This window comes from Enterococcus sp. DIV0236, assembly GCF_050558525.1.
Taxonomy (GTDB): domain Bacteria; phylum Bacillota; class Bacilli; order Lactobacillales; family Enterococcaceae; genus Enterococcus; species Enterococcus faecalis.
In genome coordinates, this window is record NZ_CP187891.1 from 1,672,472 (window position 1) to 1,730,142 (window position 57,671).

The 57,671-nt window shown below is 37.7% G+C and carries 55 protein-coding genes and 1 other RNA gene (2 of these 56 running past the window's edge); 10 read left to right on the plus strand and 46 right to left on the minus strand.

Translation table 11 applies throughout. The annotated features are described in order from the left end of the window. The 14 genes from IGK27_RS08180 to IGK27_RS08245 all read right to left on the minus strand — a co-directional run. A protein-coding gene (locus tag IGK27_RS08180) for a sugar-binding transcriptional regulator (protein ID WP_002357092.1) crosses the window boundary here: on the minus strand, positions 1 to 47 show its start. It extends 991 nt beyond the left edge of the window; 47 of the gene's 1,038 nt are visible here — the first part of the coding sequence; it begins with the start codon at positions 45 to 47; the stop codon falls past the left edge of the window. Between the two features lie 420 nt (positions 48 to 467). Beyond that, positions 468 to 1,346, minus strand: coding sequence for a YitT family protein (locus tag IGK27_RS08185; protein WP_002357090.1), 879 nt, complete (start codon positions 1,344 to 1,346; stop codon positions 468 to 470). A 142-nt stretch (positions 1,347 to 1,488) separates the two neighbouring features. After that, positions 1,489 to 2,058, minus strand: a complete 570-nt coding sequence (locus IGK27_RS08190) for a TIGR01440 family protein (protein ID WP_002365825.1) — start codon at positions 2,056 to 2,058, stop codon at positions 1,489 to 1,491. After that, a complete protein-coding gene (locus IGK27_RS08195) occupies positions 2,055 to 2,561 on the minus strand; it encodes an ECF transporter S component (protein ID WP_002413890.1) in 507 nt (168 codons plus the stop codon). The genes IGK27_RS08190 and IGK27_RS08195 overlap by 4 nt, the downstream gene beginning before the upstream one ends. Beyond that, positions 2,545 to 3,381: a bifunctional hydroxymethylpyrimidine kinase/phosphomethylpyrimidine kinase gene (locus IGK27_RS08200; protein ID WP_002385835.1), complete on the minus strand. Its 837-nt coding sequence runs from the start codon at positions 3,379 to 3,381 to the stop codon at positions 2,545 to 2,547. Before IGK27_RS08200 ends, IGK27_RS08195 begins: the two co-directional genes overlap by 17 nt. A 153-nt stretch (positions 3,382 to 3,534) precedes the next feature. Continuing rightward, entirely contained in the window at positions 3,535 to 5,304 is a 1,770-nt protein-coding gene (gene aspS / locus IGK27_RS08205) for an aspartate--tRNA ligase (protein ID WP_002360034.1), read from the minus strand. Positions 5,305 to 5,321: 17 nt separating this feature from the next. Beyond that, a complete protein-coding gene (gene hisS, locus IGK27_RS08210) occupies positions 5,322 to 6,623 on the minus strand; it encodes a histidine--tRNA ligase (RefSeq protein ID WP_002362049.1) in 1,302 nt (433 codons plus the stop codon). Beyond that, the gene (locus IGK27_RS08215) at positions 6,620 to 6,841 is read right to left on the minus strand and encodes a hypothetical protein (RefSeq protein ID WP_002401802.1); all 222 of its coding nucleotides are present in this window, start codon (positions 6,839 to 6,841) and stop codon (positions 6,620 to 6,622) included. Before IGK27_RS08215 ends, hisS begins: the two co-directional genes overlap by 4 nt. A 139-nt stretch (positions 6,842 to 6,980) precedes the next feature. Beyond that, positions 6,981 to 7,427 carry a D-aminoacyl-tRNA deacylase gene (dtd, locus tag IGK27_RS08220; protein WP_002357080.1) on the minus strand — a complete coding sequence of 149 codons (447 nt, stop codon included), beginning with the start codon at positions 7,425 to 7,427 and terminating at the stop codon, positions 6,981 to 6,983. A gap of 23 nt (positions 7,428 to 7,450) precedes the next feature. Beyond that, positions 7,451 to 9,664, minus strand: coding sequence for a RelA/SpoT family protein (locus tag IGK27_RS08225; protein WP_002381746.1), 2,214 nt, complete (start codon positions 9,662 to 9,664; stop codon positions 7,451 to 7,453). A 214-nt stretch (positions 9,665 to 9,878) separates the two neighbouring features. Further along, positions 9,879 to 10,631, minus strand: coding sequence for a 16S rRNA (uracil(1498)-N(3))-methyltransferase (locus IGK27_RS08230; RefSeq protein WP_002357078.1), 753 nt, complete (start codon positions 10,629 to 10,631; stop codon positions 9,879 to 9,881). Between the two features lies 1 nt (position 10,632). Continuing rightward, positions 10,633 to 11,580, minus strand: coding sequence for a 50S ribosomal protein L11 methyltransferase (gene prmA, locus IGK27_RS08235; protein ID WP_002357075.1), 948 nt, complete (start codon positions 11,578 to 11,580; stop codon positions 10,633 to 10,635). A 15-nt stretch (positions 11,581 to 11,595) separates the two neighbouring features. Beyond that, positions 11,596 to 12,081, minus strand: a complete 486-nt coding sequence (locus IGK27_RS08240; protein ID WP_002388170.1) for a DUF3013 family protein — start codon at positions 12,079 to 12,081, stop codon at positions 11,596 to 11,598. Beyond that, complete coding sequence (locus tag IGK27_RS08245) at positions 12,038 to 12,715, minus strand: DNA-3-methyladenine glycosylase (protein WP_002364174.1); 678 nt, start codon at positions 12,713 to 12,715, stop codon at positions 12,038 to 12,040. The genes IGK27_RS08240 and IGK27_RS08245 overlap by 44 nt, the downstream gene beginning before the upstream one ends. Positions 12,716 to 12,843: 128 nt before the next feature. On the opposite strand from IGK27_RS08245, the gene IGK27_RS08250 reads away from it, so the two are divergent. The 4 genes from IGK27_RS08250 to IGK27_RS08265 all read left to right on the plus strand — a co-directional run bounded on the left by IGK27_RS08250 (position 12,844) and on the right by IGK27_RS08265 (position 15,518). After that, on the plus strand, positions 12,844 to 14,121 hold the full coding sequence (locus tag IGK27_RS08250; protein ID WP_002360030.1) for a replication-associated recombination protein A: 1,278 nt from the start codon (positions 12,844 to 12,846) through the stop codon (positions 14,119 to 14,121). A 72-nt stretch (positions 14,122 to 14,193) separates the two neighbouring features. Further along, a non-coding RNA gene (gene ssrS / locus IGK27_RS08255) (6S RNA) lies at positions 14,194 to 14,387 on the plus strand. A gap of 7 nt (positions 14,388 to 14,394) precedes the next feature. Then, positions 14,395 to 14,727 (plus strand): hypothetical protein, encoded by a 333-nt coding sequence (locus IGK27_RS08260; RefSeq protein WP_002357068.1) that lies wholly within the window; start codon positions 14,395 to 14,397, stop codon positions 14,725 to 14,727. A 317-nt stretch (positions 14,728 to 15,044) separates the two neighbouring features. Next, positions 15,045 to 15,518: a universal stress protein gene (locus tag IGK27_RS08265; protein ID WP_002357065.1), complete on the plus strand. Its 474-nt coding sequence runs from the start codon at positions 15,045 to 15,047 to the stop codon at positions 15,516 to 15,518. A gap of 111 nt (positions 15,519 to 15,629) precedes the next feature. Here IGK27_RS08265 and IGK27_RS08270 read toward each other — a convergent pair whose 3' ends face one another. The 17 genes from IGK27_RS08270 to IGK27_RS08350 all read right to left on the minus strand — a co-directional run bounded on the left by IGK27_RS08270 (position 15,630) and on the right by IGK27_RS08350 (position 33,192). Further along, complete coding sequence (locus tag IGK27_RS08270) at positions 15,630 to 16,817, minus strand: acetate/propionate family kinase (protein ID WP_002357064.1); 1,188 nt, start codon at positions 16,815 to 16,817, stop codon at positions 15,630 to 15,632. Between the two features lie 24 nt (positions 16,818 to 16,841). Next, complete coding sequence (locus IGK27_RS08275; RefSeq protein WP_002357063.1) at positions 16,842 to 17,849, minus strand: class I SAM-dependent methyltransferase; 1,008 nt, start codon at positions 17,847 to 17,849, stop codon at positions 16,842 to 16,844. A gap of 128 nt (positions 17,850 to 17,977) precedes the next feature. Then, the gene (gene comGG, locus IGK27_RS08280) at positions 17,978 to 18,331 is read right to left on the minus strand and encodes a competence type IV pilus minor pilin ComGG (protein WP_033626584.1); all 354 of its coding nucleotides are present in this window, start codon (positions 18,329 to 18,331) and stop codon (positions 17,978 to 17,980) included. After that, positions 18,331 to 18,765, minus strand: a complete 435-nt coding sequence (gene comGF, locus IGK27_RS08285; protein ID WP_002362055.1) for a competence type IV pilus minor pilin ComGF — start codon at positions 18,763 to 18,765, stop codon at positions 18,331 to 18,333. The genes comGG and comGF overlap by 1 nt, the downstream gene beginning before the upstream one ends. After that, a complete protein-coding gene (locus IGK27_RS08290) occupies positions 18,755 to 19,081 on the minus strand; it encodes a type II secretion system protein (RefSeq protein ID WP_002370967.1) in 327 nt (108 codons plus the stop codon). Before IGK27_RS08290 ends, comGF begins: the two co-directional genes overlap by 11 nt. Then, positions 19,047 to 19,493, minus strand: coding sequence for a competence type IV pilus minor pilin ComGD (gene comGD / locus IGK27_RS08295; protein ID WP_002366895.1), 447 nt, complete (start codon positions 19,491 to 19,493; stop codon positions 19,047 to 19,049). The genes IGK27_RS08290 and comGD overlap by 35 nt, the downstream gene beginning before the upstream one ends. After that, positions 19,490 to 19,765: a competence type IV pilus major pilin ComGC gene (gene comGC, locus IGK27_RS08300; protein WP_002356991.1), complete on the minus strand. Its 276-nt coding sequence runs from the start codon at positions 19,763 to 19,765 to the stop codon at positions 19,490 to 19,492. Before comGC ends, comGD begins: the two co-directional genes overlap by 4 nt. Then, positions 19,765 to 20,811: a competence type IV pilus assembly protein ComGB gene (gene comGB, locus IGK27_RS08305; RefSeq protein ID WP_033626579.1), complete on the minus strand. Its 1,047-nt coding sequence runs from the start codon at positions 20,809 to 20,811 to the stop codon at positions 19,765 to 19,767. The genes comGC and comGB overlap by 1 nt, the downstream gene beginning before the upstream one ends. Beyond that, positions 20,768 to 21,736, minus strand: a complete 969-nt coding sequence (gene comGA, locus IGK27_RS08310; RefSeq protein WP_033626578.1) for a competence type IV pilus ATPase ComGA — start codon at positions 21,734 to 21,736, stop codon at positions 20,768 to 20,770. The genes comGB and comGA overlap by 44 nt, the downstream gene beginning before the upstream one ends. A 239-nt stretch (positions 21,737 to 21,975) precedes the next feature. Beyond that, positions 21,976 to 23,304, minus strand: a complete 1,329-nt coding sequence (locus IGK27_RS08315; RefSeq protein ID WP_002377056.1) for an APC family permease — start codon at positions 23,302 to 23,304, stop codon at positions 21,976 to 21,978. 289 nt (positions 23,305 to 23,593) lie between these two features. Then, positions 23,594 to 24,667 (minus strand): 23S rRNA (adenine(2503)-C(2))-methyltransferase RlmN, encoded by a 1,074-nt coding sequence (rlmN, locus tag IGK27_RS08320; protein WP_002356987.1) that lies wholly within the window; start codon positions 24,665 to 24,667, stop codon positions 23,594 to 23,596. A gap of 124 nt (positions 24,668 to 24,791) precedes the next feature. Then, a complete protein-coding gene (locus tag IGK27_RS08325) occupies positions 24,792 to 26,621 on the minus strand; it encodes an ABC transporter permease (protein ID WP_033626577.1) in 1,830 nt (609 codons plus the stop codon). After that, positions 26,611 to 27,360 carry an ABC transporter ATP-binding protein gene (locus tag IGK27_RS08330; protein WP_430596410.1) on the minus strand — a complete coding sequence of 250 codons (750 nt, stop codon included), beginning with the start codon at positions 27,358 to 27,360 and terminating at the stop codon, positions 26,611 to 26,613. Before IGK27_RS08330 ends, IGK27_RS08325 begins: the two co-directional genes overlap by 11 nt. 117 nt (positions 27,361 to 27,477) lie before the next feature. Next, entirely contained in the window at positions 27,478 to 28,179 is a 702-nt protein-coding gene (locus tag IGK27_RS08335; RefSeq protein ID WP_430596411.1) for a GntR family transcriptional regulator, read from the minus strand. A gap of 130 nt (positions 28,180 to 28,309) precedes the next feature. Next, the gene (locus IGK27_RS08340; RefSeq protein ID WP_033626576.1) at positions 28,310 to 30,733 is read right to left on the minus strand and encodes a DNA translocase FtsK; all 2,424 of its coding nucleotides are present in this window, start codon (positions 30,731 to 30,733) and stop codon (positions 28,310 to 28,312) included. A gap of 313 nt (positions 30,734 to 31,046) precedes the next feature. Continuing rightward, on the minus strand, positions 31,047 to 32,258 hold the full coding sequence (locus IGK27_RS08345) for an NAD(P)/FAD-dependent oxidoreductase (RefSeq protein ID WP_002378475.1): 1,212 nt from the start codon (positions 32,256 to 32,258) through the stop codon (positions 31,047 to 31,049). Between the two features lie 28 nt (positions 32,259 to 32,286). After that, positions 32,287 to 33,192: a prenyltransferase gene (locus IGK27_RS08350; protein WP_002360016.1), complete on the minus strand. Its 906-nt coding sequence runs from the start codon at positions 33,190 to 33,192 to the stop codon at positions 32,287 to 32,289. A 121-nt stretch (positions 33,193 to 33,313) separates the two neighbouring features. On the opposite strand from IGK27_RS08350, the gene IGK27_RS08355 reads away from it, so the two are divergent. Then, entirely contained in the window at positions 33,314 to 34,294 is a 981-nt protein-coding gene (locus IGK27_RS08355; RefSeq protein WP_002378476.1) for a polyprenyl synthetase family protein, read from the plus strand. Positions 34,295 to 34,373: 79 nt separating this feature from the next. Here IGK27_RS08355 and cydC read toward each other — a convergent pair whose 3' ends face one another. The 8 genes from cydC to IGK27_RS08395 all read right to left on the minus strand — a co-directional run bounded on the left by cydC (position 34,374) and on the right by IGK27_RS08395 (position 45,161). After that, on the minus strand, positions 34,374 to 36,140 hold the full coding sequence (gene cydC / locus IGK27_RS08360; protein ID WP_002364368.1) for a thiol reductant ABC exporter subunit CydC: 1,767 nt from the start codon (positions 36,138 to 36,140) through the stop codon (positions 34,374 to 34,376). Next, positions 36,137 to 37,870, minus strand: coding sequence for a thiol reductant ABC exporter subunit CydD (gene cydD / locus IGK27_RS08365; RefSeq protein WP_002364369.1), 1,734 nt, complete (start codon positions 37,868 to 37,870; stop codon positions 36,137 to 36,139). Before cydD ends, cydC begins: the two co-directional genes overlap by 4 nt. Positions 37,871 to 37,874: 4 nt before the next feature. After that, positions 37,875 to 38,888, minus strand: coding sequence for a cytochrome d ubiquinol oxidase subunit II (cydB, locus tag IGK27_RS08370; protein ID WP_010818428.1), 1,014 nt, complete (start codon positions 38,886 to 38,888; stop codon positions 37,875 to 37,877). Beyond that, positions 38,885 to 40,303 carry a cytochrome ubiquinol oxidase subunit I gene (locus tag IGK27_RS08375; protein WP_010707351.1) on the minus strand — a complete coding sequence of 473 codons (1,419 nt, stop codon included), beginning with the start codon at positions 40,301 to 40,303 and terminating at the stop codon, positions 38,885 to 38,887. Before IGK27_RS08375 ends, cydB begins: the two co-directional genes overlap by 4 nt. A gap of 665 nt (positions 40,304 to 40,968) precedes the next feature. Then, positions 40,969 to 41,832 carry an AraC family transcriptional regulator gene (locus IGK27_RS08380; protein WP_033626660.1) on the minus strand — a complete coding sequence of 288 codons (864 nt, stop codon included), beginning with the start codon at positions 41,830 to 41,832 and terminating at the stop codon, positions 40,969 to 40,971. Positions 41,833 to 41,916: 84 nt separating this feature from the next. Beyond that, on the minus strand, positions 41,917 to 43,998 hold the full coding sequence (locus IGK27_RS08385) for a DNA topoisomerase III (protein WP_033626659.1): 2,082 nt from the start codon (positions 43,996 to 43,998) through the stop codon (positions 41,917 to 41,919). Between the two features lie 130 nt (positions 43,999 to 44,128). Further along, positions 44,129 to 44,494 (minus strand): DUF1033 family protein, encoded by a 366-nt coding sequence (locus IGK27_RS08390; protein WP_002356966.1) that lies wholly within the window; start codon positions 44,492 to 44,494, stop codon positions 44,129 to 44,131. Positions 44,495 to 44,591: 97 nt separating this feature from the next. Beyond that, complete coding sequence (locus IGK27_RS08395; protein WP_002356965.1) at positions 44,592 to 45,161, minus strand: TetR/AcrR family transcriptional regulator; 570 nt, start codon at positions 45,159 to 45,161, stop codon at positions 44,592 to 44,594. Positions 45,162 to 45,293: 132 nt separating this feature from the next. On the opposite strand from IGK27_RS08395, the gene IGK27_RS08400 reads away from it, so the two are divergent. Together IGK27_RS08400 and IGK27_RS08405 are read left to right on the plus strand one after the other, a co-directional pair. Then, positions 45,294 to 45,809 carry a YbhB/YbcL family Raf kinase inhibitor-like protein gene (locus tag IGK27_RS08400; RefSeq protein WP_002362073.1) on the plus strand — a complete coding sequence of 172 codons (516 nt, stop codon included), beginning with the start codon at positions 45,294 to 45,296 and terminating at the stop codon, positions 45,807 to 45,809. Positions 45,810 to 45,825: 16 nt separating this feature from the next. Next, positions 45,826 to 47,064: a multidrug efflux MFS transporter gene (locus tag IGK27_RS08405; protein WP_002362074.1), complete on the plus strand. Its 1,239-nt coding sequence runs from the start codon at positions 45,826 to 45,828 to the stop codon at positions 47,062 to 47,064. A gap of 179 nt (positions 47,065 to 47,243) precedes the next feature. On the opposite strand, the gene mnmA is transcribed toward IGK27_RS08405, so the two are convergent. The 4 genes from mnmA to IGK27_RS08425 form a co-directional block, all read right to left on the minus strand. After that, entirely contained in the window at positions 47,244 to 48,368 is a 1,125-nt protein-coding gene (mnmA, locus tag IGK27_RS08410; protein WP_002362075.1) for a tRNA 2-thiouridine(34) synthase MnmA, read from the minus strand. Positions 48,369 to 48,593: 225 nt separating this feature from the next. Then, on the minus strand, positions 48,594 to 48,938 hold the full coding sequence (locus IGK27_RS08415) for a DUF1831 domain-containing protein (protein WP_002356959.1): 345 nt from the start codon (positions 48,936 to 48,938) through the stop codon (positions 48,594 to 48,596). 67 nt (positions 48,939 to 49,005) lie between these two features. Beyond that, positions 49,006 to 50,151, minus strand: coding sequence for a cysteine desulfurase family protein (locus IGK27_RS08420; protein WP_033626658.1), 1,146 nt, complete (start codon positions 50,149 to 50,151; stop codon positions 49,006 to 49,008). 156 nt (positions 50,152 to 50,307) lie between these two features. Then, a complete protein-coding gene (locus tag IGK27_RS08425; RefSeq protein ID WP_002356957.1) occupies positions 50,308 to 51,282 on the minus strand; it encodes a ribose-phosphate diphosphokinase in 975 nt (324 codons plus the stop codon). Between the two features lie 212 nt (positions 51,283 to 51,494). Between IGK27_RS08425 and IGK27_RS08430 the strand changes: the two genes are divergently transcribed. From IGK27_RS08430 to IGK27_RS08440, 3 genes are read left to right on the plus strand one after another with little or no spacing between them, the layout of a single operon-like run. Then, complete coding sequence (locus IGK27_RS08430; RefSeq protein ID WP_267589395.1) at positions 51,495 to 52,232, plus strand: metal ABC transporter ATP-binding protein; 738 nt, start codon at positions 51,495 to 51,497, stop codon at positions 52,230 to 52,232. Then, the gene (locus tag IGK27_RS08435) at positions 52,229 to 53,098 is read left to right on the plus strand and encodes a metal ABC transporter permease (RefSeq protein ID WP_002369145.1); all 870 of its coding nucleotides are present in this window, start codon (positions 52,229 to 52,231) and stop codon (positions 53,096 to 53,098) included. The genes IGK27_RS08430 and IGK27_RS08435 overlap by 4 nt, the downstream gene beginning before the upstream one ends. Beyond that, positions 53,085 to 54,011 carry a metal ABC transporter substrate-binding protein gene (locus tag IGK27_RS08440; RefSeq protein WP_002356954.1) on the plus strand — a complete coding sequence of 309 codons (927 nt, stop codon included), beginning with the start codon at positions 53,085 to 53,087 and terminating at the stop codon, positions 54,009 to 54,011. Before IGK27_RS08435 ends, IGK27_RS08440 begins: the two co-directional genes overlap by 14 nt. 54 nt (positions 54,012 to 54,065) lie before the next feature. On the opposite strand, the gene IGK27_RS08445 is transcribed toward IGK27_RS08440, so the two are convergent. The 3 genes from IGK27_RS08445 to IGK27_RS08455 all read right to left on the minus strand — a co-directional run. Next, positions 54,066 to 55,604: an ABC-F family ATP-binding cassette domain-containing protein gene (locus IGK27_RS08445; RefSeq protein WP_002362078.1), complete on the minus strand. Its 1,539-nt coding sequence runs from the start codon at positions 55,602 to 55,604 to the stop codon at positions 54,066 to 54,068. A gap of 369 nt (positions 55,605 to 55,973) precedes the next feature. Then, entirely contained in the window at positions 55,974 to 57,167 is a 1,194-nt protein-coding gene (locus tag IGK27_RS08450) for an amidohydrolase (protein WP_002356951.1), read from the minus strand. A gap of 14 nt (positions 57,168 to 57,181) precedes the next feature. Continuing rightward, positions 57,182 to 57,671: the 3' portion of a MetQ/NlpA family ABC transporter substrate-binding protein gene (locus tag IGK27_RS08455; protein ID WP_002366917.1), read on the minus strand. 344 nt of this gene lie beyond the right edge of the window; the window shows 490 of its 834 coding nt (coding positions 345-834); its start codon lies off the right edge, out of view — the gene reads right to left on this strand; its stop codon occupies positions 57,182 to 57,184.

Below are 57,671 nucleotides of genomic sequence, written 5' to 3' on the forward strand. Positions count from 1 at the left end.
AGCATATCTGGAGCAACTGCTTCAATCATTTTAAATTCTTTTAACATGATGCGCTCCTTTTGTGGGTCGAAATATGTCCAAGTAAGACTGAAAACGACCTATGAACTTTAAAAAAATAGAATTGATGTTCGTTTTTCCTACTATTTATTCATAACAGTATTAAAAGTACTTATCAATTACACACTTAGTGTACCAGTTTTTTTGGGTCTTTTCAATAAAAATGATTCTTTTTTCATCGTTTTCTTTCAAATCCAAACAAAGCATTCGTTTGCGAGAAACAATAGCGACTTATTTCCGAATAATTAGATTTAATTAAACCAAAAGCAAAGGAAATCACGAACGTCTTTCAATTAACTTCTTGTTTAAATGGGAATTTCAGGTCCTCACACAAAGCATTTTTTTACTTATTTTTCAAAAAAAACAACGAAAGAATAGACACAGCCATTCTCTCGTTGCTTCATATCCTTTTATTTGTAATCTTCTTCGTAAAAACGTCCTAAAATTTTGACATTATCTGAGATGCTGACAAAGGCATTCGGATCGCTTTCTTTCATGGCTGCTTCTAAACTTGGCAACTCAAAGCGTGTCACAATAGTTAGCAAAACAGTTTGGCGGTCGTGGCGATATGCCCCTTCCGCTTCATGAATAATTGTAATACCGCGGCGCATTTTCTTTTGAATCTCATCCACGACTCGATCTGGGTTTTTGGTGACAATCATAACTTGCATTTTCTTTTGCTTAGTATAAACGGCATCTGTGACCTTCCCACTTACAAAAATTGATAACGCACTGTAGAACATGTACTGCCAGCCAAATAAATAACCTGCAACGAAGACAATTAGTGCGTTAAAATAAATTGAAATCGAGCCAACGGAACGCCCCGTTTTTTTCCGAATGGTAATGCTTAGAATATCTAAGCCCCCAGAAGAAACCCCGTTTTTTAAGACAAAACCAATTCCTGATCCAGAAATCGCCCCACCAAAAATAGCACAGATAATTGGATCTTGGGTCATCACCGTTTGCGGAACAATATGCATAAATAATGAAGTTAAAGTCACGGTAATGAAAGTAAAAATTGTAAACTTCTTACCTATTTTTTTCCACGCAATAAAGAATAACGGCACATTTAACAGATACAATGTAATGGAGACAGGCACATTAAAACCGACAATTTTTGTTGAGAGGGTTGTTAAAATTTGTGCCAAGCCTGTTAAGCCACTGGAATAAATATTTCCTGGTTGATAGAAAAAGTTCATGGCAATTGATGCAAGAATAGCATAGACAATCGACACAGAAAATTTTGTTGTATAGTCATGAACTGGCAGTCCGTCATAAATTTTTTTCATAAATAATAGCCTCGTTTCAGGTTTTCAATAAATTACATTTCTTTTCATATTATACGTGGTTTACCGAGAGAAAAAAAGAGATTCCTATAATAATTACGGAAGATTCATCAAATGTTTATAGAAATGAAAAAAGAACGAAATCTTAACGATTTCGTTCTTGGGTTGTTTCATAATGGGCTCTTGGTCCACCAATATATTTAGGACGAGAATATAATGCTGTAACATGGGCCGCACCTAACGTTCGAATGCTCAAGCGAAGAGGAACTTGCACATGTTTTACATGCATACCGATAGATGTATCGCCAATGTCAATCCCTGCTTGAGCAACAATATGCTCCACTTCCACAGGTTCATCAAATTTTTCAAAGGCAGCCACTGAACAAGAACCGCCAGCATGTAATTGTGGTACTACCGAGACAATTTCAAAGCCTTTTTCTTCAGCCACACGACGTTCCATCGCTAAAGCACGATTAATATGTTCGCATCCTTGGACAGCCAAAGAGATGCCTTTTTTATCTAATTGTTCAATTAAGGTTGAGACAATCCATTGTCCTACTTCGGCACTGGAATTTTTACCAATGACGCCACCTACTACCTCGCTGGTGGTACAACCTAAAACAAATAGGTCCCCTTTTTGTAAATTTCCTGCTGTAATGACTTCTTCTGTAATTGTCACTAACTGTTCTTTTAACATTTTTTCATCGATAGTCATTTGTTCATCCTTCTTTCTTCTAAACGACCATTTTTTGGTAACACACGTTTTAATGTTTGACTAAGAGGCAATGCTACAATCACCCCAAATAAGGATTGAATGATATTCCCTGGTAAAGAGGCAATCCCCGCACCCACTCCGTAAAGCCAGCTAGTCGCTAAAGCATACCCGCTAATCATAAGGAGACTGGCTAAAAGTAATCCTAGCGTTTGCATCTTTTTACTTTTATTAAAGAAGTGACCTGCTAACCACCCTTGTCCGCCATGAATCAATAACGAAAAAACGAACCATTGTGGATAGCCTGACAATAAATCAATTAAACCACCGCTTAAAGCCCCGACTGTCATGCCACCAATCGGACCAAAAAGTAAACTAGCAATGTAAATCCCTGCATCCGCCAATGTAACAAAGCCATTTGTTGCTGGGACGGGGATAATAAAGACCATTGACACAGCCACTGTTAAAGCGGTAATTACTGCATATAGACTAATTTTTCTTGTCATTATCCGCCACACCTCCTGCTAGTAATCCTTCATGCCACACACTTCCAAAAGCTGCATTTAGCTGGACCCCAGAAACAATGGCTTCATGAACGTATGTTTTTGCTAAATCAACTGCTTCAATTAACGGATATCCTTTAACTAAATTCGCACCAATTGCAGAGGCAAAGGAACAACCAGCGCCATCAATGGTGTGGGCCATTACTTTTTCTTTGACCAATTGAATATGTTGTTGTCCATCATAAAAAAAGTCACGTGCTTCTTGGCCAAGCCAACGATTACCACCTTTAATCACCACCGTTGCCGCTCCTAAAGAGTTTAACTCTTCCGCCGCTTGTTGAACTTCTTCGACGGTTGTTAATTTTCTGCCAATAAGTAATTCTGCTTCTTTTAAATTAGGCGTTATAATCGTTGCGAATGGAAAAAGTTTTTCAATCAATAACTGCATGTATCTTTTTTCATAAACTGAAGTCGTTTCTTTAAAAGCCAAGACAGGATCCAACACTACCGGCAGACCTGCATGCTTTTTCAAAAAGGTTGCAATTTGTAGCATACTTTCTTCACTGTGAATCAAGCCAATCTTGATGCCGTCTAAACTCCCAGCAGGTATGGAAGCGAGTTGCTCTTTCACCAAAGAAGTCTCCAGGTCATGAATCTGAAAATGATTCTTGGGGGCTGTAGCAAGGCAAGTTAAAGTTGATAAGCCAAAGACTTGATGATTTTCAAACGTTTTTAAATCTGTTTGAATCCCGCCACCTGAAAAAGGATCGGAACCGCCAATTGTTAAAATTATTTTTGTCATTTGTTTCGCTCCTTTATACACTCAGTTATCATACAAAGTTTTCTAAAAAGAAAAAACAGCCAATTGGCAGATTTTTAGCTCAGCCACTTTTTAAGTCTTTCGTTATCTTTTTCCTTTCCAAAAAAAGAGTGACCTCATCCGTCAATGAAGTCACTCTTTCTTTGGATTTAACACTTATTCGTCAATGGCTGTTACATCAATGTTTAATTCAAACAATTGTAATGGAGAAACTAAACTTGGTGCGTTGTTCATTGGGTCAATTGCTTTCCCGTTTTTAGGGAAGGCAATCACTTCACGAATATTTTCTTCCCCAGCCAATAGCATTGCTAAGCGGTCTAACCCTAAAGCAATCCCTCCATGTGGCGGGAAGCCGTAATCTAATGCATCTAGCAAGAAACCAAATTGGTCTTGTGCTTCTTCTTTTGTAAAACCTAACGTTTCAAACATTTTTTCTTGTAATTCTCGTGTATGGATCCGTAATGAGCCGCCACCTAATTCGTAGCCGTTTAAGACAACATCGTAAGCTTCAGCATACACAGAGGCTGGGTCTGTTGCTAAGCGGGCCACATCCTCTGCTTTTGGTTGTGTAAATGGATGATGAGCAGAAACATAGCGGCCAGCTTCTTCATCATATTCAAACAACGGCCAATCCACAATCCATAAGAAATTGAATTTCGATTCATCAATTAAACCTAATTCTTTACCTAAACGTGTACGTACCGCACCTAAAGCAGCAGCTACGATTTCAGGTTTATCGGCACCAAACATTAAAATATCACCGACTTCTGCATTGGTAGCAGCAATTAATTCATCACTAACTTCTGTTAAGAATTTAGCAATCGGTCCTTTTAAGCCATCTTCTTCAACTTTTAACCAAGCTAAGCCTTTTGCACCAAATTGACTCACATACTTACCTAAGTTATCCATATCTTTACGAGAATACTTATCTGCGGCGCCTTTTGCATTCAAAGCCTTCACATGTCCACCATTTTCCAACGCTGCTTGGAAAACTTTGAAGTCTACGTCTTTCACTACATCTGCAACATCAATTAATTCCATAGCAAAACGAGTGTCGGGTTTATCGCTACCATAGCGTGCCATTGCTTCGTCATAGCTCATTCGTGGAAACGGAACAGAAATCTCAATTCCTTTTGTCTCTTTCATCACTTCAGCCAACATATTTTCTGTATATGTTTGAATTTCTTCTGGTGTTAAAAAGGTCGTTTCAATATCGATTTGTGTAAATTCTGGTTGACGGTCGCCTCGTAAATCTTCATCACGGAAACAACGAACGATTTGGTAATAGCGATCGAAGCCTGCTCCCATTAATAATTGTTTAAAGAGTTGTGGTGATTGTGGCAAAGCATAAAAATGACCGGCATGGACACGAGAAGGAACCAAATAATCGCGAGCGCCTTCTGGTGTTGATTTGCCTAAATAAGGAGTTTCAATGTCTAAAAAGTCATGATTATCTAAATAGTGACGGATTGTTTTCGTTACTTGGTGACGTAATTTAATGTTGTTTGTCATTGATGGACGACGTAAATCTAAATAACGATATTTCATGCGCAATTCGTCATTAACGTTATTGTCATCTTCAATGGTAAATGGCGTTGTTTTCGCAGTATTTAAAATCGTAATGTCAGTCGCCATCACTTCAAACTCGCCAGTTTTCATTTTGGGATTAATCGCTTCTTTATCACGATAAACGACTTGACCTTTAACTTCGATGACGTATTCACTACGACATTTATCAGCAATTTCCCATGCTTCTTTTGACTTTTCTGGGTTAAAGACCACTTGGACGATTCCTTCACGGTCACGTAAATCAATAAAGATAACCCCTCCTAAGTCACGACGTTTTTGAACCCATCCTTTTAATACAACTTCTTTTTCAATAAATTCGGCAGATACATTGCCGCAATAGGTTGTGCGTTTTGCCATTTCTCAATCTCTCCTTTTTATTCTTCAATCATTTTTGTCATCATTTCGTCATACACTTCATCAAATGAATCATGAATAGCACTTAACGGGAAGGCTTTTTCTTCGCGTGTTGCCATTGATTTTACGTTGACAATGCCTTCATTCAATTCATTTTCACCGATTGTTAAAACTAATTTTGCTTGTAATTTATCGGCCGTTTTAAATTGCGCTTTTGGTTTGCGATTCATGTAATCACGATCAGCTGAGAAACCAAAGTTACGAATGCTTTGAACAAGTTGCAAAGCTGCGACGTTGGTTTCTGAACCAATCCCAACCACATATGCGTCTAATTCAGATAACGCTGGAATCACAACTTCTTCAGCTTCCATTGTTAACAACACTCGCTCAATGCCCATACCAAAACCAAAACCTGGTGTGTCTGGGCCGCCTAATTCTTCAACTAAACCATTGTATCGGCCCCCTGCACAAATTGTTGATTGCGCACCCATTTTAGGCGCTTCACTCATAATTTCAAAAATTGTGTGTGTGTAATAATCCAGGCCGCGAACCATATTACTATCAATTTCATAAGGAATTTCTAGTAAATCTAACATATCAGTTACTGCTTCAAAATGTGCTTTAGATGGTTCATTTAAATAATCTAAAATGGAGGGCGCTTCTGCGACAATCACCTTGTCTTTTTTATCTTTGCTGTCTAACACCCGCAATGGATTTTCGTGTAAGCGACGTTGTGAATCCTCGCTTAATTCTGCCATATGGGGCTCTAAATAATCGATTAATGCTTGACGGTACGTAGCACGTGTTTCTTTATCCCCCAAGGAATTAATAACTAATTTGATTTGTTGGATGCCTAATTGTTTGAAGAAGTCCAAAGCCATAGCCATAATTTCAACATCCAATGCTGGATTTTCACTACCAAATGCTTCCACACCAATTTGATGGAATTGACGCAAACGACCAGCTTGTGGGCGTTCATAGCGGAACATCGGCCCCATGTAATAGGTTTTATATGGTTTCGTATATTCCGGACCATATAATTTATTTTCAACGAAGGCCCGAACAATTGGCGCTGTCCCCTCAGGACGTAGGGTCACGTGACGATCTCCTTTATCATAAAAATCATACATTTCTTTTGAAACAATATCTGTGGTATCGCCAACACTGCGAGATATTACTTCATAATGTTCAAAAATCGGGGTTCTGATTTCTTGGTATTGATAATCTTTAAAAATCAAACGAGCTGTTTCTTCCACAAATTGCCATTTTTCAGAAGTTCCTGGCAAAATATCGTTTGTTCCTTTTGGTTTTTGATAACTCATTGTCTTTCTCTCCTTCTATCATTCCACAAAAATGTGTACGCCATTTTCTTTTTTCTAAAAATGAAAAAAGCCCTTGTATGTTGAACATACAAGGGCGTAAAAGTCTCTTTTACACGGTACCACCTAGTTTTGAAAGATTTTACTCTTTCCTCAACGATTAACGCTCGTAACGGGACGGCTTTTCTTCCGTCCATCTCCAGAATGTCTTTCACTTTCACTGTTGAAGTTGCTCTCAGCCACGGCAACTCTCTCTTCGCAGACAGATGAAACTTACTCGTTCCTTCGTAGATTTTTAATATTATCTATAAACTACTAAAGTTCTCTTAGAAAGTCAAGGGGTTCCGATAGGAAAATCAATTATTTTTCTCGTGTATCGATCACAATGGTCACTGGACCATCATTGGTCAACGACACTTGCATATCCGCGCCAAATTCTCCTGTGGCTACCGCTATTCCTTCTGCTTCTAATTGTTGATTAAATAATTCATACAAAGGAATCGCCACATCTGGACGAGCCGCTTCAATAAAACTGGGACGATTGCCTTTTTTAGTTTTTGCATAGAGGGTAAATTGAGAGATACTCAAAATTGATCCTTCAATCTCTTGAATACTGCGATTCATTTTTCCTTCGTCATCTTCAAAAACACGCAATTTACTGATTTTGCCAACAACATAAGCCACATCTTCTGGCGTGTCTTCTTGATGAATGCCCACCAGCACCATGAAGCCTTGTTTGATTTGTCCCACTATCTGCTCTTCTATCGCAACTTGTGCTTGACTGACTCTTTGAATAACTACTTTCATCTTTTTTGCCTCACTTTTAACACTTACCCATTGGTTCGACGAACACTATAAACATCTGGTACACTTTTAATTTTGTCAACGATGGTTTTTAAATGAGAAAGGTTTTGAATTTTCACAGTAACATGAATCTGGGCCATCTTATCTTTGGATGGACGAGCTTCAACGCCGACTAAATTTTTTGTCATCGAACTAATGACTTGTAAAACATCACTTAGTAAGCCACTACGATCATAGCCGTAAATCTCCAAATCGGCAGCGTATTCTTTGCGACTGTGCTCGGTATCTTCCCACTCAACTTCAATTAGACGTTGTGCTAGTTCTTCTTGATGTTGTACGTTAGGACAGTCCGCACGATGAATTGAAACGCCACGTCCTTTGGTAATGTAACCAACGATTTCATCACCAGGCACTGGATTACAACAGCGGCTTAAACGAATCAATAGGTTGTCCACCCCTTGAATCACGATGCCGCCTTCATGACGAACTTTCATTTTTTCTGATTCTTTTTTAGCTGGCTGATTTAGCAACTCTTCCGCTTCTTGACGTTGGCGTTCCAACTCTTGTTCGCGGCGTTCTTTTTCTGTTAAACGATTGCACACTACTTGCGCACTTACTTCGCCATAACCTACTGCCGCAAATAAATCATCTTCCGTTTGAAATTTAAATTTATCTAGCACTTCCGCCATTTTATTCTTCGTTAAAAATTCTTTCGGTGTAAAGCCGATTTCTATCATGTATTTAATGACAGCATCATGCCCTTTAATAATGTTATCTTCACGGTCTTGTTCTTTAAAGAAACGTTTGATTTTATTTTTGGCTTTACTTGTTTTAACCATTTTCAGCCAGTCGCGACTAGGTCCGAAAGAATTCGGTGATGTTAGGACTTCAATAATATCCCCATTTTTTAGGACATAGTCTAACTGTACCATTTTGCCGTTGACCTTCGCACCGGTTGTTTTATTCCCAATTTCAGTATGGATACTGTAAGCAAAATCTAGTGGTCCGGAGCCTTTTGGCAGTTCGGTTACATCTCCACTTGGCGTAAAGACATAGACTTTGTCGCTAAAAATGTCTTCTTTCACACCTTGCATAAATTCAGAAGCATCATAGCTTTCATCTTGTAATTCAATAATTTCATGGAACCAATCGACTTGCTTCGTCAGTTCATCTGTTTCAATTTTTTCCGCTTTGCCTTCTTTATAGGCCCAGTGAGCCGCCACCCCAAATTCGGCGATTTGGTGCATCTCATGGGTCCGAATTTGGACCTCTACTGGATTCCCTTTTGGCCCAATAACTGTCGTATGGATAGATTGATACATATTCGCTTTTGGCATAGCAATATAATCTTTAAAGCGACCTGGCATTGGTGTCCAACGTGTATGAATCGCCCCTAACACGGCATAGCAATCTTTAATGGAATCGACAATAACACGAATGGCTAATAAGTCATAGATTTCATTAAACTGTTTCTTTTGGTCCTTCATTTTACGATAGATTGAATAAATATGTTTTGGTCGACCATATATTTCTGCGTAAATTTCTAAATCTTCCGTAGCTAAACGAATATCTTCGACTGCTTCTGCCACATAAGCTTCACGTTCATCGCGTTTGCTTTGCATCAAATTAACAATTCGATAGTATTGGTTGGGGTTAATATAACGTAAGGCAGTATCTTCTAATTCCCATTTAATTCGACTAATCCCTAAGCGATGTGCTAAAGGCGCATAAATTTCTAAAGTTTCTTGCGCAATCCGTCGTTGCTTATCTTCACGTAAATGTTTTAATGTGCGCATATTGTGCAAACGATCGGCTAGTTTCACCATAATGACCCGTAAATCTTGCGCCATTGCCAATAACATTTTCCGATGGTTTTCGGCTAATTGTTCTTCATGAGATTTATATTTAATTTTTCCTAGTTTCGTTACGCCATCGACTAACATTGCGATGTCTTCGCCAAATTCTTCTTTTAAATCGTCCAGTGTTACGTCCGTATCTTCGACAACATCATGTAAAAATCCTGTTGCTACAGTATGGGGATCCATATGTAATTCAGCCAGAATGCCTGCCACTTGAATCGGATGGATGATGTAAGGTTCACCTGATTGTCGGACTTGACCTTCGTGTGCTTTTTCAGCATAAGTTAATGCTTTTTGAACCAACTCAACATGTTCTGGTCCCATATAGGTACTTACAATTTTGATGACCGCTGGGCCTGTCAGTATTTCTTCTTTTGGCATGGTATTCACTCCTCTATGAAGGTGACCTTTGGATAAAGAACACTTCGTTCACGTTTTATCTATTTTAATAAAAAAGAAAAGTACCACTTGAAACAGTAGCACTTTCAACAACTCTATTATACTAAATTTCCCTTAAATTTCAATCACTGTCGCTTTTTTACTCTCTGTTTATTCAAAGAGAATGCCTACAAGAATTTTACAGGCGGGCTTTCGTTTAATTTAAAAGTTCCATTTGGTAGCTAACCGCACTTAAAAGATACAACGGTGCTGTTTCTGCTCGTAAAATTCTCGGACCCAACCCGCAAAGTTTCGCCCCAGCCTGCAGAAATTGTTCAATTTCTTGCGGTGCAAAGCCACCTTCAGGTCCAAAGAGCACACACAAACGTGCGCCTGGCTGGCAAGTGGATAATACTTGTGCTAATTGACTTTTTTCTCCTTGTTTTGCTGATTCTTCATACGCAACCAAGACTGTGTCATATGAGTCAAATTGCGCAATGATTTCTTGTGTTTTTTCCACCAAAGAAACACTTGGTGTCTGCTGCCGATGCGATTGTTCCGCCGCTTCTGTGGCAATTTTTTGTAATCTTTTTTCTTTGGCTGCTCTTTTTTTGTGGTCCCATTTGACAACGGAAGTTTTCGCAGGAAAGCCGATAAACTGATTGCCACCTAGCTCCGTGCCTTTTTGAACAATCCATTCTAACTTGTCCCCTTTTGGTAACCCACACGCAATCGTCACTTCAATTGGCAATTCTTTGTCCATTTCTTCTTTACTAATTTCTTTAAAGTAAACAGATGTTGAATCAATTTCCACAATCTCAGCTAAAATGGCAGTTTTATTTTGAAATACTAAATAACAACGATCATTCGGCGTCATTCGCATAACTCGCACAATATGATGATAGTTTTCATCTGCGACTTTATACAAATCTTTTTCTTGATAATCTTCTTTCATGAAATACCGTTGCATTTTACTCTTCCTCTGGTTTCTTCAAGATAATCGCATACCAATCGCCTTGATTAAAGAGTTGGTCCACCACAAAACCGACTTTCGTTAGTGCTTCTAAAACCATTGCTTTTTTATCTTCAATAATTCCAGAAATAATGAAGGTTCCGTCTTGTTTTAGCAAACGCCAAGCATCTTCAATCATTAACACAATAATATCTGCCAAAATATTTGCGACGATTACATCAGCAGAATGGTCAATCCCTTTTAGTAAATCATTGGCTGACACATGAACATCGGCCGCAATGGGATTTAAATCCATATTTTCTTTTGCCGCTGCAACTGCTACTTCATCTAAATCATATGCGTAGACGTCTTTAGCCCCTAAATAGCGACTTGCAATACTCAAAACACCAGAGCCCGTTCCTACATCTAGAACTGTTTCGCCACCACGTAAAACAGTTTCTAAAGCTTGCAAGGTTAAACGAGTCGTTGGATGCGTACCTGTACCGAAAGCCATGCCCGGATCCAATGTGATAATTTTTTCTGCTTCATCTTGTGCGTGATAGGCTTCCCAACTTGGCACAATCGTTAAGAATCGTGTGACACGGACAGGATGATAATATTTTTTCCAAGCAGTTGCCCAGTCGCTTTCTGCTACTTCACTAATTGTCATTTCGTTTTTACCAATGGATAAGCCGTACTCAGGCAAGCGTAAAATATTTTCTTTCATAAATGGTAAAATTTCTGGTAAGAAGGTTGTTTCAGGAAAATAAGCCATCACAATCGCCCCTTCTTTAATGTGGGTGAATTGCTCTTTATCTAAAATTTCCCCATACAGATCACTTTCAAAATTTTCAATGTCCAACGCATCTTCAATGGCCACGCCACTTGCGCCAGCTTCCATCATAATGTTTGAAATTGCTTCAACTGCTTCGCTAGCCGTTTCTACTTTTACTTCTGTCCACTTCATGTTCTCACCTCTAAATTAATAACTTGGATACGCAATCCATTGTTCTTTTTCTGTTTCTGCCACTTTTTTAATCATCGCTTCAAAATCTGCTGGCTCCCAATGCAATTCAAAAACTTCCGCTGTTTCATCTGATAAAAAGTCTAACAAATCACTTTGCCCTTCATCTAAAACCACTTTTAAATAGTGAATGAATCCGTCTAAAACTGCTTTGCGTAGCCCTTTTTTTCCTTCATAAGGAATTGTGACTAAATACTCTTCGTCATCAACGACAGACTTTTGCGGATTGTAAAATAACAAACCATCTTCAAATTCAATGAATTCTTCTTCTGAAAGCGTACCATCAACATCATCAATCGCCACTTGCTCATTGTTTTCTGCATATAAACGAACAATGACTTCGATGGTATGGTTTTTGCGATCCCAATCAAGGCCTACTTCGTAATCTCCTAAGTGTTTTTCAAGTTGTTCCTCTAAGTATGTGAGCATTGTTGCTTTTTTCATTTTCTTCATCCTTCCAGCCAAAATCTATTTGGTCTACTGCTGTTCTTTTTTGTTTAGAAATATATGGATTGCCAGCCACGACGTATCTTAAAGGCAACTCTGTCCAACGACCTTTATTGGGAATCCCAATTCGTGGTAGTGCCTCAATTTTTTTCGGAAATTTTCGTTTTTCTGGCACGAGCCGTAACGAACTAGAAAAAATCGACTGCCCATATAATTGCTTATCAATTCCTAAGGCTGCAACTAATTTACCTGGTCCATTGGTCAATTCCACGCCTTGACGTCCTTGGCGATTTTCAATCATTTTGTCGACACCTTCAACAGGTTCAATCGCGCGGATCATCACCCCTTGTGGTTTGCCTTGTTCTTGTGTCACCATATTTAAAATTAAATGCGTGTGCATAGTATATAAATAAATCGTACCTGGTTTGTCATACATGGCTTGTAAGCGTGGCGTTTTTCTCAAGCCAAAGCTATGGGCCGCCTCATCATCAGGACCTAAATAAGCTTCTGCATCCACAATGTACCCACCTAAAACGCCTGTTGCTGTTTCGTGCTCTAAATACATCCCTAACAAGTATTGTGCCACTTCTTCAGTTGTTTTTGTGTTAAAGATATTTATCGTTTCTTTCATTTCTTTCACCACTCCCTATCATACACGAAACCTTCCGCTATATCCATCTAAAACCCAAAAAACCACCAAAAAGCGAATGTACGTTCTTTATGTTATAATAAGATGATTATGAAAAAGGAGGTCCTTTTATGCAACAACCTTTAGCCTATCGAATGCGACCTCGTCACTTAGACGAAGTAGTTGGTCAACAACATTTAGTCGGCCCTGGTAAAATTATTCGTCGGATGGTCGAAGCCAAAATGCTTTCATCGATGATTCTTTATGGGCCGCCTGGCACTGGAAAAACCAGTATTGCCAGCGCAATCGCTGGTTCAACAAATTATGCCTTTCGCATGTTGAACGCGGCCACAGACACAAAAAAAGATTTACAAATCGTTGCTGAAGAAGCCAAAATGAGTGGCACAGTGATTTTACTGCTTGATGAAATTCACCGATTAGATAAAACAAAACAAGATTTTTTGCTCCCTCATTTAGAAAACGGACGAATTATTATGATTGGAGCCACTACCGAAAATCCATATATCACAATTAATCCTGCGATTCGTAGTCGTACGCAAATCTTTGAAGTAAAGCCCTTAACGGAAACAGACATTCAGCAAGCGATTCAAGAAGCCTTAACCGATAGCACACGTGGCTTAGGCGATTATCCTGTCCACTTAGAAGAAAAAGCATTACAACATTTGACACGCGCAACGAACGGTGACTTACGTAGTGCGCTAAATGGACTAGAATTAGCTGTTAAATCAACACCCAAAAATGAACAAGGCGAAATTAAGATCACCTTACCGATTATTGAAGAGTGCGTGCAACGAAAAGCCTTAACGCATGATAAAGATGGCGATGCCCATTATGACGTGATTTCCGCTTTCCAAAAGTCGATTCGAGGAAGCGATGTAGATGCTGCACTTCATTATCTGGGTCGCTTAGTTGAAGCAGGTGATTTACCGATTATTTGTCGTCGTTTAATGGTCATTGCTTACGAGGATATCGGTCTTGGGAATCCTGCGGCCGCCGCTCGGACGGTCACCGCTGTTCAAGCCGCCGAAAAGCTAGGGTTTCCAGAAGCTAGGATTCCTCTAGCTAGTGTCGTCATTGATTTATGTTTATCGCCAAAATCAAATTCTGCAGTCACAGCGATTGATGCTGCTTTGGCAGATATTCGACAAGGCTCTGTGGGAGATGTTCCTGATCATTTACGTGATGCCCACTATGCTGGAGCCAAAGAATTAAACCGTGGCATTGGTTATCAATACCCACATAATTTTGAAAACGGTTGGGTCAATCAGCAATACTTACCTGACAAATTAAAAGAGGCACGTTATTACGAACCGATTGATATTGGTAAATATGAACAAGCCTTACATCAGCAACTCAAGCGTATCCAAGAATGGAAACAGAAAAAATAACAAAATAATACGCTTTCAAAAAAAGAAACAATCTCGTTGCCGATTTTGAGAGAGTATGCTATTATAAAGATGGTAAATCTGTGATGTACGCGTTGTCCTTTCACTGTGTTGACCGAACATTTTTATTGATATCTAGGGATCCTGCTTGTATCAAAGTTGGTAACATGCCTTTTCTTTTGGTAGTTCAATACTGCGATCGAGGAACCCACCTGCTTATCTTGCGGGTTCAATACTCTAGGACGATTACCGGCATCGACGGATTTTACCATTTTTATGAAGATTTCTAAACAATTTGCTCTGGCAAGTTGTTTTTTTTTGGAGGACAAGATGATTCGTATACTCGTACTATTACTCGCCGTTGTCACAGGCGTAGCCAGTTATTATTTGATGAAGAAAAGTGCAGCTTTTTTACCACTCTTAAAAAAAGAAACTGCAACAGAAAGTCAACAGTTTATCGAACGTTTTGGGCGTTATTACTTGATTATCGCCATTCTAGGTGTTCTAGCGGCTATTTTTAATCGCCCGTTATTGTCAATTGGTTTTATCTTTTTTGTTTTATTACTTTCAACGTTGTTTAGTTTAACTTTTGCAAAAAAAATGTCATAAAAGACGATGAATTTAAAGAGGTCGGGACAGAAGTGTTTAACTCCGAGAAATAAGAAGGAATTTCCGAAAATTGTTCTTTAATTTTTGGAGAATTTCGGCTTATTTCCGAAGGAGTTGCTTCTGTTTCCGCCGTTTATCAATTTTTAAGCCTGGGACAAAAATCCAAAGTGATTTTTGTCCCAGGTTCTTTTTTTACAAAAAAAATGCCAATATTCAGAAAAAAAAGAAGCGGTTTCAGTTTCTTTTTTTCTTTGTTTGTTTTACAATTATTATAGAAACAATTAATGATTTTTTTTACGCTGAAAGGAGCGGTTATTATGTTACAACAATATCAAAAAATTATGATAGCAATCGATGGTTCTGACGAAGCAGACTTAGCCTTTAAAAAAGCGGTCAACGTCGCTAAACGAAACGATGCTGAATTACTATTAGCACATGTTGTTGATACGCGCTCTTTCCAATCAGTGTCCTCTTTTGATGGTGCGCTAGCAGAAGAAGCAATGTCAATGGCAAAAGAAACCTTAGACACCTACCAACAACAAGCGGTGGATATGGGACAAACAAAAGTCTCTAGCGTTCTAGCCTATGGTTCTCCTAAGAACATTATTGCCAAAGAATTACCAAAAGAATACAACATTGATTTAATTATGTTAGGAGCAACTGGATTAAATGCCGTTGAGCGTTTATTTATTGGCTCTGTCTCTGAATCAGTTATCCGTAATGCTAGTTGCGATGTTCTCGTTGTACGGACGGATTTAGACAACAAATTACCAAAAAATGAAGAAAAATAAAGAATAAAAAGAAACTGAGCCAACTATCACTTTTGATAGTTGGCTCAGTTTCTTCTTATTTACCTATTAAGCACACCTTGTGAGAGCATCTCACAAGGTGTGTTCGTTTAATTATTTTAGACGTTCTACGTCACGGGCAATCATTAACTCTTCATCAGTTGGTACTAATAGAAGCTTGATTTTTGAATCATCAGTTGAGATAACTGCTTCTTCACCGTGTACATTATTTTTGTCATCATCGATTTCACAACCAAACCAAGTCATGCCATCAATAATATCTTTACGAACGCCAACTGCATTTTCACCGATTCCAGCAGTAAAGACAATCGCATCAACGCCATTCATAACAGTGACATAGCTACCAATGTATTTACGAATACGATCGATAAAAATGTTGTATGCTGTTTGAACTTCAGGTTTATCTAAGTTTGATTGAATATCGCGCATGTCGCTTGATAAACCATTTGTTAAACCTAATAAACCAGATTTTTTGTTTAAAATATCAACCATGTCTTGTACATCAGTCAAGCCAAGTTTTGTCATTAAATAAGGCAATAGTGACGCATCAACATCCCCTGAACGAGTCCCCATTGTAACGCCAGCAAGAGGAGTGAAGCCCATTGATGTATCGACTGATTTACCACCATCAACTGCAGTGATTGAAGCACCATTACCTAAGTGACAAGTGATAATTTTTAAGTCTTCAATTGGACGACCTAACATTTCTGCAGCACGTTGAGAGACATAACGATGACTAGTTCCATGTGCCCCATATTTACGTGCAGCAAATTTTTCATAGTATTCACGCGGTACACTATATAAATAGTTGTGTTCTGGCATTGTTGTGTGGAACGACGTATCAAAGACTGCCACGCTAATGATTTCTGGTAAGATATGTTTAAATGCTTTAATCCCCATTGCATTCGCTGGATTGTGTAAAGGTGCTAATTCAGATAAAGCTTCAATTTTTTCTAATACTTCGTCTGTAATAACAACAGAATCTTTAAATTCTTCTCCACCAGCAACTACACGGTGACCAACACCAGTAATTTCATCATAAGAACCTAAAATGTTTAAGTCGATTAATTGGTCTAGTAACATTTTTACTGCCACTTCATGGTTATCAATATCAACAATTACTTCATATTTTTGTCCTTCACCATATTTAATTGTGAAGATAGAATCTTTTAAGCCAATACGTTCAACGATTCCTTTAGCGATCACTTCTTCATTTGGCATTTGGTATAATTGCCATTTTAAACTTGAACTACCTGCATTAATTGCAATTGTTTTAGACATAATTTTCTCCTCTTCGTTACTATTTTATTTTAAATTTGAAGCTTTCCAAGCTTCAAATTGTTTAAAGAACTCCGTTACTTTATTGATATCTTTCAAAGAGGCAAGTTTTGCTAACAAAACTTCCTTCACTTGCTCAGCATCTGCACCCTTGTTTTGAACAAGCAAGATACTTTTACGTGATTGTTCTGACTTAAACAATTCATCAGGTAACTGTATCATTCCTTGTAAATAGACATTTTTTGTCAACCAATTTTTAAAGAATTCACTTTGCTCAGTCTCTAAAATATTGGTCGGGATTAAGAATAAGCCAAACCCTGCTGGCTTCACGTATTTCATGGCTTGTTCCATTAATAAATGATGCGCATAACTATGGCCTTCCTCCGCAGCAGCAGCAAATCCCTTTGCTCGCTCATCATTTGGATAATAGCCAATCGGCAAGTCACTTAATGCTAAATCAACTGGATCCAATAACAAATCTTGCAATCCGTCTTGATGGAACAACTGAATATTAGCTTGTGACCAAGCATTGTTCACAGAAGATACCGCCAAAAGTGTTTCATCGATATCCACACCATAACCAGAAACTTTGTAACCAGCTGTTTCAAGGTTTAGCAGAACCGTTAACAGTAAATTTCCCATTCCTGAAGCAGGATCTAAAATTTTTAATGGCTCTGATTTATTTGTTAATTGTTCTACTAAATAAACAAACAAAAAGCCAATACCGTCTGGCGTCAATTGATGATTTGCTTGAAGCTGCTCTTTTCTCGTTCCTTTTAACAAAAGTAATTGGGACAAGCGTCGCACATCTTCAGGAGCTAAATCAATTTTTTTAATCGTATGATACAGCGTTTCTAATTGTTTCACTGTCTCTGGATTAGGTACTCCGTCAAGTACTCGTACTTGAAAATCATCTAAAATATTTTCACCATTTTCAATATACGCATCTAAAAAAGAAGTATCCAATGACTGTTGCAATAACTGGATTGCTTGTTCCATTGGCTCGAAAGCCTCTTCAATTTTTTCTGGGAACAAATTAGCACCTCTATTCTATTCAAAATGTAACAACTTCCATACCTGTTTTATTTTAACGAAAAAAGAAAGAATAATCAATGCCTTTACTGTCTTTCTTCTAAAATCTAATAATTTGTAGAAAAACAACGCTATTCCAGCATTGTTTCCGCTTTTTTTTGATGAGAAACTCTCTCTTGATATTGGTATTTTCGACCAGATTTGTTTAATAAAACAGTTATTCTTAATTGTTCATTTTTATATGTATAATCGAGGGTTACTTGCTCATACATGAGCTTTTCTTCTGTTTTTAACTTTCGTCTATTTTGTTTAACATCTGCAAGAAATAAATGAAGGATACTTTTCCCTGCATAGTATTCCTGGGTAGCTTGCGTAAATTTTTGTGTTAACTGACGTTCTTCTAGTAACTGAAGGGCGAGAAAACTCATCAAATAAACAAAGGTCATGGCCGTGAACAATAAGTTTCCTGAATATTTTTGCCTCATTAAAATTCTCCCTTTATCGGAAAAAAACTATCAAATGTTTTTTCAGAAGTAAAAGTAACTTCCAAAGTAAACGATTGTCCTTCATTTTTAAACTGTCCATTTTTGATACCAATTAACAGCGGTTGATAGCCTTTACCATTGACTCGCTTAATAATTTTATCTTCTTTGATTTGAATTGAAATAGTCTTGTTTGTTTCTGAGTCGAGGAAAGAAATCTCTTGAGCAGAGCCTGTTTGGAAAACGAGCTTTTGACATTCTTTTTCTAATTGAATTAAAAAAATATGCCAGGATTTCGAATCATTGTTTTTCAAATATTGATTTCCGATAAAACTTTGTTGAATCATCAACTGAAACAATTGACACATACAACTTAAAACGACTAGTGCCACTAAACACTCTAACATTGTAAAACCCGCATATTTTTTATTGACCAATCAAAATCGCTCCTCTTGAATCTGTCACTTTTAGTATCCTTCTTCCCTCGTTCTCCATCAAAGAAAATCGGTAAGTTTCTCCTTGATATATCCGCTCTTTGAAACGTAAATCACCCGTCTGCTCTAAAAATAAAATTGCTTCGTATCCTAGACGAGTGCGCGTTAATTCTTGCTCCCGTTGATAATTTTGCTGAATTAATTGTGTAATAGTCAGGGAGAATATCCCTGCTATCACACATACAATACTAAAACTAACGAGACTCTCTAATAAAATAAAACCGCTATAAATAGTTAATTTTCTTCGTATATTTGCCACTCCCCATCTGAAATTGTAAAATAAGTTGCTGTTTCTTTTCAGTCCAAGTAAAAATATATTTCACTAAACGGCCATTGTTCCCTGACGAATGAAGAAAACTGAGTTTGCTTGGGCCACTCACTGTCATTTTTTCAGGTACAGCTAGCGAAGTCCTTCGAGCTGATTGGTTCAATTTATCAGGAAATGAAAAGCTTTGTTGTTCTTCAAAAAACCAAACTTCTTGTGTTTCCTCTAAAACAATTGCTTGCTGTTGCGCAAAACGAAGTTGTTTTTCTACCGTAGCAAGAAACTGTTCAATTTTTAATGTTTCTTGCCAGCGGTGAATAGCGAGTGTTGGGAGCATAGTCATAAAGCAAACAATCGTCAAACTAGCAAGTGTTTCCATTAATGTGAATCCTGCTGACTTGTTCATTGCTTTTCTGCTGTATATTTATCTAACTGCTCTTTAGTAATGTAGCCTTCGTTGACTAATTCATTTAAAGAAGGCGTCTTATTTTTTTCTAGTGTGTAGAGCTCGATTTGTGATTCTACAATTTTTACGATTGCTTCATTGCCTTTTTTATCAACTGTTTCTTTATGTTTCGCTAAGTTAGGAACAAAAAGTAAAATCAATACGGAAATAATCAATAAGACAATCAACATTTCTAATAATGTAAACCCTGCGTATTTTTGTTTCTTTTTCATTATAAAACTCCTTCCATATTGCCATAAATAGGCAGCAACATTGCCCCATAGACACCGATAATTAAACAAGCAATTATGATAAAAATAAATGGTTGAACAAGGGTAATGACTCGTTCAATTTTTTTGAAAAAACCTTGGAAACAGACATTACTATAAACCATCAACTCCTTGCCTAATTTTCCTTTTACTTCCCCTTGTTGAATCATTAAACCCAATGCTTTCGTAAAAAAAGGATAAGCAGCTAATTGTCTATGTAAGGTTTCACCAACTAGCAGTCCTTCACTAATTGCTCCAGCTAATTCTTTCATTAAGGGGTAATTGGTTGTATGGCGCATCAAATCGATGACCTCTTTCATTTCTAATCCTTGCGCAAGCAACTTCCCCCATTCTAGTGCAAAAAAAGCACTGACGTATTCCCGATAAAGGCCACGGATAATTGGCAGTTTTAGATATACGAAGGCCCGCTGAATAGCAGACTGATGCTTCAAATAACGGTTTAAAATGAAGAAACTAAATGAGAGGACAAAAACTAAGGTAACCAGAATGTATGGACTGTAAACAATCAGAAGAATCCCAATATTTTTAGAATAACTATTGGCATCATTTTCCATTAATTGGGGCAATAAAAATTGCCGAATACCAACAATGACGAGAATCAAAAAAGCAATCAGGAGCAGCGGATAACTAATTATTTTATAGAACTGTTGCCGATATTTTTCCGTTTGAAAAAAATGTTCGGAAATCGCTTGTAGTGTCCCTACCAAATCCCCGTGTGCAGCAGCAAACGACAATTGTGCCGAGACCATTGTTGAAAATCCTAATTCTTCGACTAAAGCTTGTAAGACAATGCCTGAGGAAAAGCCTTCAACTAAAAAAGTTATACTGTGCTGGGGTAATGCGTTTGATTTTTTCATGAAGGAAAAACTTTCTTGTATATTAAAACCATTTGCAAGCAAATCCGCTAATAGTTTCAGAAAAAGCTGCTGTTGTTTTTTCGTTAATTTATTCGATGGCTTGAAAATACGTTTTTTCTGTAATAAACCCATACGCCCACGCCTTTCTTAGATTCTTTTGCCAACTACTCTTTATAACGGCTTCCTTAAAGAAGAAATAATCATAAAGAATTCCCGCTACTTGTTCCTTATTAATCGTGGTTGTCAAAATCTGTTGATAAATGATACCTTGCAAGCATTCAGCCAATTCATGCTCTGGGCCACCTAATTCTATCAAACGCCGTTGCACTCCCAATAAGTTACGGGCGTGAATTGTCGCAAATATAGTATGACCCATTAAGGCGGCTCGAATAACTGCTTGAGCCGTCTCGCCATCACGAATTTCACCAATAATCAAAATATCAGGATGATGGCGCAAGCAAACTTTGATTAAGGCTTCATAAGTTAACTGAATTTTTTCATTTGTTTGCAACTGTAAAAACTGTTTTTCCTCAATTTCAACAGGATCCTCAATCGCTATCACTTGTTGTTCGCCACTTCTTTGTTTAGCCACACGATACATGGTTGTTGTTTTCCCGGAACCAACTGGCCCACTGAATAAATAAAGTCCTCGTTTCTGACAAGATGCTTCAATTTCATTTAGCTGGTGGGGAAAGAAAAAATGTTCAGCTTGTTTACCGAATCGGTGTAAAAAACGAATCACTAAGCTCTCTCGATTCTGAAAATCTCCCACAGATGATAAACGCAAGCGTTGCTTCATCTCGCCAATTAGATAAGTTGTCGCGCCTAATTGTGCTTTTCGTCTTTCTCCGACATCCATGCCGCCTATAAATTTAAAGTGGAAAATTAACTTTTCGCCTATTTCTGCGGAAACTTGTGTGTAAGGTGTCCGTTGCATCCCTGTCCGAAAAGAGATAGCTATTTCGGTATCATTGGGTAAAAAATAAACGTCTTGTGCCCCATGAAGGACGCCCCATTCAATTAATTGATGGGCCAATTTTTTTACATTTTCAGTCATTCATTTCCTCCTCTCACTAATAAACTACGCATTTATTTTATGATTTCAGCAAAAAAAAGAACCTTCACCAATAAGATGAAGGTTCTTTTTTGAAGTTTGCGCTGTCCATCTATCTTCCCCAAAATAGTGGAACTACTAGACACTTAGTATTATACTAAAAAAATTTTGCGTTTAGTTTTCAAAAATTTCTCTGAATCACAAAATTTTTGAGAAAAACTATGAGAATCAGATCGGATCGTTTACATTTTTGGCTTCGTTTTTTGTTTATTAACTAAATAAACTGGAATTCCTAGAAGCGTAATTCCTATACCAATCAATGCTAGAATAGGCTGTGTAATACTCGTTGTAACCAAGATAAAGATACCACCTAGACTTGCGATAATTGGAATAATTGGATAGCCAGGAACTTTATACGGTCGTTTTAATTCAGGTTCTCGTTTTCTTAAAATAAAAACGGCTAAGAAAATTAATAGATTAAACAGCCACATAACAAAAACTAACATATCCGTCAATAAATCGAAGGTCCCGAAAAACATCATGATAATGGCTACAGCTAACTGGAAAATTCCAGCAACGTAAGGAACAACAAAGCGTTTAGACAACTTTTGAAACTGACGACTAAAAGGCATCAGATTATCTAAGGCTAAGGCATAAGGAATCCGAATCCCTGTCATTGTGTAGCCGTTTAACGCACCATATACAGAGATTAAAATCCCAATAGTTACGATTTTGCCACCAATTGGTCCAAAAATAGCCACAGAAGCATCAGAAGCTGCATTCAAATTCCCAGCGATTTGCTCAATTGGTAATGTTTTTAGAAACACAAAATTAATTAAAGCATAAATTAAAGTAATCAATAACAAACCAAAAATAATGGCTTTAGGCAAGTCTCTTTCTGGTCGCTTCATTTCACCAGCCACGTTACCCACACCTAGCCAGCCATCATAAGCAAACATGGTAGCAACTAAGGCGCCACTAAAAGCAACTAAAAAGCCAGTATTCGCTGTTGTTTCAATCGGAAAAAGCGAAACAGCTACTTGTCCTGGAGTAAATAACCCCACTAAAGAAATCAAGGCAATTGGAATCAGTTTTACTACCAATGTCGTTGATTGGACCAAAGAAGCAATTTTTGTTCCTAATAAATTAATTACGGTGATACTAGTTCCCGCAAGAATGGCAATCGGGATCAATAAATTTGCCGATAGATGAAACAAATTGATTAGTTGTGTACTAAAAATAATGGATAACGCCGAAATGTTGGCAGGATAATAAATGATACTTTGTGCCCACCCTAAAAGAAAACCAGCTAATTTACCATATGTATATTCAATATACTTCACTGCGCCACCTGTTTCAGGGATTGCTGTAGCAAGTTCGGCGCTGGTTAATCCTGCACAAATGGTTAAGGCACCACCTAACACCCAAGCAAAGATAGCTAAACTAGCTGACTGTGCGTGTCCAACGACACTCGCAGCTTTAAAGAAAACACCAGCACCAATCACCGTACCCATTACCGTGGATAACGCACCAAACGTTGTTATCTCTCTTTTTAATTGCTTTTTCTCCATAGACTCCCTCATTTCATCTAAAATAAACAAGCGTAACAAAATTTCACTTTCTTGAAAAGATAACGAAAATAATAGCTGTTTTCATGAAAAATTCTGTGACGATCTCTTTTCAGTATAGCTATTTCTTTTAGAATTTCAAGTTTGAAAACCACAAAAAGAAAATTTGTCATAAAAGTTTTAGAGCATTCATCTTTTGTTTATAAACAAGAATGGAAAAACCGACGATTTTTTATTAAATAAACGAAAAATCGAATCAAAAAGAAACCTTTCTGATCCGATTTTAACTACGTTATTGGTTTTTGACTTTTTCTTTTTTCATTTGTTTACTGCGTAATTGTCCGCAAGCCGCATCAATATCTGTTCCGTGTTCTTTACGAATAACACAATTGATGCCATTCTTTTTGAGTACATCATAAAATTTTAAAACCGCTTCTTTAGAGCTTCGGCTATATTGATCGTGTTCACTCACTGGGTTATACGGAATCAGATTAACATAAGAAAGTTTTTTCTTATTCCGTAGTAAATCTGCTAATTGTTGAGCATGTTCTGGTCGGTCGTTCACTTGACTCAACATAATATATTCAAATGTAACACGTCGGTTGGTTTTTTCAATGTATTCATCAATTGCTGCCATTAATTTTTCAATTGGAAAACTACGATTAATCCGCATAATTGATGTACGAACTTCGTTGTTAGGAGCATGTAATGAGATTGCTAAGTTTACTTGTAGTCCACTGTCTGCAAATTCACGAATTTTTGGCACTAAACCACTTGTTGAAACTGTAATATGACGGGCACCAATAGCCAAGCCTTTATCATCATTAATCGTTCGTAAAAAGTTCATGACATTGGCATAATTATCAAATGGTTCACCAATTCCCATCACAACGACATGGCTAACACGTTCATCCAACCCACGTTCATCGAAATAATGTTGCACCCACATAATTTGGGCAACAATCTCGCCAGCAGTTAAATCTCTTTGTTTTTTTAATAGCCCACTAGCACAAAATGTACACCCAATATTGCAGCCAACTTGAGTGGTCACACAAACAGATAATCCATATTCTTGACGCATCAAGACTGTTTCAATCATATTTTTATCTGGTAATTCAAATAAATATTTTACGGTACCATCTTGTGCTTCTTGCACAATGACTTGTTTTAATGGATTTAATGAAAAATTTTCTTCTAATAAAGTCATCAACGATTTAGAAATGTTCGACATTTCACTAAATGAAGCAACACGTTTTGTATACAACCATTCCCACACTTGTGTTGCGCGAAATTTCTTCTCGCCATGGGCTAAAAACCAGTCCACAAGCTGTTCTCTCGTCAGTCCATAAATGGATTCTTTCTGCATTTCTTTTCCTCATTTCTGCTATTACATTCGCTTCATAACTATAACGTATTCTCACTTTGAATGCAATATCACGAAGAACATCAAAAAAAATCGTTAAGCGTGCATGCTTAACGATTTTTTATAATTAATCTTTCACTAAGTGATAAACTTTTTTGAAGTAGAACGTTCTAGCAATTAAATAGTAAACGACCTGAATCAATAAGAAAACGCCTAAAACTTGCCAGCCAGCTAATTGCATTGGCTGATCTAAGACAGCATACATTGCTTTCAAAGCAACAGCTCCATGAATAAATGAAACAACAATTGGGGTAAAGAATAAAATACCTACTTGTTGGTAAATCATTTTCTTCAATTCTTTTTTCGTCAAACCAAGTTTGTAAATCATCTTGAATTTTTCAACGTCCGTATTCATATCACTGTATAAACGGAAGTATAAGAAACTACCCGCCGAAACAAAGAACACGATACCGATAAATAGTCCGACAAATAGAACTGGCGTATAAAATTGCGTAATACCTGCAACTGTAGCCGCGGTTCCTAGTAACATGGGATACTTGTCACCAATAATATTTTCAGCATCAATTAAGGTTTCTTTATCTGTGCCTTCTTTTGGTTGCCAAATTGTTTCTGTTTCCGATTTGATTCCATCTGTTGAGGTACTATCTGGGATAACAACCACACCGCCAAAAGTCGGTAATACATTGGTTTCTTCTGTTTTATCAATGTTTAAAACTTGATCATTTCCCAATTGAACAGATTTGACATCTACTGATGCAGCAGAAGGAGCATCTTTTTGTGATAAATTAACTACTTTCTCACCTGTTAAAGTTGGTTCATCTATAAATTTTGCGAGTTTATTATATTCAGATGTTTTGATTAATTGGATACCGGCACTTGTTTTGTACATTGTGTAATCAATCTGATCAAACTGAATATTTTTTTCTTGGAATGTTTTTGTCGCAAATTGTTTCATTTCTTGATTTTCTGGGTTGGTCGAATCAGACAATGTCAGTTCGTACGGTACAGAACTTATTCCTTTAAAAATCATCTCGTTCACGCCGTATAACGTTCCAATGGCAGCAAAAGCAACCGTTGATATCACCGAAACCAAGAAGAACGAACGTGCATTATCTTTCATGCGGAATGCTAAATCTGATAAAACGACCATATTGGTTTTTTTCCAAAAGATTTTTGGTTTCCGTTTTAAACGTTCAATGACAGAAACACTCAATTGGTCAAATAAGAATTTTGTCCCTAAAATAACTAAGAAAATTACTGGGAACATCACCATTAAAACTAACTGTCCCTTAGCAACTAAAGCAATTCCGTAACCAACAATTAAAAGTAACACGGCTAAGAAAGATTTAACTTTAGAGCTTTTGATTTCACCTTTACCCATTTCTCCTGCTTTTAATAGCTCTTGAAGTGTCGCTTTTGGCAAGCGGAATTGAATAAAGAAAGAAATTACTAAGAACAAGACCGCAAATGAAATGACAGTAATGATAAACGGCATCACTGGCAAATAAAAACCTAAACCTAGATGCATCAATAAATTGCTAATCCATAAAATAAACTGTGAAAATCCAACACCTAAAATGCTACCAAAAATTGTAGCAAAGAAACCAATCACTAAGTTTTCAATAAAAATCATTTTCTTTAACTGTTTTGGACTCATCCCTTGAATCATCAAGGTTCCAAACTCTTTTTTCCGAGATTGGATAAAGACATCCATCGAGTATAAAACGAATAAGAAAGAGAAACCATAGATTATAATAGCCGCAGCCGTCATTCCCATTTGTGCTTTAGGATTTAAACCATTAGCTAAGGCTGGGTGAAAGACAAAACCAGTGAACGTAAAAAAGATCATCACAGAAAACATTGTACTTAGGAAATAAGCCAAGTATAAATGCTTATTTCGAATCGTGTTTCTTATAACAAACTGATTAAAATTCATTATCGACACCTTCAATCTCAGCCAGTTTCATCATGATTAAATCGTAGAACTCTTTTTGATTGCCATTTTGGACAATTTCATCAATTAATTCACCATCTTTAATAAAGACGATGCGCTTGCAATAACTTGCGGCTAGCGGATCATGGGTCACCATTAAAATAGTCGCCGCTTCTTCTTCGTTTAATTGTTGTAACAAGCCCATCACATCCTTAGATGATTTCGTATCTAAGTTTCCTGTTGGTTCATCAGCCAATAATAATTGTGGATGATGAATCATTGCCCGAGCAACGGCGACCCGTTGTGCTTGTCCACCAGAAATTTCTGCAATTCGTTTTTTCAACAGATGATTGATACCTAAACGCTCACTTAATTCTGCTAATTGTCGTTTCATTACAGAGACTTTTTCTCCATCAAGTGTCAATGGTAAAATAATATTTTCTTCAATAGTTAATGTTGGCATTAAATTAAAGCTTTGAAAAACAAATCCTAATTCTGTACGACGGAATTTAGCAATTTGTTCTTGATTCAAATTGTTTGGATTTTTTCCATTTAAAAGTATTTCACCGTCTGTTGGACTATCGATTGTTGCCAATAAATTTAAAAGTGTACTTTTCCCACTTCCAGAAGGTCCCATAATACCAATAAATTCACCATCTTGGACAGTTAAATTAATCCCTTTTAAAGCTTCATATTTAATTTCGTTTCCGTAAACTTTTTTCAAATTTTGTACTTCTAACATATTTTCCACTCCTATTCTTCTCACTCATTTAGTGTATCGAAAACGAAAAAAAACGACAATAGAAAAGAATAACAATGAACTTACATTACTGTAAGTGCACTGTTATTCTTTTAAAAGTTATGCTTCATATTCAATCACATAAGGATGAATCTTCGTATTATAAATAGCTTCTGAATATTCTACGCAACGACCTGTTGGGCTTAACGAACGCCGAATTCTTTTTAAGCCCGTTGTTTCAGTTGTTTGCAACATCTTTTGCTCTGCTTCTGTCAAAGTTGCAACTTCAAAACGGTCTTCAAATTTATAAATTTCAATGGCATGTCGATCCATCAAACGATACAAGGATTCTTCTTTGTATTCAGTCAATGATACGTCTTTCATGGCAGCTGGCAAATAGTAATTAAAATAAATATAGGGTTGTTCATCGATTAGATATAACCGTGAAAGATGAACCACTTCTTCTCCTAAAAATTGATAAGCCGGCATCTCTTTTGACAACGTCAAGTTTTCAACTTGTAAAACTTTTTTAGTTGTTTTCTGACCTGATTCATTCAAAAATTCAGTGAATGTCCCTGCTTTTGATAGTTTATTATAGGGACGATTGCTTAACACAGTTGTGCCTCGACCACTTTTTTTCTCAACAAATTCTTCTGTTGCTAACATTTCGATTGCCCGCCGAATCGTAATTTTACTAACGTTAAACAGCTCTTCCAATTCTGTTTCTGTTGGTAAAAACGTTCCTACTGGATACTTGCCACTCAAAATATCTTCTTTAATCTGATCTGCTACTTCTAAATAAAGCACGCTTTTTCTTCTCATGATACGCTCCCTCCCAACCGCACTATTCCTTTCTATTTTACCAGAAAATGATGATTATAACATGATGCTTTGCTGAAATTATAAAAAAAGAACAAAAATAGATAAATTTATCTATTTTTGTTCTTTTTGTTTATTGTTCTGGCGTCTCGGTTGCTGCCTCTTCTGATTCCGCTTGTAGAAAGACTTTTCTTGGTTTGCTACCTTCTGATGGTCCAATAACTCCGTGTGCTTCCAATTCATCTACTAAGCGAGCCGCACGATTATAGCCAATTCTAAAACGTCTTTGTAGCAATGAAATACTAGCTGTTTGCATTTCAACCACCAAGTTTTTCGCTTCTTCAAACAACTCATCTTGAGGAGCTTCGCCACCGCCTGAAGTGGTCGGTTCATCTGTTGGCATCATGCTTTCTTGATATTCAGCTTCTTGTTGATCCGTTACAAACGCAACCACTCGTTCGACTTCTTGATCAGAGATAAAGGCCCCTTGGATACGAATTGGTTTATTTTCTCCCATTGGTAAGAAGAGCATATCGCCTCGACCTAATAGTTTCTCCGCCCCGTTGGTATCAATAATGGTACGCGAGTCTGTCCCACTTGAGACCGCAAAAGCCATTCGAGAAGGGACATTTGCTTTGATGATTCCTGTAATGACATCCACACTTGGCCGTTGTGTCGCTAAAATCATATGAATACCTGCTGCCCGTGCCATTTGGGCTAAACGGATAATCGCATCTTCTACTTCGTTACTTGCCACCATCATTAAATCAGCTAACTCATCAACAATGACAACAATAAATGGCAGAATCGGACGATTTTCGCCATCTTCCGCATTTTTCTGTTGAATTAGTTGATTGTAACCAGTGATATTTCGGACGCCTGTTGCTGCAAATTTTTCATAACGAAATTCCATTTCTTGAACTACTTTTTGCAGGGCTTGTGCCGCTTTTCTCGGATTAGTAACCACTGGCGTTAATAAATGAGGAATCCCGTTATACACATTCAATTCCACCATTTTCGGGTCAATCATCATTAATTTTACTTCATGAGGTTTCGCTTGCATCAAAATACCTGTGATGATGCCATTGATAGCAACCGATTTCCCACTCCCTGTCGATCCCGCAATTAATAAATGCGGCATTTTTGATAGATCCGCAGTTTGAACCATCCCTGAAATATCTCGACCTAAAGGTACTTCTAATAGTTTATCTGGATGACTTGGTTGTGCCTCAACAATATCTCTAAAGGATACTGTACTAATTGCACTATTAGGAACTTCAATCCCGATTAGTGATTTCCCAGGAATCGGAGCCTCCATACGAACGTCTTTGGCCGCAAGCGCTAAAGCAATGTCATCCGTCAAGTTAACAATTTTGCTAACTTTTACCCCAACAGCGGGTTGAACTTCAAATTTTGTGACAGATGGTCCTAAACTAGCTTTGACTACTTTAGCATCAACACCAAAACTCTTGAAGGTTTGTTCTAAGACGCCAATATTTTTTTCGATTTTTTCATATTCACCACTTTGATCCGTTGCTTGAATTGTATCTAACAAATCAGTTGGTGGTAGTTGATAATCACGATCTTCCGCTTCTTCAGAAATTTCAAATTCGAGAACACCAGCTTCATCTGCCGCCTCTTCTTCCTGCTCTCGTTGCGGTTTTGTTGCTGCAATTGGTGGTACAGGCATCGCCTGATTTTGCTGTTGAAACGAATCAATTTGAACAGGCGTTGGTGCGGCCGGTTCTTCCACCATTGGTTGGTGGGTTTCAACAGGTGTTTTTGTTAAGCGCTCGGCTGCCGCTTGTTCCATGCGTTCCCGCTCTTGTAATTTTTGTTGGGCAGCGGCTTCAATTTTTGCTTGGCGTTCTGCAGCTTTGGCTTCTTTCTTCGCTGCTCGCTTCGTCTCTTTTTCTTCTTGTCGCGCCTGTGATTTTGCCGAAACATGACTTAGGCGATCTTGAATACTTTGGAAATGATCAACAATTTGCTGAAAATCCCACATACTCATCAAGAAAATACCCGCTAACAGTAGCAATGTAGCAATTAAATAGCTGCCAAATTGTGCCACCAAAAAGTACGTTCCTTGATAAAGCAGCGCGCCAATCATACCGCCCCCTACGTTTTGCGTCACTTGGTTGGCTTTTAGATCGCTTTGCAAAAACTCCCAAGTGTTACCTAAAATATCTGGTTGACTGCCACTAACATTTCGAAACATAAAGGCATGGAAAAATAACAAAACACTAATATAAATCAGAACAGCCCCAAAAATAGGGCGCCCTCTTTTTAACGGAAAATCTTTCCCATAAATCATGACTAATAAGCCATACAGGATTAGTAAAATCGCTGCAAATGGAAAGGTATTACCTACAACTAAGCGTAAACAATTCGCTAATAACGTGCCTAAAAACCCTAAGCGAAAGAGTCCAAAGACACCGAATAAAATAAAAATCAGGCCAAGAAACATATAATTTAAACGTTCTTGTTGTTGCTGTTGTTTTTTGGTCTTTTTCTTTGTCGTACTTTTTTTCTTATTTGTTGCTCTTTTTTGTGCCATTTAACTTCCCTCTTTCCATCACTTCTCATTATACATAAAAATGGAATCGAACAAAAGTGCCCACCTCATTTTACTTGAAAAATCATGGAAATTTTTTAAAAACTTTCATTTAAGAAAAATGAGCGTGGGACAAAAATCACTTTGGATTTTTGCTCCATGCTCAAAAACTGATAAACGGCGGGAACAGAACCAACTCCTTCGGAAATAAGCCGAAATTCTCCAAAAATTAAAGAGCAATTTTCGGAAATTTCTTCTTATTTCTCGGAGCTAAACGGTTCTGTCCCGACCTCATTATTTCTTATTTTGCTGATTCTTAATGGTATAAGTCGAAACGACCTTTAGCCATCATTTCTTTGGTACCACCTGTTTCAAAGAGCGCTTTGTTCATGATAATTTTTTTCATGAATGAAGCTGGGTATCCTTTAATGTCTGTTTTACCAACGATTCCTAAAGCACGTGTATTTCCGACAGAACAAACAGAACCTTGTGATTTAAAGCTGAAAGGTTTAGTTGCTTCCCCTTTCAATTGTGCTTGAATATTTTTAGCAGCATGAGCGCCCATCTTCAAGGCGATTTGTGCTGTTGTTGGGTAAGGTCGATTGGTTTCTGTATCCATCACTGCTGAGCAGTCACCAATAATATAGACGTTGCTATGGTTCGCATCTGTTAAATCTGGTTGAACCATGACACGACCACGACGAGCTTCAAATCCAGAATCGCCTACAACGTGGCTTCCACTAACACCCGTTGTCCAAATAATTGTTTTAGCAGAAAGTTCTGCCAAGTCGCCTGCTTCGTTATCTTGATAAACAACTGCGCCTGGTTTGATTTCTTTAATCGGTTTACCTAATAATAAATGAATAGCTGAATCTTTTAATAATTGCACACCATAGTTCGCAAGTTTTTCGTTAAACATCGGCAATAGGCGAGTAACTGCTTCGACACAATAAATTTGGATTTGATCTGCTGAGACACCTGCGATTTCAGCAAATTTTGGTTTATTTTCAACAAGAGAACCTAATAATTCAATCCCTGTAAAGCCTGCTCCGCAGACAACAATTTTTAAGAATTCTTCGTTTTGAGTTGCTTTGTATTGACGCATTTGTTCTTGGATATGTTCATACACGTTTAAAGCCGTTTTCACATCTACCATTTGTAGAGCATGTTCTTGCACACCAGGGATACCAAATGATTCTGATTCAAACCCAAGAGAAACAACTAAGTAATCATAATTGATTGTTTGGCCATCTTCTAAAGCAACTGTTTGTGTTGCAGCATCAATTGTTTGAACTGTTCCTTGGATAAAGGTTGTCATTTTTTCATCGACAACATCCATAATATTGTATGTGATTTTTTCAGCTGGTTGTGTTCCAGCAGCAACTTCATGCAAGTCCGTTGCTTCGTAGTGATAGTTATTACGATCCACTAAAGTAATTTCGACGTCTTTGGCGCCTTTTTGTAATTCGCGTAATGTTTTTAAGCCTGCGTAACCAGCACCTAAAATAACAACATGTTTCTTATTCATTTTGATTCCCTTCCACTCTATAAAAAATTTACAGCCACCACAAACCTATGGCAAAAAATAGCACTTGTGCAGTTGCTCCCACAGCTAAGATCTTCACAGCACAAACAAATGTTTTACTCTTCACTTGTTCCTTCAGTAAGGCTTGGGTTTGTTTCCGTACAAAAGGTAAAGTTAAAAGCATGAGTAACATTGTTGGCGGGGTTAATCCTAACCCGACAGCTAACAAAATGGCTAACATTGCTATTGTATTTAATCCGACGAATAATTTCAAAGAACTTGCTTTGCCAAGGTAATGAACTAATGTATATCTCTTGTTATTTTCATCTTCCTCTAAGTCACAGATATTATTTGCTAACATTAAGTTAGCAATGTAACAAGTATTAGGTAAAGCGACTAAGAAAATCCCCCATAAATTAGCTGCTGACCAATTGAAAACTTCAAACGTATTAATGTAGACACAAATAAGGGTAATCATGAACCCCATTGTAAATCCTGAGAAAACTTCCCCTAATGGTAGACTGGACAAAGGTTTCGGTCCTGATGAATAAAAAATACCAATTAAGTAACAATAAAGACCCATAATTAATAACGGCCAGCCAACAATAAATGACAACCCAATCCCCATTAAAGCAGAAACGAGAATCATCCAAAAAATCATTTTGCGTATTAATGGCAAAGATAAATTTTCTCGACCGATAATATTCGTTTTTTCCTTATAATCATGAACTTCTGTAGCATGATGGTAATCATTATAATTATCTAAAATATCGACCGCCATATTAAAAATAAACATCGCAATGAAAAAAATTAAAACATAACCAACATGAAGCCGCCCATATTGGTACCAACTAAAACAAATTCCTAACAAAAATGGCAAAACACTAGCTGTTTTTGCTTTTAATTCTACTAATTCAAAAAATATTTCTCGATTCAAACTATCCCTCCGCTACTTTTTTACAAACTTTGTTACTTTTAAAACTTAATTACTGTATTTCTGTCGCCAATTCGTATACAATCAAATAGTATTGAACCACTGAAAGGATCGTAGTATATTTATGAACACATTTTGGAAGTCGTTTCCTGACGTTGAACGTTCTTTAACGGAAACATGTGAATTAATTGAACAAACGTTGCATACACGCAACGAAGACATTGAAGAAGCCTTAGTAACTTTGGCTCGTTCTGGTGGCAAATTATTACGCCCCGCTTTTTTCTTTCTTTTTGCTCAACTGGGTGATGAAGAAAAACAAGAGAAACAACAACTATTAAAAATAGCTGCATCTTTGGAAATCCTACATATGGCTACGTTGATTCACGATGACATTATTGACGATTCTCCATTGCGCCGAGGCGCTGTGACTATTCAATCACAATATGGTAAAGACGTGGCTGTTTACACAGGTGATTTACTATTCACTGAATTCTTTACTTTGATTGCAGATGCCATGAATGGCTCTGAATTTATGAAAATCAATGCACAAGGAATGAAACGGTTATTACTTGGTGAACTCGATCAAATGAGTCATCGATTTGACCGCCGCATGTCGATTCCTGCTTATTTAAGAAGTGTCAACGGCAAAACAGCCGAACTTTTTTCACTAAGCTGTCTTGAAGGGGCCTATTTCGGTCATAGTTCAAAAGAAGTCCAACGTTTAGCTAAACGAATTGGCCGTCATATTGGCATTGCTTTTCAAGTCTATGACGATATTTTAGATTACACTGCCGACACGGAAACTTTGAAAAAGCCCGCTTTAGAAGACTTGTCACAAGGTGTTTATACGTTACCCCTTCTCTTCGCTTATCAAGCAGCACCTGACGTATTCGGCCCTTATTTGGATAAAGGACGCGCCATTACCTTAGAAGAGGCAGCTGAAGTTGCGGCGCTAGTCAATGACTATCATGGCGTTACAGAAGCACAAGCTTTTGCTAAAAAAGTAACCAACAAAGCAATCACTGATATTCAACAATTGCCTGATGGCACAGCAAAAGAAACCTTACTTTCCTTAACTGAGCTCTTATTACATCGTTCATTTTAAACGTTTTATGGAAGAATTGCCATTAATTGAAATAGAAAAACGACTGATTGTTTGCTTTAATCAACAACCAGTCGTTTTTTTATTCCTCGAAAGAACTAATGCCACGATCAATTCGGTAAAGTTTCTGATAATGCGCATTGGTTGCAAGTAATTCCTCTGGCGTACCACTCATCTCTAATTGGCCATCTTCAATAAAGATCACTTGATCCATCAAAGTTACACCTTGCAAATGGTGGGTAATCCAGATGACGGTTTTATCTTTTAATGCCTCAAAAAAAGTTTCCAGCAATTGCTGTTCTGTAATTGGATCTAAACCAGTAGTTGGTTCGTCTAATAACACAATCGGTGTATCTTGCAAAAGAATCCGCGCTAGCGCCAAGCGATGTCGTTCGCCACCAGAAAAACGCAAACCTGCTTCATCCACCATTGTTTGTAAACCTTCTGGTAATTGGGTAACCATTTCTTTTAAGCCAACTTTTTCTAAAACCGCCCAAACTTCTGCTTCGCTTGCTTCTTCTCTACCAATCCGAATATTATTTAAAATGGTTGTTCGAAATAGGTACGGTGCTTGGTGCATAACCCCAATATATTCAGTCATCGTCTCACCAAATGCCTCAGTTGGGATATTTCCTAAAAGGATTTCTCCCGAAGTAGGCCGTAAATCACCACGAATGAGCGAAGCCAACGTACTCTTTCCGGAACCACTGCGCCCTAAAATCGCTAATTTTTGTTTTTCAGGAATTGTTAACGATAAGTCATTTAATACCTTTTTCGCTTGATTTTCATATGCAAAAGACAAATGTTCTATCGATAAACTGGTGCCATTTGGCTGAACAGGCGCTTCTGTTGAGTCATCTTCCCCTTCAGGAAGCTCATTAAAACGACGAATGGAATCCTTATAAATCGTTGTTTCCTGTGCTGCAGCAGGTAGCGGAGCAAAGGCATCAATTAACGGAAAAACGGTTAAAACAAAGGCACCAATCCAATTGGCTGCGCCCCCATGATTACCTGGAAACCGCACACTTGTCCAAGCTAAGACAGCAATCGCAATCACACCAAACAGAAGTTGTAAAACAAAGTCTCGGCCACGGTTAAATTGCTTCATTTTTTCATCTAATGCACGAACGTTTGCTTCATCTGTTTCATAACGAGCAACGAATTCAGAGCCTCGTTGACTAAATACCCAATCAGACACACCTAGAATATTGTCGGTTAGTGTTTGATATAACTCATTTTTGGCATATTTATGTTTTTCTTGACGCGCACCATTCACTAGAACTGAAACAAGTGGTAATAGAAAAACAACCACTCCTAACATCAGTAACATGCATAAAGCAAACCACCAAGAAAAGAAACCTAATGCAATCACTAAAAAGATATACAAAATCCAAGCAATAACGGTTGGGAAAATCGTTCGTAAATACAAGTTTTGGATATGATTAATATCCTCCGAAAGCAAACCTAAGATATCCCCAGTGCGATATTTTGTCTTAAAGAAAATCGCATCTTTTTCTAGCACATTATAAAGTTTCAAGCGCAAATCAGAGGTCATTTTTAACACCCAGTTATGACTCGTTAGACGCTCCACATAACGAAAAACAGGACGGCCAATCCCGAATGCTCTTGTTAAAACAATGGGAATATAAATTAATAAAATATTCTCTGGTAAGGAAGCCGCACGACTGATTAAGTAACCAGACGTAAACATTAATGCCCCTGCGCTAAAGAACGTCAAGAAGCCTAAAAGTAAGGCAAAATACAAGGTTTTTTTATAGCGTTTTAAGAAAGGACGAACCCATTGATCGTTTTTCCAAACGTCTTTCGTTGTCGGCTGTTTTTCCATCATTGGCGTCCTCCTCTCATTTGCTTCATTAATTGAACATAGTAGCCATCTTTTTCAATCAACTCTGCTAGCGTTCCTTGTTCCACTAATTGACCTTTTTCCATCACTAAAATGTAATCCATTTCTTCCATCCAATGCAGACGATGTGTCGCAAAGAAGACAAGATGATTGTTCATTAATGGCAACATGCGCTCTTTCATTTCAACTTCTGTTTCAATATCCAAATGCGCTGTCGGCTCATCAAACAGCAAGACGTGGCGTTTTTGATCGACAAAGGCGCGGGCCAACGCTACTCGTTGCGCTTGTCCCCCACTCAACATTCGACCGCTTTCCCCAATCAAGGTATGAATTCCTTCGGGAAGGTCTTTAACCAGCTCGTCTAAGCCAACTAACTGAATCGCTTGCTGAATCGCCTCATCTGTCGCTTCAGGTGTATAAAAGCGAATATTGTTTGCCAAAGTATCTTGGAAAATATATGGTGCTTGCGGAATATAAAGGATTTGTTTTTGCCAGTCTTTTTGTAAAAAATGTGGAATCGTTTGGCCATTTATCGCCAATTGACTCGTTTCTTCTGTTGGTAATAAAAAGCCGCTTAATAAATTAATTAACGTTGACTTACCAGAACCACTCGCCCCGATAATTCCAATCTTTTTGCGACCATCAACAGAGAATTGCAACGATTGAATCGCTTCTTGCGTTGCATCTTCATAGGAAAAATTTAACGCTGTGACTGACAACTGACTTTCTTGATGCCAATCATCTAACGTGAGCACATCGGTCTGTTCTGCTTCTGGCAATGCTAATACCGCTTGGATCGCTTGAAAAGAGTTTTTTCCATCTAAGGTTGCGTGATAATCACTTGAAAAATCACGAATCGGTAAAAAGAACTCAGGTGCTAAAATTAAAGTAACCAAGGCAGGAAATAATAAAATCGTGCCGTTTAATAAACTTAATCCAAGGAAAACTGCCACAACAGCTACCGATAATGTCGTAAAAAAGTCTAACGCAAAGGTTGATAAAATAGCAATTTTCAATGTACTCATGGTCGCTTTTCTGAATCGTTCACTTGTATGGTAAATACTTCCAGCATATTTTTTACTCAACCCAAACAGTTTCAGTGTGTCAATTCCTCGCAAGGAATCAATAAAATGATTGGAAAGCATTTGAAACGCCGCATATTGCTTGTCCGCTTTACTTTGTGCTGCATAACCTAACACAATCATAAAAATAATAATAATCGGAAAAACAATCAGCAATGTTACGCCTGAACGAATATCTTGTGTAAAAACAAAGGCCAAAATAATCCAAGGAATAATCATCATATTCATCATTTTTGTCAAAATCAATTGTAAATAATTTTCGGTTTGACTGATGCCTTCTAAAGCCATGGTAACCATATTTCCAGTTCCATTTTTTTGAACAACATTTGGCCCCAAACGGAAAATTTTGGTTAATAATTGTTCGCGTAATTCTTTCGAGCGTTCATAACTAAATGTATCGAGCATTCTCTCACGAAAATACGTAATAACATGTCGACCAAGATAAAAAATAAAAAAGAGTAAAATACTCTGTAGTTGTTGGTTAAGATGCCCGCCACTCCAAAGGCCGACAATGGCTTTTGAAAGAAAAAAAGCTTGCCCAATTATAAAGACTGCTTGCAGGAAAGAAAAACCTGCAAGCAAGACAAGAATTTTTTTGATTTTAGGCATCTGTAAGATGTCTTTATCAATCATAGATTTAATACCCCTCTGGTACGGCTGTCTGTGAAATACGTTTTCTGAAAATATAATAGGACCAAGCAGTATAAGCTAACACGAATGGTAAAATGCTTAAAGAAATCCACGTCATAATTTTTAGTGTATATGGTGTGCTTGTTGCATCTTTAATCAACAAATCAAAACCTTCACTACCAATCATAACACGTGGGAACAAGCCACTGAACAAGAGAGCAACTAGTACAACTAATGTTAAACCACTCGCTAGAAAAGCTAACATCTCTTTGCGTTTAAACACCCCAACATTGGCAATGACCGTTAAGACCACAATTGCTAACGTTAAAATTAAAGTGACCGCAAAGTTCTTTTCATAAAAGTCCGTTTTGAAGTACATCAACACTGCAAAAACAACTAAACCGACATATAAAACGCCGTATAAGATTTCTGCATAATTTTGAGCACGTTCGCGAATGGGGCCTTCTGTTTTTAAAGCAATATAGTTCATACCGTGTAAGTAGCAAAGTAATGTTAAGGCTACTCCACCAACAATTGAAAACAGATTAAAATAATCCGTAAATTGCGCATGCATATTGCCGTTTGCATCTAAAGGCATCCCTTGGACTAAGCTGATAAACAAAATACCAAAGAAGAACGGTACAAGGAAACTACCAATTGATAGTGTCCAGTTCCACATCCGACGACGTTTACCTTCCGGCATGTTATGGCGGAATTCAAAGGAAACTCCGCGAATAATTAAGCCAAATAAAATCGTAAATAGAATTAAATAGTAGCCACTAAATAATGAAGCATACCAATATGGGAAAGAGGCAAACATTGCGCCGCCCGCTGTTAATAGCCAAACTTCGTTTCCGTCCCAAACAGGTCCAATTGTTGCAACGACTTGATCTTTTTCGTCGTCATTGTGTGCCAACGTTTGAACGGCCATTCCAACACCAAAGTCAAATCCTTCTAAGAAGAAGAAACCTGAGAACAAGACGCCGATAAGGACAAACCATAATAATTGTAGTGTACTCATTCGCCAAATACCCCCTTATCAAATGGATCCAACGCTGGTTCATTTTCTTTCGCTAATTTTTTCGCTTCATAGTCTGGTCCTTTACGTAATTCTAAAATGACCAAGTAAACCATGACACTACCTAAACCAGCAAATAATAAGAAATAAATGACATTTGACGTAATTAATGAAGCAACCGATACATTTGGTGAAACACTTTGTTCAATCGTAAATAGTCCATAGACAGTCCACGGATAACGACCTAATTCAGTGACTAACCAACCTGTTGTATTGGCAAGGAATGGTGCGAATGTACATAAAGCAACAACCCACAGCATCCATTTCTTCTCGTACAGAGATGGTTTTTTCTTCCTTGTAAAGAATAGTCCTAAGGCAGCAACCAATAACATTAAGGCACCAAAACCAGCCATGATACGGAAGCTCCAGAATAAAGTGTTAACTGGTGGATAATAATTTTTATCATCCCCATATTTTTCTACCAAGCGCTTGTTGACTGTATCCATCCCATCAACCGAACCTGATAATTTATTATACGATAAAATACTTAGCATATACGGAATATCGATACCAAAAACTTGTTTATGTTCCCGTTCATCTGCCCAAGCAATCAATGTCCAAGCAGCAGGATCATCAGAGTCTTCATAGGCCCCTTCCATCGCCGCAAATTTCATTGGTTGTCCTTCAATTAGAGCTTTCATTTGCAAGTCGCCAGCTAATAAAACGCCGATTGAACCGAACAAAGTAACCCATAAGCCAATGCGCATAGATGCTTTGTGGAATGAAATATCCCGTTTTTTCAACAATTGGAAAGCAGCCATACCAGCTACTGCCATGCCGCCCAATGTAAAGGCGCCCATGATAACGTGTGAAAATTCATACCAAACTTTTGGATTGCTGATGACAGCTACAAAGTCCACCATTTCAGCACGGCCATTATTGATGACATAACCTACTGGATGTTGCATAAAACTATTGGCAACTAAAATCCAGAAAGCAGACATCATTGAACCGAATACGACTAACCAGATAAAGGTTACGTGAACTTTTGGATTCATTTTATCCCAAGTAAAGATCCACAAACCTAAGAATGTTGACTCTAAGAAGAAAGCTAAGAGCGCTTCTACCGCCAACGGTGCCCCAAAAATATCTCCGACGAATCGAGAATAATCAGACCAGTTCATCCCAAACTGAAATTCTTGAATAATCCCGGTTACAACCCCAACAGCGAAGCTTAATAGGAATATATTTCCCCAAAACTTGGCCATTTTACGATAACGTTCCTCTTTTTTCACAACGTACATTGTTTCCATAATTGCTACAACAAGTGCTAATCCTATTGAAAACGGTACGAAGAAAAAGTGGAAAACTGTTGTCATCGCAAATTGGATTCTCGCCAATGTTACAATATCAAACATATTATTTCCTCCCTGATTTGCCTCCACACAAAGAAACAAGCTTACCTGAATTGTTCATTTCCATTAGCGATGACTCCTTTTATCTACGAAACTAAAAGAAAATTCAAGTGAACTTTTCCAAAAAGTGTGAAAATGCATGTAATATAGAATAATTCCAATCTAAGTATACAACTTTCTGAGGCAGAAACCAAACAATACAGAAGCATTTCTCACAATTTTTTTAGGTGCTACCAAGATTTCTTCCCTTTCTTCTATCAATAAAAAAAGCCCTTCCTAAAAAAAGGAAGAACTAATCTCAATCTATCAACATTTTGACTTATCACTTGATTAGTTTTCGAAAATTGAAGCAGCTCGTCTTTGATGATAAAAATTCTAATCTTGTGATGAAAATTACGGATTGCTTGAGGTGATAGTTTGTTTTTTAACAACATGACTCTAAAACAGGCAGCTCATCCGCTCTGAAATCTGGCAGGTTTTGGTACCATTCTAAACAACATGACTCTAAAACCTCGGAGAATTATTTTTTCTCCATGATTCCGTAGTCGCATCACTTATCCATAGCTAGATTTCAGTTTAGAAGGTCTGATTTTTTTCTTCACGTTTATTATACCAAACTTTCTCCTTCTTGGCGGAAAAACCCACCATTTTTCAATGGTGGGTTTTCTTTATTTAGTAGCTGTAACAGCGAGCCAGATTTCACTATACTTAGCTTCTGCTGGTCCTTGATATTGCGTAAACGAAATTTCTGGTGCTGCAACGACTTGGTAACCAGATGAAGGCAACCATTCAGAGAATATCCTTGCCCAGGTTTCTTGTAAAGTTTGTGGGAAAGGACCTTCATTTGGAAAAACCGCCCATGTATGAGCAGGTACGCTTAGTTGCTCCAAATCTTCATAGATATTTTCTTGCAAAGTGGCAAAGCCAATCATGTGTGTCATTTCTCCACCTTCTGTTGTTCGTCCCTCTTGAAAGTCAAAAGAAGCATTTACTACTTGATGAGGATATACATCATCAAATGTATGCATTTCCGCTCGTTGTTGTGGTGTAATGCGCTGTGCTAATTCCATGATTGCTTGATTTTCCCCTTGATACTGCAAGGGAACCTTCTGACTAACTCCGACTATTTGAAACGCTGGTTTTTCAATCAATTTAACATCCATTGATTGTCCTCCTTTAATATCAATATAGAAAGAGAATTTAGGGAACGTTTTTTGGATTTGTGTTTTCATTACTTCAGAAGGGGCTTGTCCTGTCCAATCGCGAAAAGCTCTTGAGAATCCTTCAATACTTTGATAACCATATTTAAAAGCTACATCTGTCACTTTTTCACCAGCAAGTAATGCTAAATTTGCTTCCGCCAAACGTCTCTTTTTAATATACTCAGCCAGACTCATCCCCGCAATAAACGAAAAAGTTCGTTTAAAATGGTAAACAGAAATCCCTGTCTTTTTCGCCAATTCATCGAAGGATACTTCTTCCGTTAAATGTTCTTCAATATAATCCATTGCTTGATTCAAATTTGCGAGCATCCGTGTCCCTCTCTTTCTATTTGAAAGTTTACTAAAGACCAACAAGGATGACTTGATTATTTAGAGCCAACATTCGTCAAGTCGCTACTCTTGATTCATAGCGGCTTTTAAGGCCTGTGCTAAAGCACTTTCTTCTGGTTCGTCTGGTTGTGAATATTTTTTCATCAAACGACGTTCTTCATGTTTAGTCATTTTTTGTTTTCGTTCTTTTTTATCGGGAATTTTTTCAGTAATCGAACAGAATTTACATTTGAAAGAACGACCATTTTTTCCTTCTATGATGACCATTTTTTTATGGCATTGTGGGCAACGGTGATTGGATACTTTAGGATCTTTTCGCCGACGATAAGAACATTCTTGGTTTGTACAAACGTAAATCTTCCCATCTTTCGTATTTTTTTCCCGTAAGTTTGAGCCACAATCTGGACATTTTTTTTGCGTAATGGAAAAATCTTGATATTTTTTCTCACTTTGTTTAATTTCACGGACTAATTTTTTCGTATCCTCTTCAATATCCTTTAAGAAAAGTTGACTCTTTTGTTGACCCGAAGCGATTGCTTCGAGCGATTTTTCCCATTTTTCCGTTAGTTCAGGTGTCACAAGTGATGGATTCACCAAGTCTAATAGTTGCTTTCCTTTGGCAGAGACACTTAAACCGCTATTGGTTCGTTCCATCAATTCTGATTTAATCAGTTTTTCAATGATTTCAGCTCGCGTTGCCGGTGTGCCTAAACTGTGTTTCTCCATTTTTCCTAACAACGTTCCTTCGGTTAATGGTTTTGGCGGCGACGTTAATTCTTTGTTAATGGTAAAGTTTGGCGCAACGGTCATGCCTTTTTGCCATTGGACAATGGACAGCGGCTGTTCGGCTGTTGTTTTCCAGCCAGCAACAACTACTTTATTTTGATGAAAGACAAATGTTTCTTTTCCAAAAGCGACTGTAACTTTTGTTTGTTTTGTTTGGTTTGGCTCAGCAAACAAACCTAAGAATCGTTGAACAATCATTTGATAGATTTTTTGTTCATCATTACTTAGTTTTTCATAACGAGGACGTTGTTCAGTTGGAATCAACCCATGGTGATCCGTGACTTTTGCATTTTGGAAAACTTTTTGTTGTTTAACAACGGCCCCATTTTTAAGGTAGCCTTTCACTTCTGGTGAAAAATCAGCAATGGCTTGAAGTCGTTCTTTCATCGTTCCTTTCATATCCGTCGTTAGATATTTGCTGTCAGTTCGAGGATAGGAAACAATTTTATGGGTTTCGTATAAACTTTGCACAAGAGACAACGTTTTCTTTGCAGAAAATTGGAATCGCTGATTGGCTTCACGCTGGATTTCGGTTAAATCATATGGTAACGGCGCATTTTCTGTTTTAACTTTTTCTTGGATATCGGTAACTAAGCCCTTTTGTTTTGAGAGTTCTTTGACTAATTGTTCTGCTTCCTGCCGTTCTTTTAAAGCGTATGGATTTTTTTGGGTCATCTTTGCTTTTTCTGATTCAACAGATAACGAGATAGTAAAATAAGTTTGAGGCTTAAATTGTTCAATCGTTTTTTCTTGTTGGCGTACCATTGCTAAAGTTGGTGTTTGAACACGACCTGCGGATAAGTTATCTTGATATTTCGCTGTCAACGCCCGTGTGACGTTTAGCCCAACTAACCAGTCAGCTTTTGCGCGCGCCAAGGCAGAGTAATACAAATTATCGTAGTCTTTCGCTGGGCGAATTTTCTTAAACCCGTCTTTAATGGCTTTGTCTGTTTGAGATGAAATCCATAAGCGTTTGACTGGTTTGTTAAAACGGACATATTCTAAAATCCAGCGGGCCACTAATTCACCTTCACGACCAGCATCGGTGGCAATCACGGCTTCAGAAACATCTTTACGATTGGCTAATTGTTTAATCGCTTTTAATTGATGTCCCGTTTTCGGTAACGGTTTAATCCCTAAATTCTTAGGAATCATCGGTAAAGTTTCCATTTGCCACGTTTGCCATTCTTTGTTTAAATCTTCTGGCATTTTTAGTCCTAAGAGATGGCCTAAAGCCCAGGTGACAATCACGTTGGGTCCTTCATAATAATTCTTATTTTTTTGATTTGCTCCTAAAACGCGGCTTAAATCTTTTGCTACGCTAGGTTTTTCGGCAATAATTAATTGTTTTGCAACCACTAGTTTCGCTCCTTTTTGAGTGCTATCTTTTCGTATTATACCAAATATTAGCTCGATTTTCTCTAAATTCCGAGAATAGAAAAAGAGTTTAAAGAAAATTCCCTGAGGTTTTTCTTTAAACTCATGCGTTTCAAATAACTTTCCGTTTGCAGAATTTTGTTTTGCCAAAATGATTGGATATTGTGGTAAACTCAGCTTTATTTTCAAAAGTAACCGCATGATGATTTTCTAGTAATGCTAAACCGAAGTATTGTTGTAAATCTTCATCGCATTCTTCACACCAGCGTTCTTCCCCATCATTCCAGAAAGCCGTTAAATAGTTAGGCTTTGTGTTGACGTATGTATAATTCTGAGAAAGTTTTTGCCAAACTTCCACATAATATGTCTCTGCATCGGTCAAGTTATCGAAGGTTTTTTCTTGAACAATGTCCTCTTGCCAATCATCAAAAAACCACCAAGGTTCATTGTCGCCATACATTGTAATTACTTGATACATTGAACCGCTCCTTTTTTTGCTACTGTAGGTATCATAGTCACTTTCTGAAAAAGTTGCAAGGATTTGGTTTCGGACTGAGAAATTTTTGAAATTTATTTTATCCTGCTACTTCTAAAGAAGCAATAAAATCTTCAATCATGCGACGATAACTTTCTTCCGGCGTGGCTTCTTCGCGTTGAAAATAACCTAAAAAACGTAAGGTAATATAACCATGGATTAAGCTACGTAATTCTCGACTTTTATGCAGTCGTTCTTCATTATTAAATGGATAAAAAGCTAAAAGTTGTAAGATAATTTGATTGGTTTCATGGATGCCTTCAATTAATTGTTGGTTTTGCGTTTTCGGCACACTGATAAGTAATTCATAGACTGCAGAATTTTCAAAAGCAAATTGTTGGTACGTTTCAGCATATATCCGAATTGCTTCTGCGCCACTCTTACCCACTAAGGCTCTTCGCAATGCATCATTTAATTCTTGAATTAACAAGTCCACTAGAGCATTTTTTACTTCAGCAATATTTTTAAAGTGATTATAGAGTGAAGGATACTTGATGCCTAAATCAACGGCTAAATTTTGAAAGGTTAATTGTTGAACGCCCAATTCTTCCGCTAGATTGCGGGCACTTTCAAGGATTTTGGCTTTCGTTAAATTCCGTTTTTTTGCCATCTTTCTGACGCCTCCAATTCTTAAATTTTGGACAAGTATTAGTTTATCATATCTATTGACTCTTTTTAAACTATAAATTATAGTTTATAATAATAATTTGTAAACATTATTTTTGAAAGAAGGCTGTTTGGCATGCATATTACCAACCGTTCTCATTTGGCCGATCGTTATGGCAAACGAACCAGTGCAGAATTTTTATTACACGAACGTCCTATTTTATCTTTTCCTATTTCTTTAGCGGCCATTCCTAAAGAAGCCCGTTATTTATCCTGGGAATTAATTGATTATGACACGATTCCTCTAATTGGTTTCCCTTTTATTCATTGGTTAGCTGCCAATGTTCCTGTAACCAATGAGATTCCTGAAGACTTTAGTCGAACAGCACTCAAGCCAACCATTCAAGGAAAAAATAGTCTTGCTTCTCCTTTGGGGAAACAGATGATTCCTGCGCTTGCCACTGAAACGTTACCTGAGTTAACCGAACGTTATCTGGGGTTAAGCCCTCGCTCTGGTGTGCACACCTATACGTTATATGTGTACGCTACAAAAAATCCACTAAATTTAAAAGAAGGCTTTTTTGCGAATGAATTGCATCAAGCATTGAATGATCAACGACTCGCCAAAGCCAAATTTGAATTTCTTTACTAGAAAGTGAGGAAATAGAATGTATGAATTAATTAAAAGTAAAATTTTCCGTCCAAGACAACCTTGGGAAAAAAATCTGCTCGTTTTATGGTTTGGCACATTTATGGCTGGTATTGGCTTTAGCTTAGTGATGCCATTTATGCCTCTTTATATCAACACATTAGGTACTTTTACCCACCAACAATTGAATTTTTGGAGCGGAATCACGTTCTCTTCCACTTTTTTAGTCACAACCATTGTTTCACCTTGGTGGGGCCGTTTAGCCGACCGAAAAGGACGCAAGTTAATGTTATTACGCGCTTCATTAGGGATGGCTATCGTCATTAGTTTAATGGGCGCAGTCACAAGTGTTTATCAATTGATTGGCTTACGCTTATTACAAGGTGTTTTTTCTGGTTATATCAGTAATGCGACTGCGTTAGTTGCTACAGGCACACCTAAGGAAAAAAGCGGTCAAGTGCTTGGTACTTTAGCCACTGGTTCTGTTACCGGCACGTTGCTTGGTCCTCTTTTGGGCGGTGTCACTGCGTCTATTTTCGGTTATCGGCCAACCTTTTTCATTACTGGTACGATTTTATTACTCGTTTTTGTTTTGAGTCTCGTCTTTGTCCATGAAGAGTTTGTGCCAATTGAAAAAAATCAAGCCGCATCTGGGAAACAAATTTTAAAAAAACTAGAACATCCCCACGTGATTCTTGGAATGTTTATTACGACATTAATCATTCAAGCTTCCAATAATTCAATTAGTCCCATCATCAGTTTATATATTCAACAATTGTTGGGTGGTCACGGAAATGTCACCTTAATTAGCGGAGTCATTGCTTCTATTCCAGGGATTGCAACGTTAATAGCCGCCCCTCGTTTCGGCCGGTTAGGCGATCGTATTGGCAGTGAACGCATCTTGACAATTGGCTTAATTTTAGCCATTTTCGTTTATCTACCAATGGCCTTTGTTCAAAATGTCTGGCAGCTTGCTATGCTTCGTTTCTTAGTTGGGATTTCCGATGCCTGTTTACTACCAGCTGTTCAAACGTTGATCACTCGTTATTCCCCAAGTGACGCTGCAGGTCGCATTTTTAGTTACAATCAATCTTTCCAAGCGACAGGAAATGTGATTGGTCCTATGATTGGTTCAAGCGTATCTGCCGCTTTCGGTTATCGTGGGGTCTTTATTTCCACTTCTTGTCTGGTTCTCCTTAACCTTCTATGGGTTCGTCGAAGCACCGCCGAATTAAAAAAAGAGAAAAATGATGACTAAGTTATACACAGAAAAGTTATCCACAATTTGAATTTTTAATTTTTCTCTTTTTCTTATTTTAAAAAAAATAGGCATATAAAACAAAAAAGAAAAGCGGATATTTACTGGTTTTACGACCAGCATATCCGCTTTTCATTTGGTTAACTATACGCTTTTTGTTTCACAACTCGTGAAACTTTTTAGACGTATTGTAGTTCTTTTTCATCTTGGTAGGCGCGATCAATTAAGCCGCCCCCTAAGCATTCCATCCCATCATAAAAAACAACAGCTTGACCTGGAGTGACTGCACGCGCTGGTTCCTTAAACGTAACGGTTGCTTTTGTGCCATCTTCAGATAAGGAAACATGCACTGGAATATCTGCTTGACGATAACGGAATTTAGCCGTACAGTCAAACTCTTTTGGCATTGGCGTATCAACAGTAAAATGAACCTCACTAGCTTCTAAATGTGTTGCATATAGTTTTTCATGGTGAAATCCTTGTCCCACATATAATGTATTGGTAGTTAAATCTTTCCCAATCACAAACCATGGTTCTTGTGTTTTACCGCCGCCACCAATTCCTAAGCCTTGGCGTTGACCGATAGTATAATACATCAGACCATCATGTTGTCCTTTGATTTCGCCATCTTCTGTCACCATGTTGCCTTTTTTAGCTGGTAAATAATTACTCAAAAATTCTTTGAAATTCTTTTCACCAATAAAACAAACGCCCGTTGAGTCTTTTTTCTTGGCTGTGGCTAATCCAGCACGTTCAGCAATTGCACGAACTTCTGACTTTTCCATGCCACCCAACGGAAACATTGTTTTTGCCAATTGGGCTTGTGATAATTGGCTTAAAAAATAGGTTTGGTCTTTATTATTGTCAATTCCACGTAACATATGCACTACGCCATTTTCATCCGTTTCTACTTGTGCATAATGGCCAGTTGCAACATAGTCAGCGCCTAGTTGCATAGCATAATCTAGGAATGCTTTAAATTTAATTTCTTTATTACACATGACATCTGGATTTGGTGTCCGTCCTAACCGATATTCTGCTAAAAAATATTCAAACACACGGTCCCAATATTCTTTTTCAAAATTGACCGAATAATACGGAATCCCAATTTGATCCGCTACTTTTGCGACATCTTTATAGTCCTCAGTTGCGGTACAGACACCATTTTCGTCTGTATCGTCCCAATTTTTCATAAAGATCCCAATTACATCATAGCCTTGCTCTTTTAAAAGCAACGCTGTGACAGATGAATCGACACCGCCACTCATGCCTACCACGACACGCGTTTTGCTGTTATCTGCCATTTTATCACCATCATTTCAATTAGATTCTGAAATCATCCACGATTTGAAGGTCGTAACTTTTCAGTGCTTTTCATTATACTATTTTTTTGAAATAAGTAAAGCAAGCCGGGCGTATAATGAGAAAATACTTGGAACAAAGACACAGCCAACAAGCTGTTGCTTTCAAATAAACAGAAAACCTGAAGGAACAAGCTACTTTCACTTGTTTCTTCAGGTTTCTCTAAATTATTCTACTTTCTCTAATACACCACGGCTAATTAAGCCATCCATTAAGAAAAAGTATTTTTCTTTACTCATTTCATGTTGTTCATTCTTGAAAATATTCATTGGTTTTAAACCATTTGCCGTTGTAATGGACATTTTCAACTCTTTTAGATCAGCAGTGATCGTAATTTTCAATTTGAAGCCTTCATTTCTCTGAGGCGTTGGATCTAAGGAACGAATCAATTGAAAGTTCCCTGATTTTGTTTCAGTAAAGCCGTTATCTTTTAATGTATAGCGTTTTGCACTAGGATGTACTTTGTAAAAAACTGTTGAGCCTTCAACAGCAGCCGTTGTTGTAAATGCCATGGGTTCCACCTCATTATTTTCATTGTTATCTTCATTATAGCGAAAACCCGTAGCTGCCGCAATCAGATTATTTTTTCAATTGTTGAATCACTGCAACTAGTACTTCAGAAAAAGTCGCAATTTCTTCTGGTGTGTTCCCGTAGCCAAAACTAATCCGGATTGATTCTTTAATAGCTGAGGAATTTTCTCCATACATCGCTGTCAACACGTGCGAAGGATCCACAGTTCCCGCTGTACAAGCCGAGCCTGTTGAAATCGCAATACCTCTTAAGTCCAAATGCATTAAGAGCAAATCACTGGGAATTCCTTTTAAATGAAGATTTAAGACATGCGCTAAACGATTGGTTGGTTCACCATTAATTGAAAAATCAATATTGGCTTCTTCTAACGCTTTTAAAATAATCATTTGAAAACTTTGATAGGCTGTTTTTCTTGCTTGCTTTTCTGCAGAAGTTAGTAATGAAACGGCAGTACCCATGCCAATAATTCCAGCTAAGTTTTCCGTGCCCGCACGTCGTTTTTCTTCTTGTTCCCCACCATGTAAAAGAGGTGGTAATTGGATTGCATCGCTTTTAAATAAAAAACCTACGCCTTTTGGACCATTGATTTTATGAGCGGAAATACTTAATAAGTCGATCCCTAATTCATGAGGTAAAATGACTTCACTTCCATAAGCTTGGACGGCATCTGTATGAAAAATCGCCGAATGATTTTTAAGAATTGCACCAACTTCAGCAATTGGTAATCGATTTCCAATTTCATTATTGCCATACATCATTGAAACCAAGATCGTTTCTTCGCGTAAAGACTTTTTGAATTGATCCATTGAAATCTGACCATTTTCATTCACAGGTAAGTAAGTCACTTCAAAGCCTAACGTTTCTAAGTATTCCATCGTTCGTAACACAGCGGGATGTTCAATTGCCGTAGTAATAATATGTTTTCCTTCCTTTTGACGAGAAAAAGCAACTGCCAAGATGGCTGTGTTATCCCCTTCTGTGCCACCACTATTAAAAATAATTTCGTGGGGTTTGGCTTGTAAGCTCTCGGCAATCGTTTGACGCACTTCTTCCAGAAGACCGTGTGCCTTTCGTCCAAACTGATGAATACTTGATGGATTGCCAAAAGTCGTTTGCATATTTTCAGTCATCGCTTGAATGACCGTTGGATGAAGCGGTGTTGTTGCCGCATGATCTAAATAAATGGGTTCCAAATGACTCGTCCCTTTCCTTATGTTCTGGCGTTATTCTAGCATAAAAAGCTTAAAACACAAAATCAGAATACTTTCTCTTCTATTTATAAAAGAGATAAGAAAAATAGGCCCAACACTATTAAAGTTGTTAGACCTATTTCTAGTTTAAGGAATCACTTATTCTCCTTTTGGTTCTAAACGGAATAATGGACTCATTGGTTTATTTTCATGAATACGAAGTAACGCTTCCCCCATTAACTCAGCGCAAGAAATAATATTCAAGGTTGCTGGTTGGCGGTCTGTTGTCGTATAAACAGAGTCAGTAATACTAATTTCCTTAATTGGCGCATTTTCTAAGGTTGCTTTTGCGCCTTCTGATAACAAACCATGCGAGGCGCAAGCATACACTTCTTGCGCACCATTTTTCATTAAAACTTCCGCCGCTGTGGCTAACGTTTGACCAGTATTCAAAATGTCATCAACAAGAATACATTTTTTCCCAGCGACATTCCCAATAACGTAACCTTCTTGGCGCACCCCATCAATCTCTTCATGGTCGACAATTGCTAAGGTCGCATCTAAGTACTCCGATAAACTACGTGCGCGTTGAACGCCACTGTTTTTAGGCGAAACAATCACAATTTCTTCCCCTACTAATGCTTGTTGACGATAATAATGAGCGAACAAAGGCATTGTAAATAAATTATCTACTGGGATATCAAAAAATCCTTGGACTTGAACAGTATGCAAGTCTAATGTCAACAAACGTGTTGCGCCTGCCTCTACCAACATATTAGCAACTAATTTCGCAGTAATGGGCTCTCTTGGTTTCGCTGTGCGGTCTTGGCGAGCATAACCATAGTAAGGCAAAATAACATTAATTGTTTTTGCGCTAGCACGTTTTAATGCATCAATTAAAATAAGCAATTCCATCAAATGATCATTTACAGGAGCATTCGTTGCTTGGATGATGTAGACATGATCGCCACGAATACTTTCTTCAATATTAATTTGAATTTCGCCATCACTAAATTGGCGCACGGTGCTTTTTCCTAATTCTGTTCCTACTGATGCTGCGATTTTTTCAGCAAGTGGTCGATTTGCATTTAAACTGAAGATGCGTAAGGTGTCATCTTGATAGTTTTCGGTCATGATATCCTCCGTCAATATAAAATAATAGTCGTTTTCATTCATATTCTACCATTTTTTGTCATAAAAATCATGGGATCCTCCTTAATTTATTGAAAGAAACGGTTTTCTTTGTGAAAAAAGCGCTTGTATTTAGGCGTGCCTAAAAATTATTTGCATTTTCTTAAACTATCCCTTATACTGATTTTAAGGCAAACCTAAAAAGGAGGAATTTCATGAGAAAAAGCTTTAACTTAGCTGTTCAAGCGTTAACCGTTCAATATCAAGGACGGACCGCTTTAAATAATATCCACGTTACTATTCCCTCCGGTAAAATTACTGGAATTATCGGACCAAATGGTGCTGGAAAGTCAACATTTATTAAAGGGTTATTAGGCTTGATTAAAACAAAGGAACGTAATGTTTTGTTAAATAATCAAGCGATTGACCAACAAAAAACAACCATTGCCTATGTAGAACAACGTAGCGCCTTGGATCTTAGTTTCCCAATTAGCGTTTTTGAAACGGTCTTGCTAGGAACCTATCCAAACTTGGGACTATTAAAACGCCCAGGAAAGAAAGAAAAGCAAGCAGCCATGGCTGCATTAAAAATGGTGCAATTAGAAGACTATGCGCAACGCCAGATTGGTGAACTTTCTGGTGGCCAATTACAACGTGTATTTATCGCCCGTGTTTTGGCCCAAGGTGCTGAGGTGATTTTTTTAGATGAACCTTTCGTCGGCATTGATATGTCTAGTGAAAAAGTGATTATGGATATTCTTAAATCATTAAAAAATCAAGGTAAAATGATTATCATTGTTCACCATGATTTGCACAAAGTGTCCCACTATTTTGATGAATTAATCGTTTTGAAAAACCGGCTAATTGCTGCGGGTCCTGTTGAACAAACGTTTACTGCAGAAACGCTCCAAGAAGCATACGGTGATTTATTAATACAGGGGGTTGCAAAATGATTGCTGCATTTATTGATGGTTTATTCCGTTATCAATTTTTACAAAATGCCCTTTTGACGTCTGTAATTGTCGGACTCATTTCAGGGGTAATTGGTTCATTCATTATTTTACGTGGGATGTCTTTGATGGGTGATGCGATTTCACATGCTGTTTTACCAGGGGTCGCTGTTTCTTATATGTTTGGTTTCAATTATATTTTTGGCGCTTCTATTTTTGGCTTATTAGCTGCATTATCGATCGGCTTTATTACCCAAAAAAGTCCACTAAAAAATGATACTGCCATTGGTGTTGTCTTTAGTTCTTTTTTTGCTTTAGGGATTATTTTTATCTCTTTTGCAAAAAGTTCCACCGATTTATATCATATTCTGTTTGGAAATGTATTAGCGGTCGCAGATACCGATATTTTAATTACTTGTGTCGTCGGTGTGATTGTTTTGATTTTTGTGGCATTGTTTTATAAAGAGTTGCAACTCACTTCTTTTGATCCCACAATGGCTCAGGCTTATGGTTTAAATATTCAATTTTTCCACTATGCATTGATGTTTTTACTAACATTAGTCGCTGTTTCTTCTTTGCAAACCGTCGGAACTATTTTAGTCATTGCCATGCTGATTACACCAGCGGCAACAGCTTATCTATTAACAAATCACTTACCGACAATGATTGGCTTAGCCTCTACTTTTGGGATTTTAAGTTCAGTGATTGGCCTATTCTTCAGTTATTCTTATAACTTAGCTTCTGGTGCGACGATTGTTTTAACCGCCGCCTTATTCTTTTTATTGGCTTTCTTTTTCTCACCAAAGAAAGGCCTAGTATTTGTAAACCGTGAGAAAGAAATGGAGGAATCAACGAATGAAAAAATTTAGTTTATTTTTTTTAACACTTTTAGCAGGGTTAACGTTAGCTGCTTGCGGGAATCAAGCCGCTGAAAAGAAAGAAAAATTAGCAATTGTGACAACGAACTCGATCCTATCTGATTTAGTGAAAAATGTTGGGCAAGACAAAATTGAGCTGCATAGTATTGTGCCAATTGGGACAGACCCTCACGAATATGAACCGTTACCAGAAGACATTGCGAAAGCTTCTGAAGCGGACATTTTATTCTTTAACGGCTTGAACTTAGAAACAGGCGGAAATGGCTGGTTTAACAAATTAATGAAAACGGCCAAAAAAGTTGAGAATAAAGATTACTTTTCTACAAGCAAAAATGTTACGCCACAATATTTAACAAGTGCCGGTCAAGAACAAACAGAAGATCCGCATGCTTGGTTAGACATTGAAAATGGCATTAAATATGTAGAAAACATTCGTGACGTGTTAGTAGAAAAAGATCCAAAAAATAAAGATTTCTATACAGAAAACGCGAAAAATTATACCGAAAAACTTAGCAAACTACATGAGGAAGCCAAAGCTAAATTTGCTGATATTCCTGATGATAAAAAATTATTAGTTACAAGTGAAGGTGCCTTTAAATATTTCTCCAAAGCTTATGATTTAAATGCCGCTTATATTTGGGAAATTAACACAGAAAGCCAAGGAACACCTGAACAAATGACCACGATTATTGATACTATTAAGAAATCAAAAGCACCTGTGTTATTTGTTGAAACCAGTGTCGATAAACGTAGTATGGAACGGGTCTCAAAAGAAGTGAAACGACCAATTTACGATACACTTTTCACAGACTCCCTTGCCAAAGAAGGAACAGAAGGCGATACGTACTACAGCATGATGAACTGGAATTTAACAAAAATCCATGATGGCTTAATGAGTAAATAAATAATAAAGAAGAAAGAACCAAGTTGACTCCCCCTCAACTTGGTTCTTTCTTCTTTATTTAACTAATTCCTCAATATCAATTACTCGATCCACAATTTCCTCATAAAAATCTGCTTCATGGGAAACCAGAAAAACCGTTCCTGGGTAAACGTGAATTGCTTCTTGTAAACTTTTTTTGGCCGCTTCATCAATATGATTGGTTGGCTCATCTAAAAATAACAAATTACTAGTTTGCATCATTAGTTCCGCTAGTTTTACTTTTGTTTGCTCACCACCACTTAACAGGGCTAGCGACTGCATTGCTAACTTATCTGGTAAACCTGCCCTAGCCAAATGACTTCTTCGCTCTTTAATCGTTGTATCTGGAAAACGATCTGATAAATAGTCTAGCGGCGTTAACTGCTCATTAGGCCACGCCAAGTCTTGGGTAAAATAAGCAATTTTTGTATTCAGCGGATAATGAAATTCTCCATCTAATGAAGGAATCACTTTCGTCAACGTTTTAATTAATGTTGATTTGCCAATCCCATTAAAGCCTTTCAATGCGACTTTTTCACCGACATGAACCATTAAATCTAACGGTTCTAACAAAGGTTCCCGATAGCCGACAACTAACTTCTGGGTCGTTAGTGCTTGCGTTGCAACTAACCCTTGGTAAGGAAATTCAATCGCTGGCTTAGTCAAGGAACCTGGCGGAGTCAATCGTTCCAACCGGTCCAATTGTTTTTGTCGACTTTTAGCCATCGTTGCTCGATTTCCAGCTTTGTATTTACGAATATAGGCTTCCATTTTTTCAATTTTTTCTTGTTGGGCCTGATACTGTTTCAAATAGGTTTGTTTATTCTGCTCTTTTTGTGCAAAAGATTTTTCTACATTTCCAGTATATTTGGTTAACTTGCCAAACTCAATGTCTGCGATGCAATTCGTCACTTCATTTAAAAATTGATAATCATGGGAGACTAATAGAAAGCTTCCTTCAAAATTATTCAGATAGCGAACAAGCCATTGAATATGTGTATCATCTAAATAGTTGGTGGGTTCATCTAAAAGTAACACATCAGGGGCCTCTAACAATAATTTTGCTAAAATCACTTTTGAACGTTGACCACCGCTTAGCTCCCCTAACTTTTTATCCAAACCAATTGCTTGTAGTCCTAACCCATTGGCTAAATCCTGAATAATCGTGTCGATTTGGTAAAAATTACTTTCATCTAAATCTGTTTGTAACTTGCCTGCTTGTTCTAAAAGTTTTTCCGAAGCCGTTTGACTGTATTCTTCATAAAGTTTTGTCAGTTTCGCTTCTTTATCAAAAAGTTCTTGAAAGGCTTGTTTCAAAAAATCAACCATCGTTAGTGATTGTTCTACAGAAACATGCTGATCCAAGTACCCAATCTTGCAATTTTTTTGCCACTGAATCGTTCCTTCGTCTGGCAATACTTCCCCCGTTAAAATTTTAATTAAGGTGGATTTGCCGACACCATTTTGGCCAGTTAAGCCTAAATGATCCCCTTTATTCACTTGCAATGAGGCCTCTTCATACAAGACCTTTTCGCCAAATCGATGCGTTAAATGTTCAATAGTTAAAATACTCATTTTCGTCACTTCTTTCTTGTTAACTGATTATTTTGGGACAACAAAAAAAGAACCACGTCTGCACGTCGTCCATCCTGACAGAAATCCCGACAACCGCTTGTACGTACACTCAAATAAGACTAGCTTTTCTAGTCAAAAAATGTCCTATCAAGCGATGAAGAAATTAATTGCTCGGCTCCACAACAGTGCTTCATCTGTTCTTAAACTATCGGGAGCTACTTTTCTTGTTAATTTATCAGTTAAAACAAAAAACATGTGAATCACCTTTCTTATGCTTGTATTCTACCATAGAATGACAAGAAAGCAAGCCACGTTGGTTTATAACGAAAGGAGCCCACAAACAATCATTTTGTCGGCTCCCTATCCCTATTATTCTGACAAATAGTTTAATGCATAGCGTACGTGGTACTCTGCTGCTAAAAGTAAGGCACGTTCATCAATATCAAATTGTTCATGATGGTGTCCAAAATGAGTAGCAGGATTTTCAGGGTTTCGTGAACCGACCCGTCCATAGATACCAGGAATTACCGCTAAGTAATCAGCAAAATCATCCGCCCCTAAACTTTTAGGATGATCGGTCACAACATTTTCAAAACCAACAATTTCACTGGCTACCTGCTGTGCACGGTTGGTTGCTTGTTCTTCATTAATTAATGGATTCGCTGCCGCATAAACAGAAAAATCAGCAATTTCTGTGCGATGAGACTGGGCAATTTCATGGGCAATTTCTTCGACTCGTTGTAAAACAAATTGGCGCGTTTCCTGACTAAATGTTCGAACAGTACCTTCAATGGTTGCCTGGTTTGCTACAATATTATAGCGTGTTCCTGCTTGTAAAACGCCAATTCCTACTACGACAGAATCTAAAGGATCAATCTCGCGAGCTACAATTTTTTGTAATTCCACAACGATACTGGCCGCTGCTAAAACAGCATCCCGGCCATTCTGTGGTTGGGCGACGTGACTACTTTGACCACTGACTTCAATTTTAAAAATATCACAAGAGGCGTTGGTGGCGCCTTTGGTAGCGACTAATTTTCCGACCGGCACACTGGAATCTAAATGAATCCCAAACACTTGGTCGATTGCTTCTAAATAATTTCCTTCCACAAATTGTCGAGCGCCTGCACCAATTTCTTCAGCTGGCTGGAAGGCCAGTTTAATCGTTCCTGAAAAGGTATCCTGATGTTTTTTGAGCACTTTAGCTGCACCTAGCAATGCTGCCGCATGACCATCGTGTCCACAAGCATGATTGAGTCCTGGATTTTTAGAAGCATAGGCAGCACCTGTTGCATCTGGCAATTCCAACGCATCAATATCTGCACGTAACAAAATCGTTTTGCCAGCGCCAAGACTTCCTTCAATGGTTGCTAAAACACCCGTTTCCCCTACTTCTACAAAAGGAATAGCTAAGGCTAGTAGTTCTTCTTTAATTCGCTTAATCGTTTCATATTCTTTTAAACTTGCTTCAGGGTATTGATGAAAATGACGTCTTAAATGGATTATCCATTCCTTTTCTGTAGCAATAGCTTCTTGGATTGTTTGAATCGTTGTTGTACTCATTATAAATGCCTCCTTTATTTTTTACCAAATGTTTCCCAGGCCGGAACATTGGCGCCTTTTGATGTTTCCGCAATGACCTTTTTCGTTTCTTCTTGTTGATATTCTTCTACAACTTTTTGATAAAGTTTATTCTCTTGATCTTCTTCTCGAGCCACGACAATGTTCACATAAGGTTTCGCTTTTTCGTTTACAGGTTCTAAGAAAATAGCATCTTTATCTGGTGTATACCCAGCATCGACAGCCATGCCGCTATTAATCACTGAAGCATCGACATCTTGTAAAGCGCGCGCTGTTTGCGTAGCATCTAATTCAGTTATTTTCAATTGGCGTTTATTTTCAGTAATATCACTGACAGTCGGTAGTTGCTGTTTCGCAGGATCTACTTTTATCAGTCCTGCAGTTTGTAATAAAATTAACGCCCGCCCGCCATTCGTTGGGTCATTAGGAATAGCAATTTCTCCGCCGTCTTTAATTTTCGTGATATCTTTCAATTTATTAGCGTAA

Excerpts from the sequence above, each read along its gene's own strand:
- IGK27_RS08430 (WP_267589395.1), top strand. The coding sequence starts at position 51,495 with ATGAGAAAAAGCTTTAACTTAGCTGTTCAAGCGTTAACCGTTCAATAT.
- IGK27_RS08315 (WP_002377056.1), bottom strand. The coding sequence starts at position 23,304 with ATGGAGAAAAAGCAATTAAAAAGAGAGATAACAACGTTTGGTGCGTTA.
- IGK27_RS08185 (WP_002357090.1), bottom strand. The coding sequence starts at position 1,346 with ATGAAAAAAATTTATGACGGACTGCCAGTTCATGACTATACAACAAAA.
- rlmN (WP_002356987.1), bottom strand. The coding sequence starts at position 24,667 with ATGCAGAAAGAATCCATTTATGGACTGACGAGAGAACAGCTTGTGGAC.
- IGK27_RS08435 (WP_002369145.1), top strand. The coding sequence starts at position 52,229 with ATGATTGCTGCATTTATTGATGGTTTATTCCGTTATCAATTTTTACAA.
- IGK27_RS08230 (WP_002357078.1), bottom strand. The coding sequence starts at position 10,631 with ATGCAACGGTATTTCATGAAAGAAGATTATCAAGAAAAAGATTTGTAT.
- IGK27_RS08250 (WP_002360030.1), top strand. The coding sequence starts at position 12,844 with ATGCAACAACCTTTAGCCTATCGAATGCGACCTCGTCACTTAGACGAA.
- IGK27_RS08425 (WP_002356957.1), bottom strand. The coding sequence starts at position 51,282 with ATGACCGAAAACTATCAAGATGACACCTTACGCATCTTCAGTTTAAAT.
- IGK27_RS08345 (WP_002378475.1), bottom strand. The coding sequence starts at position 32,258 with ATGAATAAGAAACATGTTGTTATTTTAGGTGCTGGTTACGCAGGCTTA.
- IGK27_RS08325 (WP_033626577.1), bottom strand. The coding sequence starts at position 26,621 with ATGAATTTTAATCAGTTTGTTATAAGAAACACGATTCGAAATAAGCAT.
- IGK27_RS08330 (WP_430596410.1), bottom strand. The coding sequence starts at position 27,360 with ATGTTAGAAGTACAAAATTTGAAAAAAGTTTACGGAAACGAAATTAAA.
- IGK27_RS08270 (WP_002357064.1), bottom strand. The coding sequence starts at position 16,817 with ATGTCTAAAACAATTGCAATTAATGCAGGTAGTTCAAGTTTAAAATGG.
- IGK27_RS08450 (WP_002356951.1), bottom strand. The coding sequence starts at position 57,167 with ATGAGTACAACAACGATTCAAACAATCCAAGAAGCTATTGCTACAGAA.
- IGK27_RS08335 (WP_430596411.1), bottom strand. The coding sequence starts at position 28,179 with ATGAGAAGAAAAAGCGTGCTTTATTTAGAAGTAGCAGATCAGATTAAA.
- mnmA (WP_002362075.1), bottom strand. The coding sequence starts at position 48,368 with ATGGCAGATAACAGCAAAACGCGTGTCGTGGTAGGCATGAGTGGCGGT.
- aspS (WP_002360034.1), bottom strand. The coding sequence starts at position 5,304 with ATGGCAAAACGCACAACCTATTGCGGCAATGTATCTGCCGAATTTATT.
- hisS (WP_002362049.1), bottom strand. The coding sequence starts at position 6,623 with ATGAGTTATCAAAAACCAAAAGGAACAAACGATATTTTGCCAGGAACT.
- comGC (WP_002356991.1), bottom strand. The coding sequence starts at position 19,765 with ATGAAAAAGAAACAAAAATACGCAGGGTTTACATTATTAGAAATGTTG.
- IGK27_RS08405 (WP_002362074.1), top strand. The coding sequence starts at position 45,826 with ATGTATGAATTAATTAAAAGTAAAATTTTCCGTCCAAGACAACCTTGG.
- IGK27_RS08260 (WP_002357068.1), top strand. The coding sequence starts at position 14,395 with ATGAAGATTTCTAAACAATTTGCTCTGGCAAGTTGTTTTTTTTTGGAG.
- IGK27_RS08375 (WP_010707351.1), bottom strand. The coding sequence starts at position 40,303 with ATGTTTGATATTGTAACATTGGCGAGAATCCAATTTGCGATGACAACA.
- comGG (WP_033626584.1), bottom strand. The coding sequence starts at position 18,331 with ATGAGGCAAAAATATTCAGGAAACTTATTGTTCACGGCCATGACCTTT.
- IGK27_RS08390 (WP_002356966.1), bottom strand. The coding sequence starts at position 44,494 with ATGTATCAAGTAATTACAATGTATGGCGACAATGAACCTTGGTGGTTT.
- IGK27_RS08190 (WP_002365825.1), bottom strand. The coding sequence starts at position 2,058 with ATGACTATCGATGAAAAAATGTTAAAAGAACAGTTAGTGACAATTACA.
- IGK27_RS08355 (WP_002378476.1), top strand. The coding sequence starts at position 33,314 with ATGAACACATTTTGGAAGTCGTTTCCTGACGTTGAACGTTCTTTAACG.
- IGK27_RS08445 (WP_002362078.1), bottom strand. The coding sequence starts at position 55,604 with ATGAGTATTTTAACTATTGAACATTTAACGCATCGATTTGGCGAAAAG.
- IGK27_RS08265 (WP_002357065.1), top strand. The coding sequence starts at position 15,045 with ATGTTACAACAATATCAAAAAATTATGATAGCAATCGATGGTTCTGAC.
- IGK27_RS08415 (WP_002356959.1), bottom strand. The coding sequence starts at position 48,938 with ATGGCATTTACAACAACGGCTGCTGTTGAAGGCTCAACAGTTTTTTAC.
- IGK27_RS08400 (WP_002362073.1), top strand. The coding sequence starts at position 45,294 with ATGCATATTACCAACCGTTCTCATTTGGCCGATCGTTATGGCAAACGA.
- IGK27_RS08440 (WP_002356954.1), top strand. The coding sequence starts at position 53,085 with ATGAAAAAATTTAGTTTATTTTTTTTAACACTTTTAGCAGGGTTAACG.
- IGK27_RS08340 (WP_033626576.1), bottom strand. The coding sequence starts at position 30,733 with ATGGCACAAAAAAGAGCAACAAATAAGAAAAAAAGTACGACAAAGAAA.
- IGK27_RS08225 (WP_002381746.1), bottom strand. The coding sequence starts at position 9,664 with ATGCCAAAAGAAGAAATACTGACAGGCCCAGCGGTCATCAAAATTGTA.
- IGK27_RS08395 (WP_002356965.1), bottom strand. The coding sequence starts at position 45,161 with ATGGCAAAAAAACGGAATTTAACGAAAGCCAAAATCCTTGAAAGTGCC.
- IGK27_RS08240 (WP_002388170.1), bottom strand. The coding sequence starts at position 12,081 with ATGAAAAAAGCAACAATGCTCACATACTTAGAGGAACAACTTGAAAAA.
- IGK27_RS08195 (WP_002413890.1), bottom strand. The coding sequence starts at position 2,561 with ATGACAAGAAAAATTAGTCTATATGCAGTAATTACCGCTTTAACAGTG.
- cydC (WP_002364368.1), bottom strand. The coding sequence starts at position 36,140 with ATGATGGAAAAACAGCCGACAACGAAAGACGTTTGGAAAAACGATCAA.
- IGK27_RS08380 (WP_033626660.1), bottom strand. The coding sequence starts at position 41,832 with ATGCTCGCAAATTTGAATCAAGCAATGGATTATATTGAAGAACATTTA.
- dtd (WP_002357080.1), bottom strand. The coding sequence starts at position 7,427 with ATGAAAGTAGTTATTCAAAGAGTCAGTCAAGCACAAGTTGCGATAGAA.
- prmA (WP_002357075.1), bottom strand. The coding sequence starts at position 11,580 with ATGAAGTGGACAGAAGTAAAAGTAGAAACGGCTAGCGAAGCAGTTGAA.
- cydB (WP_010818428.1), bottom strand. The coding sequence starts at position 38,888 with ATGAGTACACTACAATTATTATGGTTTGTCCTTATCGGCGTCTTGTTC.
- IGK27_RS08245 (WP_002364174.1), bottom strand. The coding sequence starts at position 12,715 with ATGAAAGAAACGATAAATATCTTTAACACAAAAACAACTGAAGAAGTG.
- comGA (WP_033626578.1), bottom strand. The coding sequence starts at position 21,736 with ATGACTGAAAATGTAAAAAAATTGGCCCATCAATTAATTGAATGGGGC.
- comGB (WP_033626579.1), bottom strand. The coding sequence starts at position 20,811 with ATGGGTTTATTACAGAAAAAACGTATTTTCAAGCCATCGAATAAATTA.
- cydD (WP_002364369.1), bottom strand. The coding sequence starts at position 37,870 with ATGATTGATAAAGACATCTTACAGATGCCTAAAATCAAAAAAATTCTT.
- comGD (WP_002366895.1), bottom strand. The coding sequence starts at position 19,493 with ATGAACAAGTCAGCAGGATTCACATTAATGGAAACACTTGCTAGTTTG.